Origin of the sequence: Neisseria montereyensis (genome assembly GCF_024834045.1) — a bacterium.
GTDB lineage: Bacteria > Pseudomonadota > Gammaproteobacteria > Burkholderiales > Neisseriaceae > Neisseria > Neisseria montereyensis.
The window spans coordinates 57,672-107,245 of record NZ_JANUXW010000008.1 but is presented as its reverse complement, the minus strand read 5'-3'; the positions used below and the strand labels follow the sequence as shown (position 1 = coordinate 107,245).

The window sequence follows — 49,574 nt, the reverse complement described above, 5'->3', positions numbered from 1 at the left end:
CGGTACTACAATCATGACAGATGTAGTTTGAAATTGAAAAAGCTGAGTCCCGTAGCATACAGAACCCAGCTCGAAAAGGCAGCCTGAAAAGGCTTTTATGTTTGTCCAAGATTTGGGGGTCAGATCAATATTTCAGACGGCTTTTTTATATTGATAAAATGTTATTTACATATATTTTACTGCCACCGGCAATAGTCTGAAATATTCATTAAAGTTTAAAAATCGACCCTCTTATCTCTGTTATAATCCCTGCAATTAAATATTGTACGGGCAAAGAATCCACCTATTCTCAGGCGGCTTTTTATTTTGATTATTCTTTATCCGGCTTGAACCATGATTCGTTTCTCAGCCGCATACAGGCTGCATAAACAAACATTTTCTTTTTTCATGAAAGCATTACGATAAAATGAGCGAATACTTGTTTACTTCGGAATCTGTTTCCGAAGGCCACCCCGATAAAGTGGCCGATCAAATTTCCGATGCCATTTTAGATGCCATTCTGGCACAAGACCCTACGGCACGGGTTGCCGCCGAAACATTGGTTGCTACCGATTTATGTGTTTTGGCCGGTGAAATCACCACAACAGCTAAAGTGGATTACGAGCAAGTGGCACGCGATACGATTTCCCGTATCGGTTATAACGATTCGGAATTAGGCTTCTGCGCCAGTTCCTGCCGATTGCTGCAAAACTACGGCGAACAATCGCCCGATATTGCCCAAGGTGTTAATGAAGGCGAAGGGGTAGATCTGGAACAAGGTGCCGGTGATCAGGGTTTAATGTTTGGCTATGCCTGCGATGAAACGCCCACCTTAATGCCTTTCCCGATTTATTACAGCCACCGCCTGATGCAACGCCAAAGCGAAGTGCGCAAAAGCGGCCTGCTGCCGTGGCTTCGCCCCGATGCCAAAGCGCAATTAACCTGCGTATACGACAGCGAAACCGGAAAAGTTAAGCGTATTGATACCGTCGTATTGTCCACCCAACACCACCCCGATATCAGCCGTGAACAATTAATTGCCGAAGTTAAAAAGCATATTATCCTGCCGGTATTGCCGGCAAACATGCTAACCGAAGAAACCAAATATCTGATTAACCCGACCGGCATATTTGTAATCGGCGGCCCGCAGGGTGATTGCGGTTTAACCGGCCGCAAAATCATTGTCGATACCTACGGCGGCGCCGCGCCGCATGGCGGCGGTGCATTCTCCGGAAAAGACCCGACCAAAGTCGACCGCTCCGCCGCCTATGCCTGCCGTTATGTCGCTAAAAATATCGTTGCCGCCGGCTTGGCAACCCAATGCCAGATTCAGGTTTCTTACGCCATCGGTATTGCAGAACCAACCTCTATTTCCATTGATACCTTCGGCACCGGCAAACTCAGCGAAGCGGAATTAATCAAACTGGTGCGCGAACATTTCGACCTACGTCCGAAAGGCATTGTTCAAATGCTCGATTTATTAAGGCCGATTTACAGCAAATCCGCAGCTTACGGCCATTTCGGACGGGAAGAACCCGAATTCAGTTGGGAGCGTACCGATAAAGTAGCCGTATTGAAAGCGGCGGCAGGTTTATAAACTTTTAAATAAAATCCTATTCATATATCCTATTCAGGCCGTCTGAAAACATTTTCAGACGGCCTGTTTTATGGCCGGATACATTAACTTTAAACCACCTGATACCGCCAAGTCTGCCTGTGGATAAATTTGTCAAACCATCGGCATTGTGGGAAAATCTTAAAGATTAAATTTTTATGCAAAGGGCGGCAAACTATGCTGGATAGAGAAGGATATCGCCCCAATGTCGGCATCATCTTAACCAACGACCGCAATGAAGTATTCTGGGGTAAACGTGTGCGCGAGCATTCGTGGCAGTTCCCCCAAGGCGGCATCAAACCGGGGGAAAGTCCGGAAACCGCCATGTACCGTGAGCTTTTAGAAGAAGTCGGCCTACTCCCGCATCACGTTAAAATTTTAGGCCGCACCCGCGACTGGCTGCGCTACGACGTTCCCTCCCATTGGGTTCGCCGCGAATGGCGCGGTTCTTATCGCGGGCAAAAACAGATTTGGTATCTATTGCGCTTGGTCGGTCGGGAAAGCGATGTTCACCTGCGTGCCACCAGCCACCCCGAATTTGATGGTTGGCGTTGGCATCAATATTGGGCGCCGATAGATGAAGTAATTGATTTTAAACGTAATGTATATGAAGGCGCGTTAAGCGAACTTTCCCGCTTTTTGCGTGGTTTGGAAAGCTTAGAAGAATTTACCCGCAAACAAGAAAAATAAATAAACACCCCAACGCTTTCAGGCCGTCTGAAAGCGTTTTTCTTTTCAGACGGCCTGTTTAGCCATATAAATCATTATCAGAATGCCTTACCATACCCGTTATCCGACAACCCCGCCCTATCGCCTATTTTTATGACCCGATCCGAACGCTTACTCAGCTTATTGCAATTATTGCGCAACCACCGTCATCCCGTTACCGCCGAAACTTTGGCAGACACTTTATCCGTCAGCATCCGAACGGTGTACCGCGATATCGAAGCCCTGCGGCGGCAAGGTGCGGATATTCGTGCCGAAGCGGGCATCGGTTTTATTTTGCACAAAGATTTTCTATTGCCGCCGCTGATGTTTAATGAAAACGAAATCGAAGCTTTGGTGCTCGGCCTGCGCTGGGTAGTCGCTTATACCGACGACACACTGCGCGAAGAAGCCAAAAATGTGTTAACCAAAATCCACAATATCTTACCCGACAACTTATCCGGCCTGATAGAAACTCAGGTACTTTTCCCTGTTAAACAACCTAGCGGCTACGACGAACACGAGCAACATATTCTCAATACCGCCCGTGCCGCCATCCGTAGCAACCGCAAGCTCTCTTTCAACTATACCGATGCCAAAGGCCGGCCAAGCAACCGCTGCGTCTGGCCGTTTGCCATCGGCTATTTCGACCATACCCGCCTGATTTCGGCATGGTGCGAACTCAGGCAGGATTTCCGCCATTTCCGCTCCGACCGCATCAGAGCGGCGGTCATTGGGGAGCCCTACCCAACCCCGCACATGATTTTACTAGGCGAATGGCGGCGGCAAGAAAATATCAACCTACAACCCTTTGATTCTTAGGCCGTCTGAAACACTCCTGACAAAAACTGGCACCGCATACCCGTATTATCGCCAATATCAGAAAACGTAATCCCACCGGAACCCGATTTCCATCCTATCCCGACAATACGGAGATGCCTATGAAAAACCTTACCCTCTATACCATGCCCCAATCACGCGGCACCAATGTTCTTTGGATGCTTGAAGAGTGCGGTGCCCGTTACGATACCGTCGCCCTATCGGAACAAAGCATCAAATCTCCCGAATATCTTGCCATCAATCCCTTAGGCAAAGTGCCCGCCCTACGGCACGGTAACCATATCATCACCGAAACAGCCGCCATTATTACTTACCTAGCCGAACAGTTTCCCGATAAGCAGTTAATTCCCGATGCAACCGACGAAGAACGCGGACAATATTACCGTTGGCTGCTATTTTCGATTCAATTCGAATATGCGGCACGAGATAAACAACGGAATATTCAAAATAACGAAGCGCAACGCAGTGCCGTCGGCTATGGCGACTTTGATACAGCTTTTGATATGATATGCCAACATATCGGCAATCATGAATATATGGTCGGCAACCATTTCAGCGCACTCGATATCTATTACGGCGGTTTATTAACCTGGTTTACCCAATATGCCCGAGTATTCCCCGCCAACCCCATATTAACCGCCTATTTCGACCGCCTCTACACCCGCCCTGCTTTCCAACAGGCACAAACCATAGACCAAAAGCTTGCGGTGCAAGCGGCACAATAAAAAAATAGATTCATCAAACAATCAGGCCGTCTGACAAATATTCAGACGGCCTGTCCCTACTTTTCAAACTGCTTACCAAACCATGTTAAAATCCAAACCCATAATCTATTCTCAGCATTATCCGCCACATTATGTAAACATTCAGACGGCCTATACCATATAAACCATTCAAGGCCGTCTGAAACTTTGAAATGAAAAATAATTACCAGCTATGACCACATCCCGATACAGCGAATCTAGCATCACCGTACTCAAAGGCTTGGAACCGGTAAAAGAACGTCCGGGCATGTACACCCGTACGGAAAATCCTACCCACATCTGCCAAGAAGTTATCGACAATGCCGCCGATGAAGCACTGGGCGGCTTTGCAACGGAAATCAAAGTAGAAATCCATGAAGACGGTTCGCTGTCCGTATCCGATAACGGGCGCGGGATTCCGGTCGGCCTGCATCCTACCGAAGGGTTACCCGTTGTCGAGCTGGTTTTCACCCGCCTGCATGCCGGTGGTAAGTTCAATAAAAAAGATGGCGACAGTGCCTATGCATTTTCAGGCGGTCTGCACGGTGTGGGCGTATCGGTGACCAATGCCCTTTCCAAACGTTTGGAAGTTACGGTCAAGCGCGAAGGTAAAATCTACCGCATCGTTTTTGCCGGCGGCGATGTTATCGAACCGCTTACAGAAATCGGTAAATGTGCCGTTAAAAACAGCGGTACCGAAGTGAGGGTATGGCCGGACAGTCAATATTTTGAAAGCCCGTCATACAGTATTCCCGAACTGGAACGCCTGCTGCGCGCCAAAGCCGTACTACTTCCCGGCGTGACCGTGTCACTCATCCGACCTGTTAAAGGGCAAGCAGATAAAAATATCCAAACTTGGCACTACCCTAACGGTTTAAAAAGCTATTTGGCAGATTTAATCAGCGAAGCACAAGAAGCCGTACCGGTATTTTCGTCGGAAAACTATATTTCAGACGGCCACGATACAGATTTCAGCAAAGGCGAAGGTGCGGCTTTTGCCTTAACTTGGCTGGAAGAAGGTTCATCCAATAATGAAAGCTATGTCAACCTGATTCCCACACCGTTAGGCGGCACCCACGAAGCGGGATTAAAGCAAGCCGTATTCCAAGCTGTTAGCAATTTTATCAATCACCATAATCTCTTACCGCGTGGTGTGAAAGTACAAAGTGATGACGTGTTCAGCCGTGTTGCCTTCGTTTTATCCGCCCGGGTATTGGATCCGCAATTTCAAGGACAAACCAAAGATAAACTCACCAACCGCGATGCATTAAAACTGGTGGCTGCCGTTTCCGGCGACCCGCTAGAACTATGGCTGAATCAAAATATCGAAACCGGTAAGAAAATTGCCGAACTAGCTATCAAGCAGGCACAAGCCCGTATGCGTTCGGTCAAAAAAATCGAGAAGAAAAAAGGCAGCGGTGTTGCTGTCTTACCGGGCAAACTCACCGATTGCGAAAGTGAAGATATCCGCGAAAATGAACTCTTCTTGGTTGAGGGCGACTCAGCCGGCGGTTCGGCCAAACTCGCACGCGATAAAGCCACCCAAGCCATCCTGCCTTTACGCGGCAAAGTGCTAAACAGCTTTGAAGTTCATCAAGACCAACTATTTGGCAATACCGAAATCCATGATATTGCCGTTGCCATCGGTGTTGATCCACATAATGAAAATGACAATCCCGATTTAAGCGGCCTGCGTTATGGCAAAATCGCCATTCTCTCGGATGCTGATGTCGACGGCTCACATATCCAAGTATTGCTACTGACTCTGTTTTACAAACATTTCCCCAAACTGGTTTCAGACGGCCATATCTACGTTGCGCAACCACCTTTATTTAGAGTAGATGTCAATGCGCAAGGAAAAAGCAAACCGGCGCGTAAATTATATGCACTTGATCAGGCCGAATTAGACAGCATATTGGAGCGTCTACAAAAAGAAGGCGTTAAAGAAACAGCCTATTCTATTAGCCGCTTTAAAGGCTTGGGTGAAATGAATCCCGACCAGCTTAAAGACACCACCATGCATCCGGATACCCGCCGGCTGCTACAAGTCAAAATCCCCATAGCCGCATATGAGCAAACACAGCATATTTTTACCAAACTTATGGGCAAAGGCGAAGCCGCCAGCCGCCGTGCTTGGATGGAAGCAGAGGGAGATACGGCAGAAGTTGATATTTAATATTTTGAAGATTACCAAGCAGCCGTTAAACCAATTTCCTAATAAAAATATAGCTAATCTTTTACCTTTTTGATATTAAAGCGGATAAGTAAGTGACTTATCCGCTTTAATACTTTCACGCGTACCCAAACTAAAAACTTAATTTGAAACTAAAAGCTAAAATCAATAATAAAATAATTCTACAAAATATAAAAACCGCTTGATAAACTTTATTTTATCAAGCAGTTTTAAACATAATATCTAAAATAATATTTTAAATATCATTATTCAGAAACAACCTCAGCGGCTTTATCAACCAATTCAACCAGTGCCAAAGGTGCATTGTCACCTTTGCGGAATCCATATTTCAAGATTCTGATATAACCACCATTACGGGCAGCAAAACGAGGACCTAAGTCATCGAATAATTTTACCACCACATCACGGTCGCGTGTACGGTTAAAAGCTAAACGGCGATTAGCCAAGGAAGGTTTTTTACCCAAAGTAATTAGCGGCTCTACAACACGACGCAACTCTTTAGCTTTAGGCAGAGTAGTTACAATAGTTTCATGGCTCAATAATGAATTAGCCATATTACGCAACATTGCAGCACGATGGCTACTTGTACGATTTAATTTACGATTACCATTACGATGACGCATGTCATAATCCTTTAATGTTCAAACTTACGGCTTTTCCAATCCGACAGGTGGCCAAGCTTCTAATTTAGACCCTAACGTCAAACCTTTTGACGCCAACACTTCTTTAATCTCATTCAAAGATTTACGACCTAAATTAGGTGTTTTCAGAAGCTCTGTTTCAGTACGCTGGATTAAATCACCAATATAATAAATATCTTCAGCTTTCAAGCAATTTGCCGACCGTACAGTCAATTCCAAATCATCTACAGGACGCAACAAAATTGGATCGATTGGAGGTGCTTTTTCCTCAACCTCTTCCACAGGTGTTCCTTGCAAATCTGCAAAAATAGACATTTGATCAATTAAAATACGCGCAGCACTACGCACAGCTTCTTCCGGCTCAATAGAACCGTTGGTTTCAATATCCAAAACCAATTTATCCAAATCCGTACGTTGTTCAACACGGGCAGGTTCAACTTCAAAACTAACTCGATTAATTGGTGAAAAGCTAGCATCCAACTGAATTGCACCAATTTGTTTGCCTTCGTCACGTATAATGCGACGTCCTGAGACAGATTGATACCCACGACCTTGTTCAACTTTAATTTCCATTTCAATCTGACCGTTGTCAGATAAATGGCAAATCACATGTTCAGGATTAATAATTTCTACATCATGTGGCAAGCTGATATCGCTTGCCAACACAACACCCGGACCTGATTTTTTTAAAGTTAACTGAACTTGAGTACGTCCATGCAGTTTAAAAACTACACCTTTCAAGTTCAAAAGAACATCAACAACATCCTCTTGCATACCATCAACTGTAGAGTATTCATGCAAGACACCGGAAATTGCAACTTCAGTAGGGGCAAAACCATTCATGGATGACAGTAAGATACGACGCAAAGCATTACCAAGAGTGTGTCCGAAACCACGCTCAAAAGGCTGCATAGATACTTTAGCACGAGTAGACGAGAGAGTATCCACATCAATTTGACGAGGCTTCAAAAATTCAGATGTGCTATTTTGCATTTAACTGTCCCTCACTAAGCCAGCATTATTTAGAGTAGAACTCTACCACCAGCTGTTCATTAATATCGCCAGTTAATTCTGAGCGATCCGGTACATTTTTAAATGTACCTTCCATTTTATTCACATCAACAGAAACCCAGCTTGGCAGCCCAATTTGAGTAGCTAATCCTAAAGCTTCTTGAATTCGAACTTGTTTTTTTGCTTTCTCTCTAATAGCAACAACATCACCAACTTTAACTTGGAATGAAGGAATGTTAACCACTTGTCCATTCACAGTAATAGCTTTATGAGAAACCAATTGACGAGCTTCGGCTCTTGTAGAACCAAAACCCATTCTGTATACAACATTATCCAAACGAGACTCTAACAATTGAAGCAACAGCTCCCCAGTAGAACCTTTACGGCGGTCAGCTTCGGCAAAATAACGACGGAACTGTCTTTCTAAAACACCATAAATGCGACGGATTTTTTGTTTTTCACGAAGTTGTAAACCATAGCCAGATAAACGGGGCTTTCTTGCTCCGTGTTGTCCCGGTATAGAGTCTATTTTGCACTTAGACTCTAAAGAACGACGGGCACTCTTTAAGAATAAATCTGTACCTTCTCGGCGTGCTAATTTACATTTAGGGCCAATATAACGAGCCATATCTCAAATCACTCCAATATTAAATACGACGTTTTTTAGGTGGACGGCAACCGTTATGCGGTAACGGAGTAACGTCAGTAATGCTGGTAATTTTAAAACCAAGAGCGTTGAGCGCACGAACAGAAGATTCACGACCCGGTCCGGGGCCTTTAATACGAACTTCTAAATTTTTAACACCATACTCTTGGGCAACTTTACCAGCGCTTTCTGCTGCTACCTGAGCAGCAAATGGTGTACTTTTACGAGAACCTTTAAATCCAGCACCGCCGGAGGTAGCCCAAGATAATGCATTTCCTTGACGATCTGTAATAGTAATGATGGTATTGTTAAAAGAAGCATGAACATGCACAATACCTTCACTCACGGTTTTACGTACTTTTTTGCGTACACGTGAAGCTGTGTTTGCTTTAGCCATTAATTAAATCCTTAAAAATTATTTTTTACCGGCAATTGCTTTGCGTGGGCCTTTTCTGGTTCTAGCATTAGTACGTGTACGCTGACCACGAGTAGGCAGGCCACGACGATGTCTAAAACCACGATAACAACCCATATCCATCAGTCGTTTAATGCTCATAGTCACTTCACGACGCAAATCGCCTTCTACTTCAAACTTAGAAACTTGCTCACGCAAAGATTCCAATTGTGACTCATCTAAATCTTTTACTTTAGTACTAGGCTCAATATTTGCAGCCTGACAAATCAATTTAGCACGAGTCGAACCAATACCATAAATAGCTTGTAAGCCAATTACGATATGGGCATTATTCGGGATATTCACCCCTGCGATACGAGCCATACTTTTTTCCTTTTGGCAAAATGAATTAATATATCACAAAATCAAATTTAAAGGAACCACTCTTAATCTTGACATTGTTTATAACGAAAATCAGTACAAATAAAATATAACGTCTGATTACAACGAATAACTTTACAAATACAGCAAGTTTTTTAAAAGTTACACAAGAACTTTCTCTTTCTTAAATTATCTCGCTCTAAACACTATACGTGCTCTGGTTAGATCATACGGAGTCAATTCTACAGTAACCTTGTCTCCAGGAGAGATTCTTATGTAATGCATTCGCATTTTTCCAGAAATATGACCCAAAACAACATGGTCATTCTCTAGTTTTACTTTAAAAGTTGCATTAGGTAAAGTTTCTAAAATCTCACCCTGCATTTGTATGGTATCTTCTTTAGCCATATTTGTTTTACTTATGAGTTAATGATTTCATATCTGAACGCTTAATTAAGTGTTCATACTGCTGAGTCACTTTATATGCCTCAATTTGAGTACTAAAATCCATAGTGACTACTACTAAAATGAGCAATGATGTGCCGCCCAAATAAAAAGGTATATTCAATACTGAAGTTAAAAACTCAGGAATTAAACAAATAATTGTTATATATAACGCACCAAAAAATGTTAAACGCAACACAACATTTTCTAAATACTTAGAAGTTTGTACTCCAGGCCTAATACCTGGAACAAATGCACCACTTTTTTTCAAATTCTCCGCCATTTCTTTCGGACTAAAAACCAATGCCGTATAGAAATAACAGAAAAAAACTATTGTTGTTGCAAATAACAATATATAAATTGGCTGCCCATGTTGAAGCATCCCTATAACTTTTTGAATCCAGCTATTTGTATCAACTGAGCCAAACCAACTTAATAAAGTCGAAGGAAAAAGAATAATACTAGAAGCAAAAATTGGCGGTATAACCCCAGCCATATTTAGCTTAAAAGGCATATGCGTATTTTGACTTTGAACTATCCTATTACCTAATTGCCTTTTTGCATATTGTACTGGTATTTTTCTCTGTGCACTTTCAAAATACACAACAATATAAATTAACAATATAACACCAACAACCAGAGACACAGCAGTAAACATGCTCATTGCCCCCTGATTGGTTAATGTGACCAATTGAATAATACCAGAAGGTATCCCCGCTGCAATACCAGCAGTGATTATCAGTGAAATGCCATTACCTACACCACGTTCTGTAATTTGCTCGCCTAACCACATTAAAAACATGGTACCTGTTACCAAACAAACAACCGTAGAGATAAAAAACTCTAATTGGGAAACCACTACTATATTTTGTTGGTAAACAAAAGTTGCCACACCAAAGCTCTGCATTATTGCTAATAATACAGTACCGTAACGAGTATATTTAGTTATAGTCTTACGACCTGCTTCTCCCTCCTTCTTTAAAGCTTTTAAGGAAGGAAGAATTTCAGAGGCCAACTGAACGATAATGGATGCCGATATATAAGGCATAATACCAATGGCAAAAATACTAAAGCGCTGCAGTGACCCTCCAGAGAACATATTTAACATTCCCAGAATGCCACTGCTTGCACTTTCATAAAGCTTAGCTAATGCAGCTGCATCAACTCCAGGTACAGGTATATGTGCACCAATTCGAAAAACAATTAACGCACCCAATAAAAATACTAAACGTTTTTTTAAATCACCGAACTTAGCCGGACCTGATAATTTTGGTTGATTAGCCACTTAATATAAGCCTTATTCTTCTATTTTGCCACCAGCAGCTTCAATCAAAGCTTTTGCACCTTTTGTGGCTTTAATACCTTTTAAAGTAATCGCTTTCTGAATAGAACCGGTAGCTATTACTTTAACATTAGAAATATTAGTATTTACTAATCCTGCTTGCTTCAGAACTAATAAATCAATTTCATCTACGGCAATTGAATCCAAATCTTTCAAACTCACTTCTGCAGTAGAGTTTGCAGTTAATGATTTAAATCCACGCTTCGGTAAGCGACGTTGCAAAGGCATTTGTCCACCTTCAAAACCCACTTTATGGAAACCACCTGCACGGCTTTTTTGACCTTTATGGCCACGCCCACCAGTTTTGCCTAAGCCACTACCAATACCACGACCGACACGTCTTTTAGCATGAGTAGCACCTTCTGCTGGCTGAATAGTGTTTAAATACATTTTACGACTCCACTTTCAAAAGGTAACTGATTTTATTGATCATGCCACGATTTTCCGGAGTATCCAAAACTTCTACGGTATGTTCACGATGACGTAATCCCAAACCACGAGCGCAATCTCGATGGGCTTGAATAGTACCAATCAGGCTTTTAGCCAAAGTTACTTTAATTTTTTTCACTTCACTCATTACCCACTCCTAAAATATCTTCAACATTCAGACCGCGTTTAGCAGCAATGTCAGCCGGAGTATATAACTTACTTAAGCCATTCAAAGTAGCTCTTACAATATTATAAGGATTGGTTGAGCCATGAACCTTAGCAGAAATATTATGAATGCCCATGGCATCAAAAACTAAACGCATAGGCCCCCCCGCTTTCACACCACTACCTTCTTTCGCAGGTTGCATAAACACGCGGGTTGCACCATGTTTACCAATTACTTCATGATGAATTGTTCCATTTTTCAAGGGAACTTTAATCATTGAACGACGAGCCTGATCCATAGCTTTTTGAACAGCAACAGGTACTTCTTTAGATTTACCCTTGCCCATACCAATACGGCCATCACCATCACCGACGACAGTCAAAGCAGAAAAGGCCATTATACGTCCACCTTTAACCACTTTAGTTACACGATTAACGGCTACCATTTTTTCAATTAAGCCATCACCACGTTCTTCAATATCATGTTTTGCCATTTAAATCTCCAATCCTTTAGAAGCTTAAGCCATTTTCACGAGCAGCTTCTGCCAAAGCTTTCACACGACCATGATATTGAAAACCTGAACGATCGAAAGCAACTTTATCGACACCAACTGTCTTAGCTTTTTCAGCAATCCGCTTACCAACAGCAGCAGCAGCCTCAATAGTACTACCGGATTTCAAGCTATCTTTCAAATCAGATTCCAAAGTAGATGCCTGAGCTAAAACTTTATCACCCTCTGCATTGATAATCTGAGCATAAATATGGCTATTAGATCGGAACACACACAATCTAACCATTTTCAAGTCCGCAATATGGGCACGGGTTTTACGTGCACGGCGGAGTCGAGTTGTACGTTTATTCATTAAAGAACCTCAATTATTTTTTCTTGGCTTCTTTCATTACCACCACTTCGCCTGCATAACGGACACCCTTACCTTTATAAGGCTCAGGAGATCTATAAGAACGAATTTCAGCGGCTACTTGACCAATAACCTGTTTATCGGGACCAGTTAGAACAATTTCTGTTTGGCTAGGAGTTTGAACTGAAACACCTTCAGGCATTTCATAAACAATTGGATGAGAAAAACCTAAAGATAAATTTAAAGTCTTACCCTGTGCCTGAGCTCTATAACCGACACCAATTAATTGTAATTTTTTTTCAAAGCCTTCAGATACGCCTTTAATCATATTATTAATTAAAGCACGAACAGTACCAGACATAGCATTTGCATGCTTACTGTTATTTGTTGCAGCAAACATTAGCTGTCCGTCTTTCAGCTCAACTGATACATTATCAGTCATTGGCAAAGACAACTCACCGTTTTTACCTTTAACCGTAATAACATCTGTTCCAAATTTAACATCAACCCCAGCAGGAACAGTCACTGGATTTTTAGCTACACGTGACATTTTTTACTCTCCACTAGGCAACAATGCACAATAACTCACCACCCACTCCTTCAGAGCGAGCTTTACGATCAGTCATTACACCTTTAGATGTACTTACAATAGCGACACCCAAACCATTCATTACGTTTGGAATATCATTTGAAGCTTTATAAATACGCAAACCAGGGCGAGATACACGCTTAATTTGCTCAATTACAGGACGACCTGCATAATATTTCAATTGAATATCCAATATCGGCTTCATATCAGAAGAAACTTGAAAATCTTCAATATAGCCCTCTTCTTTTAAAACTTTCGCAATTGCACATTTTAATTTAGAAGATGGCATAGCAACTGAAATTTTATTTGCACGCTGTGCATTTCGGATACGAGTCAACATATCGGAAATAGGATCATGCATACTCATAACTATTACTCCTATTACCAGCTAGCTTTAACAACACCCGGAATCTCGCCACGCATAGCAATTTCACGGATTTTAATACGACCCAAACCGAATTTACGGAAAGTGCCACGAGGACGACCAGTCAATGCGCATCTGCGACGCTGACGAACAGGTGCAGCATTGCGCGGAATTGCCTGTAATTTTAAACGCGCTTCAAAACGCTCTTCATCTGAAGCATTTGAATCATTAATAACAGCAAAAATAGCTTCACGTTTGGCAGCATATTTTTTAGCCAAAGCAATGCGCTTCAATTCGCGATTAACAAGTGCTTTTTTAGCCATGAATTATCCTTTAAAGGGAAACTTGAACAATGATAGCAAAGCTTTTGCTTCTTCATCTGTTTTAGCAGTAGTAGTAATGGTAATATTCAAACCGCGCAAAGCATCAATTTTATCATATTCAATTTCAGGAAAAATAATCTGCTCACGAATACCCATATTGTAGTTACCACTACCATCAAAAGACTTACCACTTACACCGCGGAAGTCGCGAACACGAGGCAATGCAATTGTCACCAACCGGTCTAAAAATTCAAACATTTGTTCGCGACGTAAAGTCACTTTACATCCCACAGGATAATTATCACGAATTTTAAAACCAGCAATCGATTTACGAGCGACAGTTACAATTGGTTTTTGTCCAGCGATTTTTTCCAAATCAGAAACCGCATGCTCCATTACTTTTTTATCAGCAACCGCTTCACCAACACCCATATTTAATGTAATTTTTTCAATGCGGGGTACTTCCATAATTGATTTATAGTTAAATTGCTTCATCAATTCAGGAACAACCGTGCTGTTATAGAACTCTCTCAAACGAGCCATATTATCTCCTTATGCCCCTATGATAGAGCCATTAGATTTAAAAAAGCGAACACGTTTAACTTTGCCATTGTTTTCAACTAGCTTAACACCAACGCGGTCTGCTTTATTTGTTTCAGGGTTTACAATAGCAACATTTGAAATGGCTAAAGGCATATTTTTCACCACAACACCACCTTCAATGCCACGCATAGGATTGGGCTTTTGATGACGCTTAGCAACATTTATACCATCAACAACAATTTTATCACCCAAAACCTTAACAACCTGACCTTGCTTGCCTTTATCTTTACCGGCAATAACAATAACTTTGTCACCTTTAATTATTTTGTTCATAGCTACTACTCCTTACAAAACTTCAGGTGCCAATGAAACGATTTTCATAAAGCGTTCGGTACGCAACTCACGAGTTACCGGACCAAAAATACGCGTACCCAAAGGTTCCAATTTGTTGTTTAACAAAACAGCAGCATTATTATCAAATTTGATTAATGCTCCATCTGAACGACGAACACCTTTGGCCGTACGTACAACTACAGCATTATAAACATCGCCTTTTTTAACACGACCTCTAGGAGCTGCATCCTTAACAGCAACTTTAATAATATCACCAACTGAGGCATAACGACGCTTAGATCCACCTAAGACTTTGATACACATAACACGACGCGCACCAGAATTGTCAGCCACACCTAAAATGGTCTGCATTTGAATCATTTTATTACCTTTTTAAAAACCAACTTAATTTACCTTTTTCAAACCACCTATCAACCACTAATTTTCATTGGAAATAGTTGCTTGAAACCTAATAGGGTTCTAGTAAACCAGTCTTGGATCCCGAAGGGGAGAAACTTTCAGAGAAAATTTGAAAGAATAAGAAACGAAGTTTACATATAAATCAAAATTTATGCAACACTTCGTTTCTCTATTTAAAGCCCGCTGTCTTAATTTTTAAACAGCACGCGCTTTTTCCACCAGGTCTTTAACGATCCAAGATTTCGTTTTAGATAACGGACGAGTTTCTGCAATGACTACTATATCACCAACTCCATATTGGTTTTGTTCATCATGAGCATGAATCTTAGATGAACGTCGAATAATTTTTCCATACAAAGGATGTTTTACTTTACGCTCAACCAAAACAGTTACCGTTTTATCCATTTTGTCGCTAATTACTTTGCCTTGCAAAGTACGGATATTTTTTACTTCGCTCATTATTTAACACCTTTTTCAGTTAAGATGGTTTTAATACGAGCAATATCACGACGTACCCGCTTCATTTCACTTGACTTACCCAGTTGACCCGTAGCATTTTGCATACGTAAGCCAAATTGTGTTTTCAGCAAATCAAGTAAATCTGCATTTAATTGCTCAATGGATTTGTCTTTCAATTCATTCGCTTTCATTATTGACCTACCTGTCTTACTACAAACACCGTCGGAATAGGCAATTTAGCTGAAGCCAATTGAAAGGCTTCTCTAGCTAAAGCTTCAGGCACACCATCCATCTCATACAACATTTTACCGGGTTGGATTTCAGCCACATAGTACTCCGGAGAACCTTTACCGCCACCCATACGCACTTCAGCAGGTTTTGATGTAATTGGTTTATCAGGGAATACTCTAATCCAAATTCGTCCGCCACGTTTAATATGACGCGTCATTGTACGACGGGCAGCTTCAATTTGACGTGCAGTAAGACGACCGCGACCCACTGCTTTCAAGCCAAACTCACCAAAGCTAACTTTATTACCACGGGTAGCAATACCAGTATTGCGGCCTTTATGCTGTTTGCGATATTTCAGTCTAGTTGGCTGCAGCATGACGACCACCTGCCTTTCTTTGTCTTCTTTCTTGTCCAGGTTTTACTTGAGCAGCTTTTTCATTGCCTTCTCCAGTATAAACCCAAACTTTCAAACCCAACACACCATAAGTGGTATGAGCCTCACTGGTAGCATAATCTACATTTGCTCTCAAAGTATGCAATGGCACACGTCCTTCGCGATACCATTCGCTACGCGCAATATCAGCACCATTCAAACGACCAGAAGTCATGATCTTAATACCTTTAGCACCTACACGCATGGCATTTTGCATAGCACGTTTCATAGCACGACGGAACTGAACACGTTTTTCCAACTGCTGAGCAATACTGTCAGCAATAATTTGTGCATCCAACTCAGGCTTACGGATTTCTTCAATATTTACATGAACAGGCACACCCATCAGCTTTTGTAAGTCACGCTTCAGGATTTCAATATCTTCACCTTTTTTACCGATTACAACACCTGGGCGAGCAGAGTGAATGGTAATACGTGCAGATTTTGCCGGGCGCTCGATAACAACACGGCCAACAGAGGCATTAGCTAAGCGCTTACGCAGATATTCTCTTACATCAATATCTTGTTTCAATACTGTTGGAAAGTCTCCGCTTTTTGCAAACCATTTTGAAGACCAGTCTTTAGTTACCGCCAAGCGAAAGCCTGTAGGATTAATCTTTTGTCCCATAGCTTTTCCTTAATTACCTACTGTCACATTAATATGACAAGTTTGTTTTTCAATGCGGTTACCACGACCTTTAGCACGCGCTTGAAAACGTTTCAAACTCGGGCCTTTGTCAACAAAAATGGTGACCACTTTCAGCTCATCAATATCAGCACCTTCATTATGCTCTGCATTAGCAATAGCTGATTCCAGTACTTTTTTGATTAACTCAGCACCTTTTTTAGGGCTGAATGCCAAGATATTTAAAGCTTGGGCAACGTCTTTGCCACGAATCATATCTGCAACCAATCTGGCTTTTTGCGCAGAAATACGGGCGTTTTTATGTTGTGCATTTACTCTCATGATTCACCTTATTTCTTTTTAGCCTTTTTATCAGCCAAGTGGCCTTTAAAGGTACGGGTCAATGAGAATTCACCTAATTTATGGCCAACCATATTATCACTGATGAAAACAGGAACATGTGTACGTCCGTTGTGTACAGCAATAGTCAAACCGATAAAATCAGGCAGAATAGTAGAACGACGCGACCAAGTTTTAATAGGACGCTTATCGTTATTTGCACGAGCCGCATCTACTTTTTTGAGCAAATGCAGGTCTACATATGGGCCTTTTTTTAATGAACGAGCCATATTAATTAACCTTTATTTGAGTAACGGCGGCGAACAATCATATTGTCCGTGCGTTTGTTATTACGAGTACGGTAACCTTTAGAAGGAGTGCCCCATGGGCTAACAGGTTCGCGAGCCTCACCGGTACGACCTTCACCACCACCATGTGGGTGATCAACTGGGTTCATCACCACACCACGGACGGTCGGACGAATACCACGCCAGCGATTAGCACCGGCTTTACCGATTTTCTTCAGACTTTGTTCTTCATTACCTACTTCACCAATGGTAGCACGGCAATCAACGTGGATCTTACGCACTTCTCCGGAGCGTAAGCGCACTTGAGCATAAATACCTTCTTTGGCCAACAGAACTGCTGAAGTACCTGCAGAACGTGCAAGTTGCGCACCTTTACCAGGTTTCATTTCAATACAGTGAATGGTTGTACCAACAGGAATATTGCGAATAGGCAAAGTATTACCTGTTTTAATGGCCGACTCAGCACCAGACACCAAAACCGCACCCACTTTGACACCGCGAGGAGCGATAATATAACGACGCTCACCATCTGCATAACACAACAATGCAATGTGCGCAGTACGGTTAGGATCATATTCAATGCGCTCAACTTTAGCGGGAATACCATCTTTATTACGCTTAAAGTCTACAATCCGATAATGGTGTTTATGACCACCACCTTTGTGACGAGTCGTAATATGACCGTTATTATTGCGGCCGGCTGTAGAATTTTTCTTCTCCAGCAAGGCTGCATAAGGTGCACCTTTATATAAACCTTCAGTGGTTACACGAACCATGCCGCGACGACCAGCAGAGGTAGGCTTCATTTTTACAATAGCCATGTTTCTTATTCCTTATCTGCAGCTGCAGCAGCGGCTTCCAAATCCAGTTCCTGACCGGCAGCCAAGCTTACATACGCTTTTTTAACATCACTGCGACGACCAACCGTACGTCCGAAACGTTTTGTTTTACCTTTAGTGGTAACGGTGGTAACCGAAGCTACTTTTACATCAAACAACAATTCTACGGCAGCTTTGATTTCTTGCTTGGTAGCATTCGCCAAAACTTTAAAAGTCATTTGATTACGTTTTTCAGCCAGCAAATTGCTTTTTTCAGAAACAACAGGCGCCAAAATCACTTGAGTTAAACGTTGTTGATTCATACCCATTGCTCCTCTAACTGCGCTACTGCTTCTTTAGTCATCACTACTTTTTTGTAACGTAACAGACTATAAGGATCAACTTGTTGCGCTTCCAACACCAATACGTTAGGTAAGTTACGCGAAGCTAAATATACGTTCTCATCCAACTGTTTGGTTACAAAAAGAACTTGTTCCATACCAAGGTTTTTTACTTGTTCGGCAAAAACTTTGGTTTTAGGCGTATCAACACTCAACGCTTCAATCGCAAATAAACGTTCGTCACGAGCCAATTGTGACAAAATCGTTGCCATACCTGCACGGTACATTTTGCGGTTAACTTTTTGAGTGAAGTTTTCATCAGGTTTATTCGGGAATGCACGACCACCTTTACGCCATAACGGAGAAGATGTCATACCAGAACGTGCACGACCGGTACCTTTTTGACGCCACGGTTTTTTCGTAGAGTGTTTCACTTCAGCGCGTGTTTTTTGCGCACGGTTACCTGAACGGGCATTTGCCAAGAAAGCATTTACCAGTTGATGAACCAATGCTTCATTATATTCACGACCGAACAAAGCATCAGAAACAGACAAGCCGCCTGAAACCTGACCTTTTGCATCAATTAATTTCAATTCCATTACGCACCTACTTTCACGCTGGGACGCACTACCACATCACCGTTTACAGCACCGGGAACCGCGCCTTTTACCAACAGAAGCTGACGTTCTGCATCCACTCGTACAATTTCTAAGTTTTGTACAGTTGATTTGGTATTACCGTATTGTCCGGCCATACGTTTACCGGGGAATACACGACCGGGATCCTGAGCCATACCGATAGAACCAGGAACACGGTGTGAACGTGAGTTACCATGTGAAGTACGTTGAGCACCGAAATTATGGCGTTTAATAGTACCTGAGAAACCTTTACCTTTAGAGGTACCGGTTACATCTACCAATTGACCTGCTTCAAACATAGCAACAGTAATTTCGTCGCCGGCTTTCAGCTCGCCTAATTTTTCTTCAGTTAAAGCAAATTCAATCAAACCGCGACCAGCTTCAACACCTGCTTTTGCAAAATGTCCGGCATCGGCCTTATTAACACGATTCGCTTTTTTCTGACCAAAGGTAACTTGAACGGCCGTATAACCGTCAGTATCTTTGGATTTTACTTGAGTGACGCGATTCGCAGACATATCCAACACGGTTACCGGAACAGAAACACCCTGTTCGTTAAACACACGAGTCATACCTACTTTGCGCCCAACCAGACCTAACGTCATGATTATTTTCCTTTTTTAAGTAAAGGGGTCAATTACGATTGACTGACCATTGGACTAAAACAAACTTTGGCGGATTGCCAAGCGGCAAACTATACCACATATCCATTTCTATATTCAAGAAATATTCAAGTAAAAACTGTATTTTACAGCTCAATAACAGCTTGCCTCAGTATCTGTATATTTTTTTGACATAATATGTAATCTGCTATAACAATAAATCTCATGCACGCTTTTGTATCATATTAGTCAGGCAAAAGATTTCAGACGGCCCATGTCATTTTTTTGAATTTATGTATCCGAACGTTTTAGCTATATAGATGTCTTAAATTCATATCCCAAAACTTATCGAATCGCACATTAAAGAAAAATCTGATTGTTTCAACATAACCCTTAAACAACCTATTTTTAGCAAGGAGTTCTCCGAATGGATACTTGGACTCAAACCTTAAGCACCGGTGCTTTGTTAGGTATTGCTGCGGCTGCTATTTTACTGATTCTATTATTAATTATTAAATTTCGTATCCATGCATTATTAACACTGACCATTGTCAGCCTGCTAACAGCCATTGCCACCGGTTTGCCGACAAATCAAATCGTAAATGATGTGCTGGTCAAAAATTTCGGCGGCACACTCGGCAATGTTGCATTACTGGTGGGATTAGGGGCAATGTTGGGGCGATTGGTTGAAACATCCGGCGGGGCACAATCGTTAGCTGATTCGTTGGTACGCATATTTGGTGAAAAAAATGCCCCTTTTGCCTTAGGTGTCGCCTCTTTAATTTTTGGTTTTCCGATTTTCTTTGATGCTGGCTTGGTGGTCATGCTACCGATTGTGTTTGCTACCGCCCGCCGTATGAACGCACCTGTATTGGCTTATGGTTTGGCTTCTATCGGTGCTTTTTCCGTAATGCATGTTTTCTTACCGCCCCACCCCGGACCTATTGCGGCCTCTGAGTTTTACGGTGCGGGCATCGGCTATGTATTACTACTCGGATTACCTTTAGCTTTTATCACTTGGTATTTCAGCGGTTATCTGTTGGGTAAGTTTCTCGGTAGGCATATTTATGTTCCAGTACCCGACTTACTCAGTGGCGGTACACCGGATAACGACAACCCCGACGAACCTGCACGAGCCGGTACGGTTATCGGGATTATGTTGATTCCGATGTTATTAATTTTCCTGAACACCGGTTTGGCAACATTAACGGCTGAAAATATGATTAACGGTAACGCTTCATGGGTATCGTTTTTACGCATGATAGGCTCCACACCTATAGCCCTACTGATTTCGGTTTTAGTAGCTATGTTTGTTTTAGGTCGTAAACGCGGTAAAGAAGCGTCTGCACTCGAGAAGGCTATTGACGGCGCACTCGGTCCCGTGTGTTCGGTGATTCTGATTACCGGCGCAGGCGGCATGTTCGGCGGGGTATTGCGAGCTTCCGGTATCGGACAGGCATTGGCAGACAGCATGAGCCAATTGGGTATCCCCGTGCTTTGGGGATGTTTCTTGGTGGCTTTGGCCTTACGCATCGCGCAAGGCTCCGCAACGGTAGCGCTCACAACAGCAGCTGCCCTAATGGCGCCTGCCGTAGCCGCAGCCGGATTAAACGATTGGCAATTAGCTTGCGTGGTTTTGGCCACTGCCGCAGGCTCTGTCGGTGTCAGCCACTTTAATGATTCGGGCTTCTGGTTGGTCGGACGGTTATTGGATATGGATGTGCCGACCACATTAAAAACATGGACCGTTAACCAAACACTGATTGCCATTGTCGGCTTTGCCTTATCTGCATTGGTCTTCAGCATACTGTAACAACCATAAGGGAAACGGATATGGATCAATCCACATTACATATTGTGATTATGGGGGTTAGCGGGTGCGGAAAAACCACGCTTGCCATGGCGTTACAACAATATTTCCAATGCCCCTATGCGGAAGGTGATGATTTTCACCCCCAAGCCAATCGGGATAAGATGGGCTCCGGTATTCCGCTTACCGATAAAGACCGTTATCCGTGGTTGCGCAGTTTGCGAGATTGGATGACAAAGCAAACAGAAGCCGGAACGACTGTAGATATTGTTACTTGTTCGGCACTGAAACGGCAGTATCGCGATATTCTACGCGAAGCCAATGGTAAAGTTATCTTTATTCACCTTGATCCGCCATACGAAATCAACCTTGAACGCATGAAAGCACGCAAGGGGCACTATATGAAAGCCGGTATGTTGGCATCACAATTGGAAACGTTGGAAGCCTTACAAGCCGATGAAGAAGGTGTCCGTATTAATAATGCCGGCAATCCTGAAACGGTTCAAAACGAAGTATTACGTTGGATAAATCAACAAAACTTTAAAGCATTAAAGGGATTATCCAAATAATATAGTTACGGCCGTCTGAAATCTTTCAGACGGCCGTAACTATATTATAGTGACTTATTTCAAATATCATTGAAATATACCGGCAATACTGCTGACCAATACAATAATACCGGAAATAAAAGGCATCATAATTTTGCCCAACAATCCCGTCATCAGCAAAATCAAAATAATCCAAGTACCGTAAGGTTCTATTTTACGATACTGCATCGAAGCGCGTGCCGGCAGGAAACTGTCTACAAAACGCCCGCCATCTAAAGGCAGAATCGGAATCATATTCAACACAAACAATACCGCATTAATCAACACACCATATTTTGCCATTTCACTTAAAGGATATTGAAACGACTCCGGCACATATTGTGCAAATGCCAAAGCCAACCCCCATCCGATTGCCATTATCATATTGGATAACGGCCCTGCAATCGCCACCATACGCATACCCATACGCATATTTCGGAAATTACGCGGCACAATCGGTACCGGTTTTGCCCAACCAAATAAAAACGGCGTGAACATAAACATCAGCAACGGCACCAAAATCGTGCCGACGGGATCAATATGGGCAATAGGATTCAATGTTAACCGACCCATCTGCTCGGCCGTACGGTCTCCCCAATAACGTGCAGCATAACCATGCGCCGCCTCATGCACGGTTATCGCCAGCAAAACAGGCAATAATGCCAGTAAAAATACACCTAAATCAAAATTTTGAAACATGGTTTTCCTTTTTGAGTATGTATGCAGCAGGAAACGGCATATTATCGTTTGGGCAGTTTATTATACCAATAGCAATCGCTATATATAGAATCACTAATTATTGAATGGTTAAAGCCTATTACCTACTTCTGTTTCAGACGGCCATATGCTATAAGCCGAATAAACTTTTATCACCCTTACCCTCACGGATCAATTCCACACCATCAGTCATATCAATCACCGTAGTCGGTTCCGTACCACACCAGCCGCCATCAATAACCAAATCAACCGCATGCTCCAAACGATCTCTGATTTCATATGGATCTGTTAACGGTTCACTGTCTTCAGGCAGCATCAATGTGCAACTTAACAACGGCTCACCCAATTCAGTCAACAAAGCCAATGCAATTTTATTATCGGGAACGCGCAGGCCGATGGTTTTCCGTTTCGGATGTAAAGTACGGTTAGGCACTTCTTTCGTTGCCTGTAAAATAAAAGTATAACTGCCCGGCGTAGCCGCTTTAAGTTGACGAAACTGGCTGTTATCCACTTTGGCATAAGTGCCTAAAGCACCTAAATCGGCACACATCAAGGTCAGGTGGTGTTTCTGATCAATTTTACGAATATTCAGAATCCGTTCCATCGCTTCTTTGTTTCCCAACTGACAACCTAATGCATAGCATGAATCGGTCGGATAAACCAATATGCCGCCTTTTTGTATAATTTCAACCGCTTGCTTAATCAATCTATCTTGCGGGTTGTCCGGATGAATAGCAAAAAATTGTGCCATATCGTATTCCTATCAAATGAATATAAAAGGATATTTGCGCATCACAATAAAACCCAACACCAATATAAGTCAAACGTTAGTAAAACTTCTTAAACCACCTATATACCAAATTATATCGCAAAGCCCTGCACCCAATAATATTAAAAACCGAACACTAAATCCAATCAATGATTTCCTATTAGGAAACGAATATTAAATAAAATCGGTATTTATCAAATTTCAGTATTTCCATACAATACGCACATCAACAAAGCAAACAGCAGTTTAAAACTTTTCCTAACTATCGAACTTAATAAAAATACACCATGAGGACAATTATCATGAAAAAAACCATGCTTACTTTCGTCGCTTTAGCTACTTTAGCCACTTCTTTCGCTTCCGCCCGTGGCGCCCACATGCCGGCTTACAACCATGCCAATAATTCAGGTGAAATCGCCGGTTTACAAGCTGTTCAATATGATGGAATGAAACGTGCCGACAAAAACGATGACAGCATCAAATTCAGCTTTCCGGGCAATACCGTAGTTGCCGAAGATGACGGTTATCAATTCTTAGGCCGTACCGAAAGCCGCTAATCAATTATTTGAGTGTTGATAACAGGATAGAAAAAGCCGTCTGAAATATTTCAGACGGCTTTTTACATTGTGGAAACACCAATCTATACAGGGCAGATGCCCGTAAACCTTATTAGTCTTTAAAGCGTTTGAATACCAAAGTACCGTTGGTTCCGCCGAAGCCGAACGAATTGGAAATCGCCACATCTATTTCGGCATCACGCGCTTCGTTGGCACAGTAATCCAAATCACAACCGGCTTCGATATCTTGTTCAAATAGATTAATGGTCGGCGGTGATTTTTGGTTGTGCACGGCCAACACGCTATAAACAGCCTCCACACCACCTGCGGCACCCAATAGGTGACCGGTCATAGACTTGGTAGAGTTTACAATCACTTTATAAGCGTGATCGCCCAATGCAATTTTCAATGCATTGGTTTCATTGGCATCACCTAGCGGGGTTGAAGTGCCGTGTGCATTCACATAATCAACATCAGTGGGATTTAAGCCGGCATCTTTTAATGCACGGTTAACCGCCATCGCCGGGCCTTCTACATTAGGGGCGGTGATATGGTAGGCATCGGAACTCATACCAAAGCCGACAATTTCCGCATAAATTTTCGCACCGCGTTTCTTGGCATGCTCAAGCTCTTCCAACACCATCACACCGGCACCTTCGCCCATCACAAAACCATCACGGCCTTTATCCCAAGGGCGTGAAGCAGTTTGAGGATCATCGTTGCGTGTTGACAAGGCTTTCATAGCGGCAAAACCACCCATACCTAATGTACAAATAGCACCTTCGGCACCACCGGCAACCATTACATCCGCGTCACCATATTTAATCAGGCGGGCGGAATCGCCAATAGAATGTGCGCCGGTGGTACAGGCAGAAACCATGCCGTAACTAGGACCGCGATAGCCTTTCAGAATGGTAACGTGGCCGGCAATAAGGTTAATCAGCGAACCGGGAATAAAAAACGGATTGATTTTGCGCGCACCGGTTTGCATAACGGCCTTACCGGTCGCCTCAATAGTAGGCAGGCCGCCGATACCTGAACCGATATTGACACCGATGCGGTCTTTATCCAAACCTTCCACATCATCCAATCCTGAATCGGCAATAGCTTGCAAGGCGGCTGCAATGCCATAATGGATAAAAACATCCATACGGCGCGCTTCTTTTGGGCTGATATAGGTACCGATATCGAAATCTTTCACTTCACCGGCAATACGGCAGTTAATATCGGACGCATCGAAACGGGTGATGGCACTGATGCCGCTTTTTCCGGCCAAGAGATTGTTCCAGGCGGTGGCAATGTCATTGCCGACAGGCGACACCTGTCCTAAACCTGTAATGACGACTCTTCGCTGACTCATAATGTTCTCGCTTGGGTTAGGTTTGACGGTTTTCCTGAAAACAGGCCGTCTGAAACCGTGTGAGTAATGGTTGATTTAATAAGCTAAAAGCCTCTGTTAGCAGGAATTCCCGCAGCAGAGGCTGTTTCGGTTGGAAACACAGTGCGCTTAGGCAGTGTGTGATTGGATATAGTCGATAGCCAATTGCACGGTAGTGATTTTTTCAGCATCCTCATCAGGGATTTCGCAGCCGAAAGCTTCTTCCAAAGCCATTACCAATTCAACGGTATCCAGAGAATCTGCACCCAAATCGTCTTGGAATGAAGATTCGTTTTTAACTTCGGCTTCGTTAACGCCCAGTTGTTCGGCAACAATTTTTTTAACTTGTTGTTCAATGTTTGACATGTTAATCAGTCCTTATATGCCTTACGGCGGGTTTTAAAAATTCAGATTTGGCAGGATTTTACCGAATCCTCTTTATATTTTCTATTGAAATATAGGGTGCGGCAATACCGCTTCAAACCACACGGTGTTAGGCGGCATATTATCATAGGCTTATTTTAAACGACAAGCGACTTTTGCTTTCTTTTTTTAATCAAAATGTTAAATATAAAAATTGAAGCATATCCGACATCAAAAACAATCATGGCAACCTCAACAAACTGTTGTGAAAATACCGTCTAACCGATTTTACCTGCCGCCAGTCTAGAAAATTTACCCACGCAATAATAAACATATGGCCGACAATATATCTTTCAGACATTTCGGTTTACAAGGTATTGGTTATTATTGTATTGATAAAACAGTTAATTTTAATGATGACTTTTCGCCGCTAACTGCTCATTAAAAAATCGGATAATACAGGCAAACTCGGTAACCGATTCTTCCTGAGTCGTATTCCCCGTATGCCCTCCTGCACCACCGGCATACAACCAAACAGGCGCTTTATTGCGGCGTAGTTTGGCATAAAATTTTAACGCATGGGCGGGGTGGACTCTATCGTCGCTCAAACTGGTGGTCATCAGAGCGGGCGGGTAGTCGGCGGTATCGGCAAGGTTATGGTAAGGCGATAACGCAGCTAGGGCCGTCTGAAAAGCAGGGTTTTCGGGATCGCCGTATTCATCTATCCAGCTGGCGCCTGCCGATAAATAAGGATAACGCAACATATCGGTCAGCGGCATTTCGCACACCATAGCGCCGATACTATGCGGTGCGCGTACGAAAGCCGAAGCAACGATTAATCCGCCGTTGCTGCCGCCCTGAATACCGATAAACGGTGGCGAACTGAGTTGGCGGTTGTTTAAATCATCAATAACGGCAATCAGATCATCTACGCTTTTATGTTTGTTGATTCCTTGTGCGGCCTGATGCCATTGCGGACCGAATTCGCCGCCGCCGCGCACATTGGCCAATACAAAAGATTTGCCCTGTTCGAGCCAATATTTACCTATCGTTCCCATATAATGCGGCAGTTCGGGAACGGCAAACCCGCCGTAAACATACACAATCACGGGGGTGTCGGGCGATGGATTCTTACCAACAAAGTAATAAGGTATGCGCGTGCCGTCGGCCGATTCGGCGTAAAACTGGCGCATTTGGATGCCGTCGGTATCAAATTGTTCCGGCTGACGGCGTACCACAACCAATTCCATCACGTTTAAATCCAGCGCAAACAAGGTTAACGGGGTTGTGAAGTCGCTGGCAGCAATATAGAGGACATCGCCGCCCCACGGCTGATCGGTAAGTTCTAATGTGCCTTGCGGCAGCTTGGGCAAGCTAACTTCCTGCCAGAGGCCGTCTGAAAACCGCCATGCTTTCAGACGGCCCGATACGTTATCCAATAAATTGACTACAACAAAATGCTTAGTGGTTTCGACGCTTTCCAAGGCCTGCGTGCTATCGGGCGCAAACAGTATATGCGCGGCGCCCAACTCACCCTTGTTTAATTTGACAGCGACAAGACTACCGGCCGGATAACTGTGGTTCGCACGCTGCCATACGCTGCGCAAATGAATCAACAGGTGACCGGCCAGATAACCGGACACTTCGCAATCATCCGGTAGATTCAACGGCAGGGCGTCATATTCGGGCGATACTTGCAAATAGGTTTTGGTATAGAAGCCGTCTGAAGATTCGATCAGGTCGATAGCGGCGCCTTGCGCGTCGAGATAACGCCAAGCGTTCACCATCATGCCGTCCGAATCCATACGGTAAACCGGTGTGCTTTCCTCAAAACTCTGCCCGCGCTCAACCAACCACACTTCACGCGGGTAACCGGCTTGTGTGGTTTGGCGTTCGTCCCAAGCGGGGCATACCCATACGCTGTCGGCATCGCGCCATGAAATATGGTTTTTACCTGCCGGAAAATGGAAACCGTTTTCCACAATGGTGCCGCTATTGAGATTAAACTCAAGCGTATAGGCCGTATCCGAACCGGAACGGCTGAGGGTGAGCAACACCATTTCGGGCTGTGCAACATAATGAGATACGCCGCCGAGATAAACATCATCGCCCAAAATCTCATCAAAATCGGCTACGGAAAACAAAATCTGCCATTCGGGATAACCGGAACGATATGAAGCGGCGCTGCATACGCGGTATACCCCTTTCGGATGGATTTCATCTTGATGAAAATGATACATTTTGGCGCGGTGCTCTTGGCAAAAGGCAATCTGGCGCGGGTTTTGCAATTGTTTCACCATATCGGCGACAGTTTGGTCAAAATCCGCACCGCTGGCAAAAGCAGCTTGCGTTTCGGCATGTGCTTCCGAAGCAAAACGTCGGGTTTCCGGATCGCTGAGGTCTTCGAAATGGCGGTAAGGGTCTGGCATGATAGTAGGCGGCCGTCTGAAAAGTGATGGGCGGATTATAGCTTATCGGCAACGGATATGTTGCCGTTCCGATTTCCGCCCGTATGCGCCAATATCAGGGAAATCGGTTAGAATGAAAAAAGTTTTTCCTACCGAGCTGTTTGTTATTCATAAATTTAAGGAAATATTATGGGCGAAGATGAAATCTCATTGAGTGAGTATGCTCATCAATTGCTGGCCGAACATCAAAACGAACGTGTTTTTCCATTTTATTTTCAAGGAAAACGGTTCTGGCTAAAGCAACCCGAACATTTACACGGAATATTCAGATTATTAAAACCCCACCCCAAACAATCCTTTTTGAAAGAAATCGAGCGCCTTCAACGCCTAACCAGCAAGAATGCACCGGTGCCCAAATTAATTTTATTTGATGATGATTTTTTAATATTGGAAGATGCCGGAACAACAGTAAACGAGCTGATTTCGGAAAATGCAGATAACCCGGAATTTAAAAAAAGTTTGCTGTTAGCCAGTGTTCAAGCATTAAATAATCTGCATCAAGCCGATTTCATTCATGGCAGACCCGCTATTCGGGATATGACTTGGCAGGATAACCGCATACTTTTTATTGATTTTGAAGTCAGTTCGAGAAACCAAGATCTTCAGTGGCAAAAAATAAGGGATATGGCTATTTTCTTTCACGGCTTATGTCGAAAAAAATTCATTTCCGACGATGAAATCCAATATGCCATCGAACAATATCGAAATATATGCGATCCGCAATTATGGCAGGCCTTTATTCAGTTACTTGCCAAATATAAATTTGTTTACTATATATTACGTCCGATTAAATCCATGATTGGCACGGATATTATCGCGATTTATAGGTTATTTGATATCTTTTTAGATGAAAAACTGATTTGAACGGGAAAAATAAAAAATGACTCTAACACGATATGAGGCCGTCTGAAAGAAAACAGCATGACCCCCGATTTATTCACCCTGATGCCCGCGCCGGAACATAACCTATTGCCGGCCGACGGCATCGTTAACGACCACGGTGTCATTTTCTCTAGCGATACGGCCGACCGCTATTTCCATATCTTGATGAACGATATTGCGTGGCAACAAGATGAAGTGGTGCTGTATGGCAAACACATCCGCACGGCGCGCCGTGTGGCTTGGTATGGCGACCGTTCTCTGGCCTATACTTATTCCGGCATCACCCGCCTTGCCCTACCATGGCACCCCGTATTATCGGAAATCAAGGATGCAGTCGAGAAGCATATAGCCGCTTATACACCGACGCAATTTAACTCCTGCCTGTTGAATTTATATGCCGACGGCAACGAAGGAATGGCTTGGCATAGCGATGACGAGCGCGAATTGGGGCAATGCCCTATTATCGCTTCGGTCAGTTTCGGCGCATCGCGGAAATTTGTTTTCAAACACAAACAAACGCAGGAAAAAACCGCCATGATGCTAACGCACGGCCAATTGTTGGTTATGCACGGCGAAACACAAAGTCATTGGCTGCATGCCATTATGAAAAGCACCAAAATACACGAACCGCGAATCAGCCTAACGTTTAGAACCATTATTGAATAATGCCCCCCATCGAGGCCGTCTGAAAACACAATATAAATAAATAAATCCCCTAATCTTTCAACAAATCAACATCATCAGCCGCTGATAAAGCGCATTAATCATGATAACTTTCAATCAGATAAAATAAATTTATCCACCAATAAACCCTACAAAGCCATGCCAATCGTCGCAAAGAAAAATAAAGTTTATAATACCTACCTCTTTTTCTTTCCCGAATCCCCATATTTATGGATATTGATACCAAACGTTTACATACGCAATCGCTGTTAGAACATGCCGATTTACTGTTTGACGAAGCAACCTGCCGTCGCGAACTGCTACGGCTGGCAGACGAAATCACTGCTGATTTAGGCGGCAAATACCCCTTGTTATTGCCCGTTATGGGCGGCGCAGTCGTGTTTACCGGGCAATTACTGCCCTTGCTGCGTTTTCCGCTCGATTTCGATTATGTTCACGTTTCCCGTTATGGCGACAAACTGAAAGGTGGCGATTTCCATTGGTTGCGCGAACCGCAGGAAAGTGTTGCCGGGCGGCATGTGCTGATTCTGGACGATATTCTTGATGAAGGGCATACCATGGCCGCCATCAAAGAGCAGGTGTTGGGTTTGGGTGCCGCCTCATGTGCTACCGCCGTTTTTGCCAACAAACTGATTAACAAAGACAAACCGATTACTGCCGATTATGTCGGCATCAACGTGCCCGACCGTTATGTATTCGGCTACGGCATGGATGCCGCCGGCGCATGGCGCAATCTCGGTGCCGTTTATGCCATGAATGAAACCTCTTAAACCGTATGAATGCAAACACATTTTTATCGTTCATTACCGTATTCAGGCCGTCTGAAAACGTTCAGACGGCCATAAACAGGAGCCACTTATGATAGGCTTATTAATTATTACCCACGATACTATAGGCGAAGCCTATCGTGGTTTGGCACATCACTTTTTCCTTGGCAATACGCCGGAAAATATCCGTATTTTAGGTGTCGAAACCGATGAAAGCCATGAACATATTATTGAGCGTGCACGGAAACTGGTTGCGGAACTCAATAGCGATGACGGCGTTCTGATTATGACCGATATATTCGGGGCAACACCTTGTAATGCCGCCCGCAGTCTGGTTGAAGAAGGCAAAACCGCCATGTTAACCGGATTAAATGCGCCCATGATGATTAAAGCCATCAACTATTCCGGTAATGCCCATGATTTGGCGGCGTTTACCCAAACCGTTAAAGAAGCGGCCGTCAACGGCATTATTAATGTGCCCGCACCTTCACTAGGAGGCAATTCATGCTGAAGCAGTCTGTTCAAATCATCAACAAACTCGGCCTACATGCCCGTGCATCCAGCAAACTCACCCAAACCGCCGCCAATTTCCAATGCGAGGTATGGGTCAGCCGTGGCGACCGCCGCGTTAACGGCAAAAGCATTATGGGGCTGATGATGTTGGCTGCTTCCCAAGGCACGGTTATCGAATTGGAAACCGACGGCATAGACGAAGCCGCCGCCATGCAGGCGTTGGTGGATTTGATTAACGACTATTTCGGCGAAGGCGAATAATAATATGTCTATCATGCTACACGGCGTCGGTGCGGGTAAAAACATTGCCATCGGCCGCGCCCATATCATTATGCGGGGCATGAACGAAGTGCCGCAACACGATATCGACGAAACCGAACTGCCTAACGAAACCGCCCGCTATGAAGCGGCCATCAAAGCCACCCGCAAAGAATTGGAACAGTTGCGCAGCACCATTCCGGAAAATGCCCCCACCGAATTGGGTGCATTTATTTCGCTACATCTGATGTTACTCACCGATGTAACCCTATCGCGGGAACCGGTCGATATTATTCAAGATCAGCATATCAATGCCGAATGGGCGTTAAAACTGCAATCCGACAAACTTTCCGCACAATTTGACGAAATCGAAGATGCCTACCTGCGCGAACGCAAACAAGATATGTTGCAAGTGGTGGAGCGCATACACAACAATCTGGCCGGGGAAGGCAATGACTTAAACTTAGATCCCGAATTGGCGGAAGATACGGTTTTGGTTGCCTACGACTTATCGCCTGCGGATACCGTCTATTTCAAGCAACAACGTGTGGCCGGATTCGTTACCGATGCCGGCGGCCCGACCAGCCATACCGCCATACTCGGCCGCAGCCTGAATATCGCCTCCGTTATCGGCCTGCACAATGCGCGTAAACTGATTCGTGAAGACGAATGGGTGATTGTCGACGGCATTAACGGCATATTGATTATCAACCCCGACGATATCGTTTTGGCCGAATACCGCGCCCGTGTACGCGAATATCGCGCCCGCACGCGCAAACTGAATAAAATCAAAAAAACCGCCGCCGCTACCGAAGACGGTATCAATATCGAGCTGTTGGCCAATATCGAATCGGTGGACGACATTAAACACGTTCACAATATGAGTGCCGACGGCGTAGGCTTGTTTAGAAGCGAATTTCTCTATCTCAACCGCGATACCATGCCGTCTGAAGACGAGCAATACGAGGTATATAGCCGCTTTGTAAAAAAGCTGAAAGGCAAAAACCTCACCATCCGTACCGTAGATTTAGGCGTGGATAAAAACCCGCGCTGGTTCGGACAAAACGGCACCCCCAACGGCAGCCTGAATCCCGCGCTAGGTTTAACCGGCATCCGTTTATGTTTGGCCGAGCCAGTGATGTTCCGCACCCAAATGCGTGCCATTTTGCGTACGGCCGTACACGGGCCGGTCAGCCTGATGTGGCCGATGATTACCAGCATTACCGAATTGAAACAGTGCCTAGTGCACTTGGAAACCGCCAAAAGACAACTCACCGAGCGTGACGAGCCGTTCGGTCAAGTATCGGTCGGCTGTATGATAGAGATTCCATCCGCCGCCTTAAGCGTTGCCAGCCTATTGAAACATGTGGATTTTATTTCTATCGGCACCAACGATTTAATCCAATATACCTTATCGGTCGACCGTGGCGACGATGCCGTCAGCTATCTCTACCAGCCCGCGCACCCAGCCGTATTAAAACTGATACAGACCGTTATCCGCACCGCCGACCGCATGAATAAAGCCGTATCGGTATGCGGCGAAATGGCCGGCGATACCGCCTTCACCCGCCTGCTGCTCGGTATGGGTTTACGGCGTTTTTCCATGAACCCCAACAACCTGTTGGCGGTGAAAGACATTGTATTACACAGCAATACCTTGGCATTAGAAAGCGAAACCGCCCGCGTGATGCGTAGCGACGACCCTGAAAAAGTAGAAAAACTTTTAAAAAATATGAATACAGAAGAAGGGGCCGTCTGAAATATTCGGTACCAATCTAAGCAGAAACGGCATGAGATCCGTTTCTACTTTATATCTAGCTTTTCTATTTTTCAGACGGCCTAAAATCTATTCTATTGCGTTTAAATATTAAAACATCCCTGCCTAATACGCTTTAACTTTAACAATCCAAAATAAAATGCACATTTCCGACTTCGATTTTGAACTGCCCGAATCCCTTATCGCACAATATCCGCCTGCCGAACGCAGCAGCAGCCGCCTATTGGCCGCGTTGCCCGGGCAACCGCTCACCGATACTGTTTTCACATCCTTGCCCGATTATCTAGCCGACGGCGATGTATTGGTTTTCAATAACACCAAAGTGATGAAAGCCCGATTATTCGGAGCCAAAGCCAGCGGCGGGAAAATCGAAGCCCTGATTGAACGGGTGCTTGATCATGATACGGCTTTGGCACATATCCGTTCGTCCAAATCCCCCAAACCGGGCACGGAACTCATTTTTGAGGGCGACATCCATGCCGTGATGGAAGAACGTGCGGGCGAATTGTTCCGATTACGCTTTCACAGCAACAACAGTGTTTATGACATTCTCGAACAATCCGGCCATCTACCGTTACCGCCCTATATCGAACGCGCCGCCGACGATCATGATGATGCCCGCTATCAAACCGTTTATGCCAAACACCAAGGCGCCGTTGCCGCCCCCACCGCCGGTCTGCACTTTACCGACAGCTTGCTGGAAACCATCCGCGCCAAAGGCGTACACACCGCAGAAGTAACCTTACACGTTGGTGCCGGCACCTTCCAACCGGTGCGGGTGGATAATATTGCCGAGCATAAAATGCACAGCGAATGGTTTGAAGTGCCGCCCGAAACCGTGGCGGCGATTGAAGCGGCCAAACAACGCGGCAATCATGTTTGGTCGGTCGGCACAACCTCTATGCGCGCACTTGAATCGGCCGCAAGAGAAACAGGCCGTCTGAAAGCCGGCACCGGCGATACCGATATTTTTATCACACCGGGCTATCCATTCAACGTGGTTGACAGACTGATTACCAACTTCCATCTGCCCAAATCCACATTATTAATGCTGGTCAGTGCATTTTCAGGCATGGAACACATCCGCCGTGTATATCAGCACGCCATCAAAGCACAATACCGCTTTTTCAGCTATGGTGATGCCATGCTGTTAGGATACGACAAGCACAAATAATCCGCCGGCGGATTTTGCGTTATCCGGCATAAAATGATAAACTTCTGATTTAATTTAACTTGCAAGCACATACACGACCATGAACGACGCGGAGCAGAGCAGCAATATTTCTACGCCCCTCATGTATGTGCCCATACAGGCAGCCCTGTTGGTTTAGGGGACTGCCTGTTTATTTTATAAAACAAGGATATAACACAAATGGATTTCAGTTGGTTGGCCGAGCCGCAAACGTGGATAGGGTTTGCCACATTAATCATACTCGAAGTAGTACTCGGCATCGACAATCTGGTTTTTGTTGCCATTCTTGCCAATAAAGTCAAACCCTCAATGCGCGACAAAGCGCGGATTACCGGCCTCACCCTGGCGGTGCTCATGCGCTTGGTAATGCTTGGGTTTATGGCACACATCATTACCCTCACCCAACCTCTATTTACCGTTAGCGGCTTGTCTGTTTCCGGTAAAGACCTGATTATGCTCGTCGGCGGTTTGTTTCTACTCTACAAAGCCACCACCGAACTACACGAACGGATTGAAGGACATAATCAATTTACCATTGCCGACACCAATAAAAAACATGCCGGATTTTGGGGTGTGGTGGTACAAATTCTGATATTGGATGCCGTCTTTTCGATCGATGCCGTCATTACCGCCGTTGCCATGGTCGAACATATTGTGATTGCCATGGGCGCCGTTGTCGTGGCCATGACCCTGATGATTATGGCCAGCAAACCGCTGACTGCATTTGTCGATAAACACCCCACCGTTGTGATGTTGTGTCTGGGTTTCCTATTGATGATCGGCTTCAGCCTGATTGCCGAAGCATTCCACTTTGAAATCCCCAAAGGTTATCTATATGCCGCCATCGGTTTTTCCATCCTTATCGAAGCCTTTAATCAGGTTTCCCAAAGAAATGCGCGTAAAAACGCCTATACCAGCAGCTCATGGCGTAAGCGTACGGCAGAAAATGTTTTGGGTATGATGGGGATACGCGAAAGTATTCTGGCTCAATCCGGCGAACAGGCCGAAGATGGTTCTCATTTTGCCGAAAACGAAAAATCCATGATTCGCAGCGTATTAATGCTGGCAGAACGGCCGATTTTAGGTGTGATGATTCCCCGCCGCGATATCGAACGCTTGGATATCTCTCAAAGCAAAGAAGAACAATCGCAGCAACTGCAAAACACACCTTATAGCCGCCTATTGGTGGTCGGTAAGGCTGGTGTTGATGATCCTTTAGGCTATATCAACAAAAAAGACTTATTGGCACAAATATTGGAAGGCCACGAGTTAAACATCCAAGAAGCCTTAAAACAGCCGTTGATACTGCCCGACAGCACCACCGCCCTTAAAGCCATCGAACTTTTCCGCAACAGCAGCGCCGATTATGCTTTGGTGGTAGACGAATTCGGTGCCATTCTCGGTATGGTAACCATGAAAGACCTCATGGAAACCATTGCCGGAGAATTTCCCGAAGAATTTGAACGCGAAGAAGAACCTGCCCTTCAAGCCAATGCCGATGAAAGCCTCACCGTAGACGGTGCTTTGGAATACGTCGAACTCGCACCGCAACTCGGTTTGCCGCTACCGGAAGAAGATTCCGATTTCCATACCATTGCCGGTTTGATTATGGAAGAATTGCAAAGCATTCCGAATGAAGGCGAATATATTGATTTCCACGGCTGGCGTTTTGAAGTCATCGAAAAAGAAGGTCAAAAAATCGAACGGGTTAAAGTAACCCGATTGCCACCTGAAGAATAAAAGAAGTTGTGATGATGAATGAAAAAGCCGTCTGAAATATTTCAGACGGCTTTTTCTATCCTGTTATCAACACTCAAATAATTGATTAGCGGCTTTCGGTGCGTCCCAAGTGATCATAGTGATATTGGAAAGCAGCATCGGAAGTTTGACCACGCGGGGCAATAAATTTAACGCTGTCGTCGTTTTTGAGGGCGCGAATCATGCCTTCATGTTGTACTGCCTGCAAACCGGCAATCGGGCCTGAGTCGTTGGCATGGTCATATTTAGGCATATGGGCACCGCGGGCAGAAGCGAAAGAAGCGGCAAAAGTAGCTAAAGCGGCGAAAGTCAGTACGGTTTTTTTCATGATAATAATCCTCTTATGTGTTTTGTGTTTGGTGTTTGGTTCGGCATTCGGCAACATTTAAGATTTGCTGTCTGCTTTATTGATGTATGCATTGTATGAAACAACCAATATTTGATAAATACCGATTTTATTCAATATTTATTTCTTAATAGGAAATATTTAAGGATTATGAGAAGCGATAATATTGAATAGGCCGATATAGATAAACAGATAAATTGAAAATATTGGGCTGTTTATATAATTTTCTTTTGCCCGTTATTGATAATGGCAAATAATCACTATGTAATAAATCATAAAGCCGTCTGAAATATTTCAGACGGCCTTTGGTATCTCTTTTTAATACATCTTTGAAAGTTGATTAGCGGCTTTCAGTACGGCCTAAGAATTGATAACCGTCATCTTCGGCAACCACGGTATTGCCCGGAAAGCTGAATTTGATGCTGTCGTCGTTTTTGTCTGCACGTTTCATTCCATCATATTGAACAGCTTGCAAACCGGCGATTTCACCTGAATTATTGGCATGGTTGTAAGCCGGCATGTGGGCACCGCGGGCGGAAGCGAAAGAAGTGGCTAAAGTAGCTAAAGCGGCGAAAGTAAGCATGGTTTTTTTCATGATAATTGTCCTCATGGTGTATTTTTATTAAGTTCGATAGTTAGGAAAAGTTTTAATTAAAAACTGCTGTTTGCTCTGTTGATGTGCGTATTGTATGAAACGCCTATGATTTGATAAATACCGATTTTATTTAATATTCGTTTCCTAATAGGAAATCATAAAATATGGCGTTCAAACCCCACCATTTTTTAAGTGTTTAAATATGTGTAGAAAAATACACAATTAAATCAAATGAACCTGCATTGGCTCATAGCTTAGGTTGGGTAGAAATCACTAAGCTTTCAGACGGCCTAAACAGTTGTGTTGGCAACAGATAAGCACTAACTGGCTGCAATAGAAAAGCCCTTGCAAAAGCAAGGGCTTGATGATTTGTATTTGGGAAACCGGCTTATTTCAATTTGGTTTCTTTATACAGAACGTGTTTACGGGCTACCGGATCAAATTTTTTGATTTCCAGTTTGCCGGGCATAGTGCGTTTGTTTTTGGTCGTGGTGTAAAAATGACCGGTACCGGCACTTGATTCCAATTTAATTTTATCGCGCATTGCAGTATTCCTTATAAAACCGATTTAAATTAGGCTTCGCCGCGGGCGCGCATTTCGGCCAATACAACATCAATGCCTACTTTGTCGATGGTGCGCAACGCAGCGTTGGATACGCGCAGGCGAACCCAGCGGTTTTCACTTTCTACCCAGAAACGACGTGATTGCAAGTTGGGCAAAAAACGACGTTTGGTTTTGTTGTTGGCGTGTGATACGTTATTGCCAGACATCGGGCGTTTACCGGTCACTTTGCAAACTCGTGCCATGGTTAGTCTCCAAACTTCTAAAATAGTAAAACGCGATTTATACCATAAAAATCGGTTTTGTTTCAAGCTTGTTTTTTGAAACGGCGGTATTTTTCGCTTTCGATTACCGATAAATGTTGTGTGCACTGCAACATTCAAAATAAAACCTGAAGGCCGTCTGAAAAGTTTTCAGACGGCCTCGGCTTATCCGAAATCAATGGCGGAAATGACGAATACCGGTCAACACCATAGCGATGCCGTGTTCGTCTGCCGCATCAAATACTTCCTGATCACGCACCGAACCGCCCGGATGGATAATCGCTTTAATGCCCTGCTCGGCAATGACATCAATACCGTCGCGGAACGGGAAAAACGCATCGGAAGCGGCACAGGCGCCGTTCAAATCGAATCCGCCGTCTTGCGCTTTGCGTGCGGCAATACGAGTCGAATCGACACGGCTCATCTGGCCGGCACCGATACCGTAAGTCTGCCCGCCTTTACCGAATACAATCGCATTAGACTTCACAAACTTGGCCACATTCCACACAAACATCAAGTCATGCCATTCCTGCTCGCTCGGCTGGCGTTTCGATACCACTTTCAAATCTTCACGACGGATACGGTGAATATCCGGCGTTTGCACCAATAAACCGCCACCGACACGCTTCAGCTCGAAACGGTTGGCACCGGCCATCAACGGCACTTCCAATACGCGCACGTTTTTCTTAGCCGCAATCAGTTCTTTTGCTTTATCGGTAAACTTCGGCGCCATCAATACTTCTAAAAACTGGCCGGTTACCGCTTCCACCGTATCGGCATCCACTTCGCGGTTAAACGCGATAATGCCGCCGAACGCGCTGGTCGTATCGGTCGCGAAAGCCAATTTATAGGCGTTAAGCGGCGAATCTGCCACCGCCACACCGCAAGGATTGGCGTGTTTCACAATCACACAGGCAGGCTGGTCAAAGGCTTTAACCGCTTCCCAAGCCGCATCGGCATCGGCAATATTGTTATAAGACAATTCTTTGCCCTGCAATTGGCTATATGCCGATAAACTGCCCGCTGCCGGATATAAATCGCGGTAGAACGCGGCATCTTGATGCGGGTTTTCACCATAGCGCATTTCTTGCACTTTTACCCAGCTTTGATTGAACTGTTGCGGGAACTCACCCATTTCCGGCTCGCCGGATAATTTTTCATCAGATACGCTGGTGAGATAGTTGGAAATCATGCCGTCGTATTGTGCGGTATGACTGAACGCTTTGCGCGACAGGTTAAAACGGGTTTTATCGCTCAACGCGCCGCCATTGGCTTTCAACTCTTCAATCACACGGTCAAAATCGGCATTATCGGTAACAATACCGACATGTTTCCAGTTTTTAGCCGCAGAACGCACCATTGTCGGCCCGCCGATATCGATATTTTCAATCGCATCTTCCAAAGTGCAACCGGGCTTGGCAACAGTGGCGGCAAACGGATACAGATTCACGCATACCAAATCAATATTACCGATATCGTGTTCTTTCATTTTGGCCACATGCTCTTCCAAATCGCGACGGCCGAGAATACCGCCGTGGATTTTCGGATGCAGGGTTTTCACCCGGCCATCAAGCATTTCAGGAAAACCGGTATAGTCGGCAACTTCCACCACCGGTACACCGGCATCCGCCAACATTTTGGCCGTACCGCCTGTAGACAAGATTTCCACACCCAACCCGTTTAAGGCTTGGGCAAATTCAACAACGCCCGTTTTATCGGACAGACTGATTAAGGCACGTTTGACAGCGGCCATATTGTTTCCTTATGGTTTGTTTAATGAAGAATCCGGCTGTCTGAAAATACAATATGCTTAATATATTCTACTTTCAGACGGCCTGTTATTAATATTTCTATTGGCTATATGGCAACAGAAACAGAATTATATTTTACTTCTTATCGCACGGGCCAAAGCTTCCGCGTCTTTTTTCTTATGCGTGGAAATCACATAGCAGATATTTTTATGCACCATATTATAATAATTACCCCCATTACCACCCGAACGGCTGGCATCGACAAAACCCAAACCTTCCTTACCAAAATCACGGCGGCAATTTTTTTGCTTATCATAATAAATGGCCAAATGGGTACAGTATCGCGTACCATCACAACATGCACTGCCGTTACAAGCAGACTTATCGGTAAAATAAACGCCACTCTCCTGCTTAATATTTTCTCCGGTTTGCAATACATACTTTAATTTTTGCGTAACCGGCTGCACTGCACGGATAATTTTTTTCTCCAATACCACATCTTTGGTTTGAGCGCCCGCAATACCGGCAGTCAGACACATGGCAATCATAAACAATATTTTTTTCATAATGATTTCTCCCTATATTCACCTAGTGATTAAAAGCCGTCTGAAAACCTAGGTGGTTTTCAAAACATTCCACTTTCAGACGGCCTGCTATTCATATTTCGGCTATATGTTCACTTTAGTCAAAGTTATATCTTACTTTTTATCGCGCGGGCCAAAGCTTCCGCATTTGTTTTATCTTGTTCGTAAATCACATAACAGGTGTTTTTATGCACCATATTATAGTAATTACGCTCGGCGCCGCCCATACCTTTTCTATTAACAAAGCCGTACTTACCGAAAAAATTACGGCGGCAGTTTTTTTGCTTATCATAATAAATAGACGAAATAGTACAAGCACTTGTGCCGTCACAACATACCCCGTCGGAGCAGGAAGACTTATCGGTAAAATGAATACCTTCTTCATTTTCAACGTTGGGTCCGGTTTGCAATACATACTTTAATTTTTGCGTAACCGGCTGTACCGCACGGATAATCTTTTTCTCCAATGCCACATCTTTGGTTTGAGCGCCCGCAACACCGGCAGTCAGACACATGGCAATCATAAATAATATTTTTTTCATCATGATTTCTCCCTATGTTTACCTAGTAATTAAAGGCCGTCTGAAAACCTAGATGATTTTCAGACGGCCTGAATTTAATTTTCCAACAGCCCGTAGCGCACCAGTTTTTTACGCAAGGTATTACGGTTCAACCCCAACATGGCAGCAGCTTTCGATTGATTGCCGCCGCATTCTTCCATCACACATTTAAGCATCGGCTTCTCCACCTGCTCCAAAACCATTTCATAAACGCCGCAAGCGGTTTCACCGTTTAAATCATGGAAATACCGGTATAGGTTTTGTTCGATACAATGGGCTATTTCAGGAACATTCTGTTTCATAAGTTTCTCTTATATTATTTATTATTGAAGAAATATTGTTTCAGACGGCCTATGCCGATACAACCCTACAGGCCGTCTGAAAGCGTATTAGCGATATGCACAAGACCAATGATCGGTTAGCTGCGGCAGCTTGTCTAAAAACGCCGCAACCGCATCATACTGTCCTGCCGCACTGTCTATCTTATTGATATTACGGCGGGCATCCTCACCGCCGGGCAAACCGACGATATACCAACCGATGTGTTTACGCGCAATCCTAACGCCGTCGCGCTCACCATAAAACGCATACATCTGATAAAGATGCCGCAAGACCGTTTCACTACAATGGGCAATACTCAATGCTTCGGGCAAACAACCATGTTCGGCAACGTATTTCAAATCACGAAACAACCACGGCCGCCCTTGTGCGCCGCGCCCTATCATAATGCCGTCGGCACCGGTTTGCGCCAACACATCTAAAGCTTTCTGCGGGCTGGCAATGTCGCCGTTAACCCACACAGGAATATTCAGGCGGCTTTTGGCTTCGGCAATCAGGCCGTATTCGGCTTCACCCTTATACATCTGGGTGCGGGTGCGCCCGTGAATGGCAATCGCACTGATACCGGCATCTTCCGCCATACGGGCAACGGTCAGGATATTTTTATGCTCATCGTGCCAACCCAAACGGGTTTTCAGCGTTACCGGCACATCAACCGCGCGAACCACCGCATTCAAGATGGCCGACACCAGCGGCTCGTTCTGCATCAGCGCACTGCCTGCCGACACATTGCAAACCTTTTTGGCCGGGCAACCCATATTAATATCAATCACCTGCGCGCCCTGCTCGACATTATAACGCGCCGCTTCCGCCATTTGTTCAGGATCGCTGCCCGCAATTTGCACGGCAACCACACCGTCCTCACCGTTAAAATCGCTACGACGCAAGGTTTTACGCGTATGACGCAAGGCCGGATCGCTGTTAAGCATCTCGCCGACCGCCCAACCTGCTCCGTATTCACGGCATAGTTGGCGGAAAGGCTTGTCGGTTATGCCCGCCATCGGCGCCAGCGCAATGGGCGTACGGACAGAATAGGCACCAATACGCATAAAAATCCACATTTGATAAAATCAGGATTGTACAATTTTTAAGCAAGTTTTGCCAGTTTGAAATGCAGGTTATCCGCTATAAAACCCAGAGTCATTTTACCACCATCGACTTACACCCGAACAGATAAAATAGTTTTATACCAATAGTTTATATTTTAAATGCATAAAGCCAACACTAAGATAAAAATGTTAAAAGCATAAAATATTACTGCCTAAAAAAACAACATCAGGCCGTCTGAAAATAAACTTTCAGACGGCCTGATGTTTTTAATTGTTACCAACGGCTAGCGGCCGAACAACTCCGACACCATTTTAACCTGCTCTTCGGTATAAGCCTCGCCGTTAATTTTAGCGGCTAAAACAAATTCGCCGCTGAAACCTTTTTCCGCACAGGTTTCCTGCCAGCCTTGCAATCTTTCCTCATCGGTTAGCTCGTGTTTCACACGGCGTATGGTCTGCACGGTTTGTTTCGTTTGCTGATCCATCTATCCGCCCTCCCTAATCAATCTGCGGAACGCGTAACCGGACGCGCTGCCAAGCTGCTGACAATCCCATCCGCGCCCGCCGCTTCTGCCAATCGGTACAACACTTCCTGCGGCATATCGCCATGCCACAAACGGGTAATATTGGCGATAACGGGCAAATGGCTGATTTTACGCACGCGGACAATAGCATCCACATCCAAGCGATACGGATGATCCGGCTCGAAACTAAGCGTACCGGCCTCGCCGAGAATAATATGGTGATTACCACGCAAAGCAATATGCTCGGCGGCAACCAACCATTCATCGGCACGGTGATGTTTGTCTTTACACAAAACCACCGGCGTATTCAGACGGCCTACTTCATCCTGCAAAGTGCGGTTACTCATCAATTCGCCGCCCAAATACAGTACATCGGCTTCTGCTTCTAATGCTGCCTCAATCTGACGCACATCGCGTATCCGAACCATCACAGGTTTGCCGCGTTCATGCGCATCAGCAACCACTGCCTGCATGGCGCGGATATGGTTTTTTTCATTGCTATGTTCCGTTACCGCATAAGGGCGGGCGGGCATATAAAACGGATCGGCAAACACCACATCCGCATCCTGCCTGCCGACATCGGCCGCAACAATATCCAACCGTTTGCCGCCACCAAATGATGCGCCGCGCACGGTAATCACCGTATTGTCAGCTTGGCTTTCGCGGCTGATAATCCGCCATTCGTTTAATACCCGAATCACCCGCTCCACACCCGGCAGGCTTTCCAACTCATTGGGATGGAACACCCGCTCATCACCTACCGCACCGATAATCGTGCGCTCTTCCCCACGGGAAACATGCTCCTGCAAACCCTTGCTGCGGATAAATGCCACCACGCGCGTTACCGATTCCGGCGAAGCCTGTTTCTGCATGACGATAATCATCACAATCTCCACATTTTATCTGACCGAATAGTAACAATAATCGGCCGTAGATGCTACCGATACACTGTTTCAGACGGCCTATATGCTATACTTCAAACAACCCTTATTATTCTGATATCATGAAAAATCTGCTCCATTCGGGAAAGTTTTGGCTACGCTTCAGTGTTTTCGGCTTATTGGCTGTTATTGCCGCCGGAATCGGTATGCACACCTTACTACTTTATCTGTTTAGCAACGAGCATATCCAAGCCGCGGCAGACCAGGCCGTCGGTAACCGTTACGAAGTACGTTTCGGCAGTAAAATAGGCCGCACATGGCTGCCCCGCCCTACCGTCACCCTCACCAACGTTACCCTCGGCGCGCGCAACAGCGGCAAACCCGACCTGCATGTTAAAGAAATGCGTATCGGCTTATCGTGGCAAAGTTTATGGGGGCATCCGTCTATCGAAAAATGGGTATGGGAAGAAGCCGAAGCTGATATTACCCGCGACAAAAACGGCCGATGGACTTTTCAAGATTTATGGCGCAACCGTAATGACCATATCGGTATTAATCGTTTCATTATTGAAAACAGCCGGATTAACATCCACACTCCCGCAAGCAGCTACCTCACCAAACAATTTAACCTCAAACTGAGCCGTGCTTCTGAACGTAGCTATATTTTTGACATCAACGGCCATACCAACCGCACCGACGATACCATCATAACGTGGGAAAGCAACGGCAAGGCCGAATCTGCCAACCGACAATGGCTGTTGCCTGCCGTACATATCGAAGCGGATATTCCTTTTCAAAACCATCAAACCAAGCTCATGGCCGATGCCGATCTTATCTGGCAGTCACAACAAAACACCCTGCAAACCCGCAACCTGCGCCTGCGCGCCGACAGTAGCTTCCATGATCTGCATCTAACGGCACAAAGCCCGCTGATTTTATGGAACGCAAACCGCATCAGCTCAAGGGATATCCGCAGCGTGTTTACCGCCGGCTCCGAAGAAGAAGGCAGATGGGACGGATCATTTTCCCTTTCCCGCCTCAGTCTGCGTCCTACTACGGCAACGGTAGCCAAAATCGATTTAAGCGGCAGTTTCAAACACAACGCACAACAAACCACCTTTAACTTTTCCGCCCCTTTGGATTGGCAGAAAAACCGTGCGCTAACTTCAGACGGCCTGACACTCACCACCTATCAAAACCGATTAAATGCCGCCCCGCAACCACGTTTTTCCAGCCAAATGACGGGCAAGTTTACTTTGTTGGCAAATAAAAACTGGCAACTGCAATTAAACGGCCTGTTCGACCGGCAGGCCACCCGATTTTCAGCCGATTATATTGCAGCCGGCCAACAGCAGCCCGCCACACTGGAAGCACAACTCAGCCTCGGCAAGCTCTTACTCACACCCTATTGGCAAGACCTGCAAGCCAAAGGCGGCCGGCTTTTCCCAACCTTTTTAAACCGCGAACAGATACCGCAAATCAAAGCCGATATCCATATCGGCAACCTCACTATACCCGGCCTGCAAATAGATGATATAGACACCATACTTTATGCCGACAGCCGCCGTATCGCCCTCACCGACTTCCGCGCCGGACTATACGGCGGCCGTACCGAAGGCGGTATCAGTATTGCCAATACCGACCCGCCCGCCTATCACCTGCAACAAAACACCCACGGCGTACAAATCCGCCCCTTATTACAGGATTTATTAAACTATCACGGCATAGGCGGCACGGGCGATGCCGTAATAGACCTCACCGCCACGGGAACAGACCGCCGCAGCCTAACGCAAACCCTAAACGGCAATCTGCAACTGAACGTTGCCGACGGTGCGTGGTACGGCGTCGATATGGCCAATATTTTAAAAAACCTCAGCAACAATCATGCACCGGGCAGAAGCGGGGCGGATGTGCAAACACGGTTCCGCCGCTTTTCCCTCAATAGTGAAATCAGCAAGGGCATCAGCCGCCATGACAATACGGAATTAACCTCCGATATCCTGCATATCAGCGGCTACGGCCAAACCAATCTCAATACCCAAACCGTTTCGGAAAACCTGCTTATCCGCAATGCCGCCAATCCGAATGCCAAACCCGTACCGATAACCATCAACGGCTCGCTCAACAACCCGTCCGTCACCCTAGATTACAACCGCCTCACCGACGGATTGGATTCCCCCGAAGAACGGCAACGTGCGTTGGCCGAAACATTGCGCGAACAATGGCAATGGCTCAATCAACCATCTAAATAATACCAAAGGCCGTCTGAAACCTTTCAGACGGCCTTTCATTTAATCCATACGACACCAAACAACCATGCTAACCCAACCAAACTATCGGTTTATTCACCCGTATCGGGCAGGGTTGCCGAGCCCATTCTTTTCAAAATAATATTGGTGCGCGCCCTCAGGGTTTTATCGCGCGGATGTTCCGCATAATACAGCGGACGCGGCACACGCGCAGCCAATTGCGCCGCCTGCTGTTTGGTCAGTTTGGCCACCGGCTTTTTATAAAAATGCTGAGACGCCGCTTCCGCACCGAAAATACCGTATCCCCACTCAATCGAATTCAGATACAGCTCAAAAATACGGTCTTTATCGGTTGTCGCCTCCATCATAGCGGTAATCGCGGCTTCTTCGGCTTTGCGCCAATAGCTTCTACTGTCATTCAAAAACAGATTTTTGGCCAACTGCTGGCTGATGGTCGAACCGCCGCCGCGTATTTTGCCACTACGCTGGTTGCGCTCAAAGGCATTACGGATGCCCTCCCAATCAAAACCGCTATGCGCGGCGAAACGGGCATCCTCCGATGCAATCAGGGCTTTCTTTAAATTTACCGAAATTTGATGATAAGGCACCCAGCGGTAATCCAATGCGATATCTTTCCCCTGCTCGCGGAAAGACTGCATCCGCATACGCATAAAGGCCGTTTGATTCGGCGCAACGGCGCGGTAAGTAATAATGCTGCCGTACACATAGGCATTAAAAAGAATAAAAACCGCAAACGGTAGGGCAACCAACCATTTCAGTATACGCATTACAACGCCTCCGCTTCTTTCATATAACGGATAACCGGCACAATATCCGGCTCGAAGCCCCGCCATAATTGATAAGAACAAGCCGCTTGGGCAACCAACATGCCCAAACCGTCCGCCGTTTGCTGCGCCCCGCTTTCGCGGGCAAAAGATAAAAAGCCGGCCGCAGCCGCGCCATATACCATATCGTAAGCCAACAAACACTTCCCGAATATTTTTACCGATACATCGGGCAGCGCACCATTCAAACTGCCCGAAGTCCCGTTAATAATGATATCGAAATAACCTGCGGGCAATTGATTGAATGGCAACGCCTGCACACCGAAACGTTCGGCCAAATCCAAAGCCTTGGCTTCGGTACGGTTGGCAATGGTAATACCGGCAGGATTTTGCGCCAATAGTTCCGGCACTACCCCACGGACAGCACCGCCCGCGCCTAAAATCAAAATACGGCGGCTGCGGACAGCCACCCCGCACGCTTTCACAATGTCGTTCACCAAGCCCACACCGTCGGTATTGTCGCCACGGAAACGTCCGCTACCCAACGGGATAACCGTATTCACCGCACCGGCAATCTCGGCACGCGGCGAAAGCTCGTCCACCCATTGATACGCCTCGGTTTTAAACGGTACGGTAATATTAGCACCCTGTCCGCCTTCATCGAAAAACCGCCTGATAACTTGGGCAAACGTATCCGGCTCGGCCAAAATGCGGTCGTATTGAATCGCCACGTTTTCCTGTAATGCAAACTGTTGGTGAATCTGCGGCGATTTACTGTGGGCAATCGGATTGCCGAAAACCGCATAACGGGGAAGATTATCCATATCCATACCATCAAAAAATTTATCTTGAGAAAAATATTACAATTTTTCCAATTTTTTAAGCCCCCGATGAGACAAATAGCAGAAAATAAAACATAAAACCGCCCCGAACATAATGGTATAAAAACCACTTGCCCAGCCGAAGTGATCCACGACGTATCCGAATAATGTTGTGCCCAACGAAGAGCCGACAATATAACTCATAAAGCCGCGAAGCCCAACAGCAGAACCCAAAGCAAACGAAGGAATCACTTCCATTGCCTGAACGGCAACCATAGATTGGGGGATATAAATCAAGCAGCCGACAATGGTTGAAAAAATCGTAATGGCCAATACTGATGAAGACGACATGTATCCGAAAATACAGAAAAACACCACAATCAAACAAATCATCGGAAGATACATCACTCTGCCGCGGAAAAACTTATCAACCAAGAATCCGGCCACGAGGGTTGACGGGATAGCGGCCCACTCATAAAGCATAAACGATATCCCCATGTCTTCTTTGCTCAAGCCTTTCACATTCAACAAATACAAGGGAATCCATGTCAGCATCCCGAACCTGACCATATAGGTAAAAATATCCACACCGACCAAATACCAAGAGTTGGGATTTTTAAGGATATGTTCGACAAAAATCTGCTTCGATGTTAAATTTTTCGGGTCTGCATCCAAATGTTTGGCGATATGTTTGTTAACAGAATCTTCCTGATACATATCCTCAACCACCGGCAACCCTTCTTCTTCCGGTCTTTTTTTCACCAAAAATAAAACCAGAACGACGCCGATAAAAGCACACACCGCCGGTAAAAAATAAGCGGAAAAACGCCAGTTTTCAGTTCCCCAATAAGCCAATCCGGCACCGACAATAGGCGCTACCAGACCACCGCCTAAATTATGGGAAACATTCCAAATCGTGCTCGCCCTGCCCCTTTGCGTTCTCGGAAACCAGTATCCGACCGTGATAATAGAAGGGCCGACCCCCATCCCTTGAAACAAACCCAGCAACAAAACCAAGGCTGCAAACAAATAAAATCCGGCTGAAAAACCCATAATAATATTAATGACAATACACAAAATCAGGCCGGTTGCCATAAAAATTTTGGGGTTGGATTTATCCGCCAAAATACTCATAAACCCTTTACTGACACCATAAGTTATCAACATTAATGACGTCAAAAGACCAATTTGGGCATTAGACAGATCTAAATCTTTTTGAATATACGGCGTGGAAAAAACAAAATTATTCCTTACCAAGTAATAACACATATACCCGATAAAAACGCCTACTAAAGACTGAATTTGAAACGATTTGAATTTCTTCTCAACATCTGAATGATAGTTAGCCATCACATCCTCCTACCCATTTAAATTTAAAATAGAATAAGAAACGAATACTAAGAAGTGTCCCGAACGGGTTTTACATACTTTCGGTTATATTACAATATGACCCAAAGAAAATATATTTTGTTTTGAGGTTTTCCAATTTATTTTCAGACGGCCCCACTATTTTACATTTAGAGAAGCAACAGCCTAACCTTCCTACCCTCGTTCCCCACCTTATATTGCCTGTTCTAACAATATTTATTACACTTCGGCACAAAACAATATCTAATACGGCATATAATAAGCACACGCTCTACATACAGAAATCAAGCAGCCAAAAACAAACAAAACTCAAGGATAGCAAATATGTGGGATAAAAAATGGGTTATCGGCAACTGGAAAATGAACGGCCGTCTGCAAAACAATAATACGCTGATGCACCGCTTCCGCATTATGCCGACCGCCGACCACGTCGTTATCGGCTTGGCCGCGCCGACTGTTTACCTGCTCCAACTGCATAACGCCATGCAAATCGTTTTAAACAACCGTATCCTCACTTGCGCCCAAGATGTCAGCCGCTTTCCGGGGGACGGTGCTTATACCGGCGAAGTCTCTGCTGAAATGATGGCCGACATCGGCGTAGATATCGTGCTTATCGGCCACTCGGAACGCAGCCTTTATTTCGGTGAGAAAAACGAAACCC

General features: G+C 44.9%; 65 protein-coding genes (1 of these 65 only partly in view). 19 read left to right on the top strand and 46 right to left on the bottom strand.

What is annotated here, in order from left to right; genetic code table 11:
- From NXS09_RS10820 to parE, 6 genes are all read left to right on the top strand, one after another.
- Positions 1–87, top strand: an 87-nt coding sequence (locus tag NXS09_RS10820) for an IS3 family transposase (protein ID WP_353617865.1), incomplete at its 5' end; no start/stop codon positions are given.
- Positions 88–406: 319 nt separating this feature from the next.
- Positions 407–1,576 (top strand): methionine adenosyltransferase, encoded by a 1,170-nt coding sequence (gene metK / locus NXS09_RS08920; protein WP_259292187.1) that lies wholly within the window; start codon positions 407–409, stop codon positions 1,574–1,576.
- A gap of 195 nt (positions 1,577–1,771) precedes the next feature.
- Positions 1,772–2,284, top strand: a complete 513-nt coding sequence (locus tag NXS09_RS08915; RefSeq protein ID WP_151052950.1) for an RNA pyrophosphohydrolase — start codon at positions 1,772–1,774, stop codon at positions 2,282–2,284.
- Between the two features lie 132 nt (positions 2,285–2,416).
- On the top strand, positions 2,417–3,121 hold the full coding sequence (locus NXS09_RS08910; RefSeq protein ID WP_259292186.1) for a helix-turn-helix transcriptional regulator: 705 nt from the start codon (positions 2,417–2,419) through the stop codon (positions 3,119–3,121).
- Positions 3,122–3,240: 119 nt separating this feature from the next.
- Positions 3,241–3,864, top strand: coding sequence for a glutathione S-transferase family protein (locus tag NXS09_RS08905; RefSeq protein ID WP_259292185.1), 624 nt, complete (start codon positions 3,241–3,243; stop codon positions 3,862–3,864).
- Positions 3,865–4,075: 211 nt separating this feature from the next.
- Positions 4,076–6,058 (top strand): DNA topoisomerase IV subunit B, encoded by a 1,983-nt coding sequence (gene parE, locus NXS09_RS08900; RefSeq protein WP_259292184.1) that lies wholly within the window; start codon positions 4,076–4,078, stop codon positions 6,056–6,058.
- A 263-nt stretch (positions 6,059–6,321) separates the two neighbouring features.
- Here parE and rplQ read toward each other — a convergent pair whose 3' ends face one another.
- From rplQ to rplC, 27 genes are all read right to left on the bottom strand, one after another.
- Entirely contained in the window at positions 6,322–6,699 is a 378-nt protein-coding gene (gene rplQ / locus NXS09_RS08895) for a 50S ribosomal protein L17 (protein ID WP_151052741.1), read from the bottom strand.
- 24 nt (positions 6,700–6,723) lie between these two features.
- Positions 6,724–7,710, bottom strand: coding sequence for a DNA-directed RNA polymerase subunit alpha (locus tag NXS09_RS08890; protein WP_259292183.1), 987 nt, complete (start codon positions 7,708–7,710; stop codon positions 6,724–6,726).
- A gap of 25 nt (positions 7,711–7,735) precedes the next feature.
- Positions 7,736–8,356 (bottom strand): 30S ribosomal protein S4, encoded by a 621-nt coding sequence (gene rpsD / locus NXS09_RS08885; RefSeq protein WP_259292182.1) that lies wholly within the window; start codon positions 8,354–8,356, stop codon positions 7,736–7,738.
- 19 nt (positions 8,357–8,375) lie between these two features.
- Positions 8,376–8,771, bottom strand: coding sequence for a 30S ribosomal protein S11 (rpsK, locus tag NXS09_RS08880; RefSeq protein WP_151052747.1), 396 nt, complete (start codon positions 8,769–8,771; stop codon positions 8,376–8,378).
- 18 nt (positions 8,772–8,789) lie between these two features.
- On the bottom strand, positions 8,790–9,152 hold the full coding sequence (rpsM, locus tag NXS09_RS08875; RefSeq protein ID WP_259292181.1) for a 30S ribosomal protein S13: 363 nt from the start codon (positions 9,150–9,152) through the stop codon (positions 8,790–8,792).
- Between the two features lie 186 nt (positions 9,153–9,338).
- Positions 9,339–9,557 (bottom strand): translation initiation factor IF-1, encoded by a 219-nt coding sequence (gene infA, locus NXS09_RS08870; protein ID WP_003684714.1) that lies wholly within the window; start codon positions 9,555–9,557, stop codon positions 9,339–9,341.
- 7 nt (positions 9,558–9,564) lie between these two features.
- Positions 9,565–10,878, bottom strand: coding sequence for a preprotein translocase subunit SecY (gene secY, locus NXS09_RS08865; protein ID WP_259292180.1), 1,314 nt, complete (start codon positions 10,876–10,878; stop codon positions 9,565–9,567).
- Positions 10,879–10,890: 12 nt separating this feature from the next.
- A complete protein-coding gene (gene rplO, locus NXS09_RS08860) occupies positions 10,891–11,325 on the bottom strand; it encodes a 50S ribosomal protein L15 (RefSeq protein WP_259292179.1) in 435 nt (144 codons plus the stop codon).
- Between the two features lies 1 nt (position 11,326).
- Positions 11,327–11,512: a 50S ribosomal protein L30 gene (rpmD, locus tag NXS09_RS08855; protein ID WP_259292178.1), complete on the bottom strand. Its 186-nt coding sequence runs from the start codon at positions 11,510–11,512 to the stop codon at positions 11,327–11,329.
- Complete coding sequence (gene rpsE / locus NXS09_RS08850; protein ID WP_259292177.1) at positions 11,505–12,023, bottom strand: 30S ribosomal protein S5; 519 nt, start codon at positions 12,021–12,023, stop codon at positions 11,505–11,507. Before rpsE ends, rpmD begins: the two co-directional genes overlap by 8 nt.
- Before the next feature lie 16 nt (positions 12,024–12,039).
- Complete coding sequence (gene rplR / locus NXS09_RS08845) at positions 12,040–12,393, bottom strand: 50S ribosomal protein L18 (RefSeq protein WP_259292176.1); 354 nt, start codon at positions 12,391–12,393, stop codon at positions 12,040–12,042.
- A gap of 13 nt (positions 12,394–12,406) precedes the next feature.
- Positions 12,407–12,940 carry a 50S ribosomal protein L6 gene (rplF, locus tag NXS09_RS08840; protein ID WP_259292175.1) on the bottom strand — a complete coding sequence of 178 codons (534 nt, stop codon included), beginning with the start codon at positions 12,938–12,940 and terminating at the stop codon, positions 12,407–12,409.
- 13 nt (positions 12,941–12,953) lie between these two features.
- Entirely contained in the window at positions 12,954–13,346 is a 393-nt protein-coding gene (gene rpsH, locus NXS09_RS08835) for a 30S ribosomal protein S8 (RefSeq protein ID WP_259292174.1), read from the bottom strand.
- Positions 13,347–13,360: 14 nt separating this feature from the next.
- Positions 13,361–13,666: a 30S ribosomal protein S14 gene (gene rpsN / locus NXS09_RS08830; protein WP_151052766.1), complete on the bottom strand. Its 306-nt coding sequence runs from the start codon at positions 13,664–13,666 to the stop codon at positions 13,361–13,363.
- Between the two features lie 3 nt (positions 13,667–13,669).
- The gene (gene rplE / locus NXS09_RS08825) at positions 13,670–14,209 is read right to left on the bottom strand and encodes a 50S ribosomal protein L5 (protein WP_259292173.1); all 540 of its coding nucleotides are present in this window, start codon (positions 14,207–14,209) and stop codon (positions 13,670–13,672) included.
- Between the two features lie 9 nt (positions 14,210–14,218).
- Positions 14,219–14,542, bottom strand: a complete 324-nt coding sequence (gene rplX / locus NXS09_RS08820) for a 50S ribosomal protein L24 (protein ID WP_259292172.1) — start codon at positions 14,540–14,542, stop codon at positions 14,219–14,221.
- Between the two features lie 12 nt (positions 14,543–14,554).
- On the bottom strand, positions 14,555–14,923 hold the full coding sequence (rplN, locus tag NXS09_RS08815; protein WP_259292171.1) for a 50S ribosomal protein L14: 369 nt from the start codon (positions 14,921–14,923) through the stop codon (positions 14,555–14,557).
- Positions 14,924–15,157: 234 nt separating this feature from the next.
- Positions 15,158–15,421: a 30S ribosomal protein S17 gene (gene rpsQ, locus NXS09_RS08810; protein ID WP_259292170.1), complete on the bottom strand. Its 264-nt coding sequence runs from the start codon at positions 15,419–15,421 to the stop codon at positions 15,158–15,160.
- Positions 15,421–15,612 (bottom strand): 50S ribosomal protein L29, encoded by a 192-nt coding sequence (gene rpmC, locus NXS09_RS08805; protein WP_151052776.1) that lies wholly within the window; start codon positions 15,610–15,612, stop codon positions 15,421–15,423. Before rpmC ends, rpsQ begins: the two co-directional genes overlap by 1 nt.
- Positions 15,612–16,028 carry a 50S ribosomal protein L16 gene (gene rplP, locus NXS09_RS08800; protein ID WP_259292169.1) on the bottom strand — a complete coding sequence of 139 codons (417 nt, stop codon included), beginning with the start codon at positions 16,026–16,028 and terminating at the stop codon, positions 15,612–15,614. The genes rpmC and rplP overlap by 1 nt, the downstream gene beginning before the upstream one ends.
- Positions 16,012–16,713, bottom strand: a complete 702-nt coding sequence (gene rpsC / locus NXS09_RS08795; protein ID WP_259292168.1) for a 30S ribosomal protein S3 — start codon at positions 16,711–16,713, stop codon at positions 16,012–16,014. The genes rplP and rpsC overlap by 17 nt, the downstream gene beginning before the upstream one ends.
- 9 nt (positions 16,714–16,722) lie before the next feature.
- The gene (gene rplV, locus NXS09_RS08790; RefSeq protein ID WP_151052782.1) at positions 16,723–17,052 is read right to left on the bottom strand and encodes a 50S ribosomal protein L22; all 330 of its coding nucleotides are present in this window, start codon (positions 17,050–17,052) and stop codon (positions 16,723–16,725) included.
- 8 nt (positions 17,053–17,060) lie between these two features.
- Positions 17,061–17,339: a 30S ribosomal protein S19 gene (gene rpsS / locus NXS09_RS08785; RefSeq protein ID WP_009119027.1), complete on the bottom strand. Its 279-nt coding sequence runs from the start codon at positions 17,337–17,339 to the stop codon at positions 17,061–17,063.
- A 5-nt stretch (positions 17,340–17,344) separates the two neighbouring features.
- Positions 17,345–18,178, bottom strand: a complete 834-nt coding sequence (gene rplB / locus NXS09_RS08780; protein ID WP_151052784.1) for a 50S ribosomal protein L2 — start codon at positions 18,176–18,178, stop codon at positions 17,345–17,347.
- A gap of 5 nt (positions 18,179–18,183) precedes the next feature.
- A complete protein-coding gene (rplW, locus tag NXS09_RS08775) occupies positions 18,184–18,498 on the bottom strand; it encodes a 50S ribosomal protein L23 (RefSeq protein ID WP_191963644.1) in 315 nt (104 codons plus the stop codon).
- Positions 18,495–19,115: a 50S ribosomal protein L4 gene (rplD, locus tag NXS09_RS08770; RefSeq protein WP_151052788.1), complete on the bottom strand. Its 621-nt coding sequence runs from the start codon at positions 19,113–19,115 to the stop codon at positions 18,495–18,497. The genes rplW and rplD overlap by 4 nt, the downstream gene beginning before the upstream one ends.
- On the bottom strand, positions 19,115–19,759 hold the full coding sequence (rplC, locus tag NXS09_RS08765; RefSeq protein ID WP_259292167.1) for a 50S ribosomal protein L3: 645 nt from the start codon (positions 19,757–19,759) through the stop codon (positions 19,115–19,117). Before rplC ends, rplD begins: the two co-directional genes overlap by 1 nt.
- Positions 19,760–20,183: 424 nt before the next feature.
- Between rplC and NXS09_RS08760 the strand changes: the two genes are divergently transcribed.
- Entirely contained in the window at positions 20,184–21,569 is a 1,386-nt protein-coding gene (locus NXS09_RS08760) for a GntP family permease (protein WP_259292166.1), read from the top strand.
- A gap of 20 nt (positions 21,570–21,589) precedes the next feature.
- Positions 21,590–22,135, top strand: a complete 546-nt coding sequence (locus NXS09_RS08755) for a gluconokinase (RefSeq protein ID WP_259292165.1) — start codon at positions 21,590–21,592, stop codon at positions 22,133–22,135.
- Positions 22,136–22,201: 66 nt separating this feature from the next.
- On the opposite strand, the gene NXS09_RS08750 is transcribed toward NXS09_RS08755, so the two are convergent.
- Both NXS09_RS08750 and NXS09_RS08745 read right to left on the bottom strand, forming a co-directional pair.
- The gene (locus NXS09_RS08750) at positions 22,202–22,852 is read right to left on the bottom strand and encodes a site-2 protease family protein (protein ID WP_259292164.1); all 651 of its coding nucleotides are present in this window, start codon (positions 22,850–22,852) and stop codon (positions 22,202–22,204) included.
- A gap of 148 nt (positions 22,853–23,000) precedes the next feature.
- Positions 23,001–23,621: an L-threonylcarbamoyladenylate synthase gene (locus NXS09_RS08745; RefSeq protein ID WP_259292163.1), complete on the bottom strand. Its 621-nt coding sequence runs from the start codon at positions 23,619–23,621 to the stop codon at positions 23,001–23,003.
- A 320-nt stretch (positions 23,622–23,941) separates the two neighbouring features.
- Between NXS09_RS08745 and NXS09_RS08740 the strand changes: the two genes are divergently transcribed.
- Positions 23,942–24,196: a hypothetical protein gene (locus NXS09_RS08740; protein ID WP_259292162.1), complete on the top strand. Its 255-nt coding sequence runs from the start codon at positions 23,942–23,944 to the stop codon at positions 24,194–24,196.
- Between the two features lie 112 nt (positions 24,197–24,308).
- On the opposite strand, the gene fabF is transcribed toward NXS09_RS08740, so the two are convergent.
- The 3 genes from fabF to NXS09_RS08725 all read right to left on the bottom strand — a co-directional run bounded on the left by fabF (position 24,309) and on the right by NXS09_RS08725 (position 28,366).
- Positions 24,309–25,556, bottom strand: a complete 1,248-nt coding sequence (gene fabF, locus NXS09_RS08735; RefSeq protein ID WP_259292161.1) for a beta-ketoacyl-ACP synthase II — start codon at positions 25,554–25,556, stop codon at positions 24,309–24,311.
- A gap of 147 nt (positions 25,557–25,703) precedes the next feature.
- Positions 25,704–25,940 (bottom strand): acyl carrier protein, encoded by a 237-nt coding sequence (gene acpP, locus NXS09_RS08730; RefSeq protein WP_259292160.1) that lies wholly within the window; start codon positions 25,938–25,940, stop codon positions 25,704–25,706.
- A 407-nt stretch (positions 25,941–26,347) separates the two neighbouring features.
- Complete coding sequence (locus NXS09_RS08725) at positions 26,348–28,366, bottom strand: prolyl oligopeptidase family serine peptidase (protein WP_259292159.1); 2,019 nt, start codon at positions 28,364–28,366, stop codon at positions 26,348–26,350.
- Positions 28,367–28,534: 168 nt separating this feature from the next.
- Between NXS09_RS08725 and NXS09_RS08720 the strand changes: the two genes are divergently transcribed.
- The 8 genes from NXS09_RS08720 (at position 28,535) to NXS09_RS08685 (ending at position 36,218) form a co-directional block, all read left to right on the top strand.
- Positions 28,535–29,269: a BUD32 family EKC/KEOPS complex subunit gene (locus tag NXS09_RS08720; RefSeq protein ID WP_259292158.1), complete on the top strand. Its 735-nt coding sequence runs from the start codon at positions 28,535–28,537 to the stop codon at positions 29,267–29,269.
- 57 nt (positions 29,270–29,326) lie between these two features.
- Positions 29,327–29,953, top strand: coding sequence for an alpha-ketoglutarate-dependent dioxygenase AlkB family protein (locus tag NXS09_RS08715; protein WP_259292157.1), 627 nt, complete (start codon positions 29,327–29,329; stop codon positions 29,951–29,953).
- A gap of 227 nt (positions 29,954–30,180) precedes the next feature.
- Entirely contained in the window at positions 30,181–30,741 is a 561-nt protein-coding gene (locus tag NXS09_RS08710; protein WP_259292156.1) for a hypoxanthine-guanine phosphoribosyltransferase, read from the top strand.
- A gap of 88 nt (positions 30,742–30,829) precedes the next feature.
- The gene (locus NXS09_RS08705; RefSeq protein WP_259292155.1) at positions 30,830–31,249 is read left to right on the top strand and encodes a PTS sugar transporter subunit IIA; all 420 of its coding nucleotides are present in this window, start codon (positions 30,830–30,832) and stop codon (positions 31,247–31,249) included.
- Positions 31,243–31,512, top strand: coding sequence for an HPr family phosphocarrier protein (locus tag NXS09_RS08700; RefSeq protein WP_151050078.1), 270 nt, complete (start codon positions 31,243–31,245; stop codon positions 31,510–31,512). Before NXS09_RS08705 ends, NXS09_RS08700 begins: the two co-directional genes overlap by 7 nt.
- A gap of 4 nt (positions 31,513–31,516) precedes the next feature.
- Positions 31,517–33,268, top strand: coding sequence for a phosphoenolpyruvate--protein phosphotransferase (ptsP, locus tag NXS09_RS08695; RefSeq protein WP_259292154.1), 1,752 nt, complete (start codon positions 31,517–31,519; stop codon positions 33,266–33,268).
- Positions 33,269–33,425: 157 nt separating this feature from the next.
- Complete coding sequence (queA, locus tag NXS09_RS08690; protein ID WP_259292153.1) at positions 33,426–34,460, top strand: tRNA preQ1(34) S-adenosylmethionine ribosyltransferase-isomerase QueA; 1,035 nt, start codon at positions 33,426–33,428, stop codon at positions 34,458–34,460.
- A 198-nt stretch (positions 34,461–34,658) separates the two neighbouring features.
- Complete coding sequence (locus tag NXS09_RS08685; RefSeq protein ID WP_259292152.1) at positions 34,659–36,218, top strand: TerC family protein; 1,560 nt, start codon at positions 34,659–34,661, stop codon at positions 36,216–36,218.
- Positions 36,219–36,303: 85 nt separating this feature from the next.
- Here the strand turns inward: NXS09_RS08685 and NXS09_RS08680 are convergent, their stop codons facing one another.
- The 11 genes from NXS09_RS08680 to NXS09_RS08630 all read right to left on the bottom strand — a co-directional run bounded on the left by NXS09_RS08680 (position 36,304) and on the right by NXS09_RS08630 (position 43,693).
- Entirely contained in the window at positions 36,304–36,564 is a 261-nt protein-coding gene (locus tag NXS09_RS08680; RefSeq protein ID WP_259292151.1) for a hypothetical protein, read from the bottom strand.
- 358 nt (positions 36,565–36,922) lie between these two features.
- On the bottom strand, positions 36,923–37,177 hold the full coding sequence (locus tag NXS09_RS08675; RefSeq protein ID WP_259292150.1) for a hypothetical protein: 255 nt from the start codon (positions 37,175–37,177) through the stop codon (positions 36,923–36,925).
- 388 nt (positions 37,178–37,565) lie between these two features.
- Positions 37,566–37,721 (bottom strand): 50S ribosomal protein L33, encoded by a 156-nt coding sequence (gene rpmG / locus NXS09_RS08670; RefSeq protein WP_004283097.1) that lies wholly within the window; start codon positions 37,719–37,721, stop codon positions 37,566–37,568.
- A 29-nt stretch (positions 37,722–37,750) separates the two neighbouring features.
- A complete protein-coding gene (gene rpmB / locus NXS09_RS08665; protein ID WP_085364522.1) occupies positions 37,751–37,984 on the bottom strand; it encodes a 50S ribosomal protein L28 in 234 nt (77 codons plus the stop codon).
- Positions 37,985–38,177: 193 nt separating this feature from the next.
- The gene (gene purH / locus NXS09_RS08660) at positions 38,178–39,755 is read right to left on the bottom strand and encodes a bifunctional phosphoribosylaminoimidazolecarboxamide formyltransferase/IMP cyclohydrolase (RefSeq protein WP_259292149.1); all 1,578 of its coding nucleotides are present in this window, start codon (positions 39,753–39,755) and stop codon (positions 38,178–38,180) included.
- Between the two features lie 126 nt (positions 39,756–39,881).
- On the bottom strand, positions 39,882–40,319 hold the full coding sequence (locus NXS09_RS08655) for a hypothetical protein (protein WP_259292148.1): 438 nt from the start codon (positions 40,317–40,319) through the stop codon (positions 39,882–39,884).
- 125 nt (positions 40,320–40,444) lie between these two features.
- Positions 40,445–40,882 (bottom strand): hypothetical protein, encoded by a 438-nt coding sequence (locus tag NXS09_RS08650; RefSeq protein WP_259292147.1) that lies wholly within the window; start codon positions 40,880–40,882, stop codon positions 40,445–40,447.
- A gap of 71 nt (positions 40,883–40,953) precedes the next feature.
- The gene (locus NXS09_RS08645; protein ID WP_151050063.1) at positions 40,954–41,199 is read right to left on the bottom strand and encodes a Fis family transcriptional regulator; all 246 of its coding nucleotides are present in this window, start codon (positions 41,197–41,199) and stop codon (positions 40,954–40,956) included.
- A gap of 87 nt (positions 41,200–41,286) precedes the next feature.
- Positions 41,287–42,285 carry a tRNA dihydrouridine synthase DusB gene (gene dusB / locus NXS09_RS08640; protein ID WP_259292146.1) on the bottom strand — a complete coding sequence of 333 codons (999 nt, stop codon included), beginning with the start codon at positions 42,283–42,285 and terminating at the stop codon, positions 41,287–41,289.
- 284 nt (positions 42,286–42,569) lie between these two features.
- The gene (locus NXS09_RS08635) at positions 42,570–42,770 is read right to left on the bottom strand and encodes a hypothetical protein (RefSeq protein ID WP_259292145.1); all 201 of its coding nucleotides are present in this window, start codon (positions 42,768–42,770) and stop codon (positions 42,570–42,572) included.
- A 17-nt stretch (positions 42,771–42,787) separates the two neighbouring features.
- Positions 42,788–43,693 carry a chorismate mutase gene (locus NXS09_RS08630; protein WP_259292144.1) on the bottom strand — a complete coding sequence of 302 codons (906 nt, stop codon included), beginning with the start codon at positions 43,691–43,693 and terminating at the stop codon, positions 42,788–42,790.
- Positions 43,694–43,812: 119 nt separating this feature from the next.
- On the opposite strand from NXS09_RS08630, the gene NXS09_RS08625 reads away from it, so the two are divergent.
- A complete protein-coding gene (locus NXS09_RS08625; RefSeq protein WP_259292143.1) occupies positions 43,813–45,942 on the top strand; it encodes an AsmA family protein in 2,130 nt (709 codons plus the stop codon).
- Between the two features lie 89 nt (positions 45,943–46,031).
- Here NXS09_RS08625 and mtgA read toward each other — a convergent pair whose 3' ends face one another.
- From mtgA to NXS09_RS08610, 3 genes are read right to left on the bottom strand one after another with little or no spacing between them, the layout of a single operon-like run.
- Positions 46,032–46,727, bottom strand: a complete 696-nt coding sequence (gene mtgA / locus NXS09_RS08620; protein WP_259292142.1) for a monofunctional biosynthetic peptidoglycan transglycosylase — start codon at positions 46,725–46,727, stop codon at positions 46,032–46,034.
- Positions 46,727–47,548, bottom strand: a complete 822-nt coding sequence (gene aroE, locus NXS09_RS08615; protein ID WP_259292141.1) for a shikimate dehydrogenase — start codon at positions 47,546–47,548, stop codon at positions 46,727–46,729. The genes mtgA and aroE overlap by 1 nt, the downstream gene beginning before the upstream one ends.
- 36 nt (positions 47,549–47,584) lie before the next feature.
- Positions 47,585–48,895, bottom strand: a complete 1,311-nt coding sequence (locus NXS09_RS08610) for an MFS transporter (RefSeq protein WP_259292140.1) — start codon at positions 48,893–48,895, stop codon at positions 47,585–47,587.
- 342 nt (positions 48,896–49,237) lie between these two features.
- Between NXS09_RS08610 and tpiA the strand changes: the two genes are divergently transcribed.
- On the top strand, positions 49,238–49,574 hold the start of the coding sequence (tpiA, locus tag NXS09_RS08605; RefSeq protein WP_259292139.1) for a triose-phosphate isomerase. The gene runs 419 nt beyond the window's last position; only the first 337 of its 756 coding nucleotides appear in the window; it begins with the start codon at positions 49,238–49,240; its stop codon lies off the right edge, out of view.

Excerpts from the sequence above, each read along its gene's own strand:
- metK (WP_259292187.1), top strand. The coding sequence starts at position 407 with ATGAGCGAATACTTGTTTACTTCGGAATCTGTTTCCGAAGGCCACCCC.
- NXS09_RS08915 (WP_151052950.1), top strand. The coding sequence starts at position 1,772 with ATGCTGGATAGAGAAGGATATCGCCCCAATGTCGGCATCATCTTAACC.
- NXS09_RS08910 (WP_259292186.1), top strand. The coding sequence starts at position 2,417 with ATGACCCGATCCGAACGCTTACTCAGCTTATTGCAATTATTGCGCAAC.
- NXS09_RS08905 (WP_259292185.1), top strand. The coding sequence starts at position 3,241 with ATGAAAAACCTTACCCTCTATACCATGCCCCAATCACGCGGCACCAAT.
- parE (WP_259292184.1), top strand. The coding sequence starts at position 4,076 with ATGACCACATCCCGATACAGCGAATCTAGCATCACCGTACTCAAAGGC.
- rplQ (WP_151052741.1), bottom strand. The coding sequence starts at position 6,699 with ATGCGTCATCGTAATGGTAATCGTAAATTAAATCGTACAAGTAGCCAT.
- NXS09_RS08890 (WP_259292183.1), bottom strand. The coding sequence starts at position 7,710 with ATGCAAAATAGCACATCTGAATTTTTGAAGCCTCGTCAAATTGATGTG.
- rpsD (WP_259292182.1), bottom strand. The coding sequence starts at position 8,356 with ATGGCTCGTTATATTGGCCCTAAATGTAAATTAGCACGCCGAGAAGGT.
- rpsK (WP_151052747.1), bottom strand. The coding sequence starts at position 8,771 with ATGGCTAAAGCAAACACAGCTTCACGTGTACGCAAAAAAGTACGTAAA.
- rpsM (WP_259292181.1), bottom strand. The coding sequence starts at position 9,152 with ATGGCTCGTATCGCAGGGGTGAATATCCCGAATAATGCCCATATCGTA.
- infA (WP_003684714.1), bottom strand. The coding sequence starts at position 9,557 with ATGGCTAAAGAAGATACCATACAAATGCAGGGTGAGATTTTAGAAACT.
- rplO (WP_259292179.1), bottom strand. The coding sequence starts at position 11,325 with ATGTATTTAAACACTATTCAGCCAGCAGAAGGTGCTACTCATGCTAAA.
- rpmD (WP_259292178.1), bottom strand. The coding sequence starts at position 11,512 with ATGAGTGAAGTGAAAAAAATTAAAGTAACTTTGGCTAAAAGCCTGATT.
- rpsE (WP_259292177.1), bottom strand. The coding sequence starts at position 12,023 with ATGGCAAAACATGATATTGAAGAACGTGGTGATGGCTTAATTGAAAAA.
- rplR (WP_259292176.1), bottom strand. The coding sequence starts at position 12,393 with ATGAATAAACGTACAACTCGACTCCGCCGTGCACGTAAAACCCGTGCC.
- rplF (WP_259292175.1), bottom strand. The coding sequence starts at position 12,940 with ATGTCACGTGTAGCTAAAAATCCAGTGACTGTTCCTGCTGGGGTTGAT.
- rpsH (WP_259292174.1), bottom strand. The coding sequence starts at position 13,346 with ATGAGTATGCATGATCCTATTTCCGATATGTTGACTCGTATCCGAAAT.
- rpsN (WP_151052766.1), bottom strand. The coding sequence starts at position 13,666 with ATGGCTAAAAAAGCACTTGTTAATCGCGAATTGAAGCGCATTGCTTTG.
- rplE (WP_259292173.1), bottom strand. The coding sequence starts at position 14,209 with ATGGCTCGTTTGAGAGAGTTCTATAACAGCACGGTTGTTCCTGAATTG.
- rplX (WP_259292172.1), bottom strand. The coding sequence starts at position 14,542 with ATGAACAAAATAATTAAAGGTGACAAAGTTATTGTTATTGCCGGTAAA.
- rplN (WP_259292171.1), bottom strand. The coding sequence starts at position 14,923 with ATGATTCAAATGCAGACCATTTTAGGTGTGGCTGACAATTCTGGTGCG.
- rpsQ (WP_259292170.1), bottom strand. The coding sequence starts at position 15,421 with ATGAGCGAAGTAAAAAATATCCGTACTTTGCAAGGCAAAGTAATTAGC.
- rpmC (WP_151052776.1), bottom strand. The coding sequence starts at position 15,612 with ATGAAAGCGAATGAATTGAAAGACAAATCCATTGAGCAATTAAATGCA.
- rplP (WP_259292169.1), bottom strand. The coding sequence starts at position 16,028 with ATGCTGCAGCCAACTAGACTGAAATATCGCAAACAGCATAAAGGCCGC.
- rpsC (WP_259292168.1), bottom strand. The coding sequence starts at position 16,713 with ATGGGACAAAAGATTAATCCTACAGGCTTTCGCTTGGCGGTAACTAAA.
- rplV (WP_151052782.1), bottom strand. The coding sequence starts at position 17,052 with ATGAGAGTAAATGCACAACATAAAAACGCCCGTATTTCTGCGCAAAAA.
- rpsS (WP_009119027.1), bottom strand. The coding sequence starts at position 17,339 with ATGGCTCGTTCATTAAAAAAAGGCCCATATGTAGACCTGCATTTGCTC.
- rplB (WP_151052784.1), bottom strand. The coding sequence starts at position 18,178 with ATGGCTATTGTAAAAATGAAGCCTACCTCTGCTGGTCGTCGCGGCATG.
- rplW (WP_191963644.1), bottom strand. The coding sequence starts at position 18,498 with ATGAATCAACAACGTTTAACTCAAGTGATTTTGGCGCCTGTTGTTTCT.
- rplD (WP_151052788.1), bottom strand. The coding sequence starts at position 19,115 with ATGGAATTGAAATTAATTGATGCAAAAGGTCAGGTTTCAGGCGGCTTG.
- rplC (WP_259292167.1), bottom strand. The coding sequence starts at position 19,759 with ATGACGTTAGGTCTGGTTGGGCGCAAAGTAGGTATGACTCGTGTGTTT.
- NXS09_RS08760 (WP_259292166.1), top strand. The coding sequence starts at position 20,184 with ATGGATACTTGGACTCAAACCTTAAGCACCGGTGCTTTGTTAGGTATT.
- NXS09_RS08755 (WP_259292165.1), top strand. The coding sequence starts at position 21,590 with ATGGATCAATCCACATTACATATTGTGATTATGGGGGTTAGCGGGTGC.
- NXS09_RS08750 (WP_259292164.1), bottom strand. The coding sequence starts at position 22,852 with ATGTTTCAAAATTTTGATTTAGGTGTATTTTTACTGGCATTATTGCCT.
- NXS09_RS08745 (WP_259292163.1), bottom strand. The coding sequence starts at position 23,621 with ATGGCACAATTTTTTGCTATTCATCCGGACAACCCGCAAGATAGATTG.
- NXS09_RS08740 (WP_259292162.1), top strand. The coding sequence starts at position 23,942 with ATGAAAAAAACCATGCTTACTTTCGTCGCTTTAGCTACTTTAGCCACT.
- fabF (WP_259292161.1), bottom strand. The coding sequence starts at position 25,556 with ATGAGTCAGCGAAGAGTCGTCATTACAGGTTTAGGACAGGTGTCGCCT.
- acpP (WP_259292160.1), bottom strand. The coding sequence starts at position 25,940 with ATGTCAAACATTGAACAACAAGTTAAAAAAATTGTTGCCGAACAACTG.
- NXS09_RS08725 (WP_259292159.1), bottom strand. The coding sequence starts at position 28,366 with ATGCCAGACCCTTACCGCCATTTCGAAGACCTCAGCGATCCGGAAACC.
- NXS09_RS08720 (WP_259292158.1), top strand. The coding sequence starts at position 28,535 with ATGGGCGAAGATGAAATCTCATTGAGTGAGTATGCTCATCAATTGCTG.
- NXS09_RS08715 (WP_259292157.1), top strand. The coding sequence starts at position 29,327 with ATGACCCCCGATTTATTCACCCTGATGCCCGCGCCGGAACATAACCTA.
- NXS09_RS08710 (WP_259292156.1), top strand. The coding sequence starts at position 30,181 with ATGGATATTGATACCAAACGTTTACATACGCAATCGCTGTTAGAACAT.
- NXS09_RS08705 (WP_259292155.1), top strand. The coding sequence starts at position 30,830 with ATGATAGGCTTATTAATTATTACCCACGATACTATAGGCGAAGCCTAT.
- NXS09_RS08700 (WP_151050078.1), top strand. The coding sequence starts at position 31,243 with ATGCTGAAGCAGTCTGTTCAAATCATCAACAAACTCGGCCTACATGCC.
- ptsP (WP_259292154.1), top strand. The coding sequence starts at position 31,517 with ATGTCTATCATGCTACACGGCGTCGGTGCGGGTAAAAACATTGCCATC.
- queA (WP_259292153.1), top strand. The coding sequence starts at position 33,426 with ATGCACATTTCCGACTTCGATTTTGAACTGCCCGAATCCCTTATCGCA.
- NXS09_RS08685 (WP_259292152.1), top strand. The coding sequence starts at position 34,659 with ATGGATTTCAGTTGGTTGGCCGAGCCGCAAACGTGGATAGGGTTTGCC.
- NXS09_RS08680 (WP_259292151.1), bottom strand. The coding sequence starts at position 36,564 with ATGAAAAAAACCGTACTGACTTTCGCCGCTTTAGCTACTTTTGCCGCT.
- NXS09_RS08675 (WP_259292150.1), bottom strand. The coding sequence starts at position 37,177 with ATGAAAAAAACCATGCTTACTTTCGCCGCTTTAGCTACTTTAGCCACT.
- rpmG (WP_004283097.1), bottom strand. The coding sequence starts at position 37,721 with ATGCGCGATAAAATTAAATTGGAATCAAGTGCCGGTACCGGTCATTTT.
- rpmB (WP_085364522.1), bottom strand. The coding sequence starts at position 37,984 with ATGGCACGAGTTTGCAAAGTGACCGGTAAACGCCCGATGTCTGGCAAT.
- purH (WP_259292149.1), bottom strand. The coding sequence starts at position 39,755 with ATGGCCGCTGTCAAACGTGCCTTAATCAGTCTGTCCGATAAAACGGGC.
- NXS09_RS08655 (WP_259292148.1), bottom strand. The coding sequence starts at position 40,319 with ATGAAAAAAATATTGTTTATGATTGCCATGTGTCTGACTGCCGGTATT.
- NXS09_RS08650 (WP_259292147.1), bottom strand. The coding sequence starts at position 40,882 with ATGATGAAAAAAATATTATTTATGATTGCCATGTGTCTGACTGCCGGT.
- NXS09_RS08645 (WP_151050063.1), bottom strand. The coding sequence starts at position 41,199 with ATGAAACAGAATGTTCCTGAAATAGCCCATTGTATCGAACAAAACCTA.
- dusB (WP_259292146.1), bottom strand. The coding sequence starts at position 42,285 with ATGCGTATTGGTGCCTATTCTGTCCGTACGCCCATTGCGCTGGCGCCG.
- NXS09_RS08635 (WP_259292145.1), bottom strand. The coding sequence starts at position 42,770 with ATGGATCAGCAAACGAAACAAACCGTGCAGACCATACGCCGTGTGAAA.
- NXS09_RS08630 (WP_259292144.1), bottom strand. The coding sequence starts at position 43,693 with ATGATTATCGTCATGCAGAAACAGGCTTCGCCGGAATCGGTAACGCGC.
- NXS09_RS08625 (WP_259292143.1), top strand. The coding sequence starts at position 43,813 with ATGAAAAATCTGCTCCATTCGGGAAAGTTTTGGCTACGCTTCAGTGTT.
- mtgA (WP_259292142.1), bottom strand. The coding sequence starts at position 46,727 with ATGCGTATACTGAAATGGTTGGTTGCCCTACCGTTTGCGGTTTTTATT.
- aroE (WP_259292141.1), bottom strand. The coding sequence starts at position 47,548 with ATGGATAATCTTCCCCGTTATGCGGTTTTCGGCAATCCGATTGCCCAC.
- NXS09_RS08610 (WP_259292140.1), bottom strand. The coding sequence starts at position 48,895 with ATGGCTAACTATCATTCAGATGTTGAGAAGAAATTCAAATCGTTTCAA.